General features: G+C 61.9%; 53 protein-coding genes and 1 pseudogene (1 of these 54 cut by a window edge). 30 read left to right on the plus strand and 24 right to left on the minus strand.

Annotation, left to right across the window (positions count from 1 at the left end):
- Positions 1-228 (plus strand): annotated as a pseudogene (locus AB5Y48_RS11470) (IS4 family transposase); the annotation flags it as partial.
- Positions 229-273: 45 nt separating this feature from the next.
- On the opposite strand, the gene AB5Y48_RS11475 reads toward AB5Y48_RS11470, so the two are convergent.
- From AB5Y48_RS11475 to AB5Y48_RS11495, 5 genes are read right to left on the minus strand one after another with little or no spacing between them, the layout of a single operon-like run.
- Complete coding sequence (locus AB5Y48_RS11475) at positions 274-1,278, minus strand: ABC transporter ATP-binding protein (protein ID WP_368164517.1); 1,005 nt, start codon at positions 1,276-1,278, stop codon at positions 274-276.
- Entirely contained in the window at positions 1,275-2,267 is a 993-nt protein-coding gene (locus tag AB5Y48_RS11480; protein ID WP_368164519.1) for an ABC transporter ATP-binding protein, read from the minus strand. The genes AB5Y48_RS11475 and AB5Y48_RS11480 overlap by 4 nt, the downstream gene beginning before the upstream one ends.
- A gap of 10 nt (positions 2,268-2,277) precedes the next feature.
- Positions 2,278-4,095, minus strand: coding sequence for an extracellular solute-binding protein (locus tag AB5Y48_RS11485; protein WP_368164520.1), 1,818 nt, complete (start codon positions 4,093-4,095; stop codon positions 2,278-2,280).
- A 56-nt stretch (positions 4,096-4,151) separates the two neighbouring features.
- Positions 4,152-5,195 (minus strand): ABC transporter permease, encoded by a 1,044-nt coding sequence (locus AB5Y48_RS11490; RefSeq protein ID WP_050665164.1) that lies wholly within the window; start codon positions 5,193-5,195, stop codon positions 4,152-4,154.
- A 3-nt stretch (positions 5,196-5,198) separates the two neighbouring features.
- Positions 5,199-6,224, minus strand: a complete 1,026-nt coding sequence (locus AB5Y48_RS11495; protein WP_050665165.1) for an ABC transporter permease subunit — start codon at positions 6,222-6,224, stop codon at positions 5,199-5,201.
- A gap of 722 nt (positions 6,225-6,946) precedes the next feature.
- Here AB5Y48_RS11495 and AB5Y48_RS11500 point away from each other — a divergent pair.
- The 11 genes from AB5Y48_RS11500 (at position 6,947) to rfaH (ending at position 18,015) form a co-directional block, all read left to right on the plus strand.
- A complete protein-coding gene (locus tag AB5Y48_RS11500) occupies positions 6,947-9,514 on the plus strand; it encodes a TonB-dependent receptor (RefSeq protein ID WP_050665166.1) in 2,568 nt (855 codons plus the stop codon).
- A 110-nt stretch (positions 9,515-9,624) separates the two neighbouring features.
- A complete protein-coding gene (locus tag AB5Y48_RS11505; RefSeq protein WP_050665167.1) occupies positions 9,625-10,386 on the plus strand; it encodes a DUF3450 domain-containing protein in 762 nt (253 codons plus the stop codon).
- Positions 10,386-11,753, plus strand: coding sequence for a MotA/TolQ/ExbB proton channel family protein (locus AB5Y48_RS11510; protein WP_050665168.1), 1,368 nt, complete (start codon positions 10,386-10,388; stop codon positions 11,751-11,753). Before AB5Y48_RS11505 ends, AB5Y48_RS11510 begins: the two co-directional genes overlap by 1 nt.
- A gap of 10 nt (positions 11,754-11,763) precedes the next feature.
- Positions 11,764-12,291 (plus strand): MotA/TolQ/ExbB proton channel family protein, encoded by a 528-nt coding sequence (locus AB5Y48_RS11515; RefSeq protein ID WP_050665169.1) that lies wholly within the window; start codon positions 11,764-11,766, stop codon positions 12,289-12,291.
- Positions 12,292-12,345: 54 nt separating this feature from the next.
- A complete protein-coding gene (locus AB5Y48_RS11520; protein WP_005346259.1) occupies positions 12,346-12,753 on the plus strand; it encodes a biopolymer transporter ExbD in 408 nt (135 codons plus the stop codon).
- Between the two features lie 15 nt (positions 12,754-12,768).
- Positions 12,769-13,404 (plus strand): energy transducer TonB, encoded by a 636-nt coding sequence (locus AB5Y48_RS11525; RefSeq protein ID WP_050665170.1) that lies wholly within the window; start codon positions 12,769-12,771, stop codon positions 13,402-13,404.
- A 9-nt stretch (positions 13,405-13,413) separates the two neighbouring features.
- Entirely contained in the window at positions 13,414-14,658 is a 1,245-nt protein-coding gene (locus AB5Y48_RS11530; RefSeq protein WP_060584394.1) for a lipopolysaccharide assembly protein LapB, read from the plus strand.
- A 261-nt stretch (positions 14,659-14,919) separates the two neighbouring features.
- On the plus strand, positions 14,920-15,963 hold the full coding sequence (gene metN / locus AB5Y48_RS11535) for a methionine ABC transporter ATP-binding protein MetN (RefSeq protein ID WP_368164526.1): 1,044 nt from the start codon (positions 14,920-14,922) through the stop codon (positions 15,961-15,963).
- Positions 15,944-16,597 (plus strand): methionine ABC transporter permease, encoded by a 654-nt coding sequence (locus AB5Y48_RS11540; protein ID WP_136612973.1) that lies wholly within the window; start codon positions 15,944-15,946, stop codon positions 16,595-16,597. Before metN ends, AB5Y48_RS11540 begins: the two co-directional genes overlap by 20 nt.
- Before the next feature lie 25 nt (positions 16,598-16,622).
- A complete protein-coding gene (gene metQ, locus AB5Y48_RS11545; protein ID WP_368164528.1) occupies positions 16,623-17,423 on the plus strand; it encodes a methionine ABC transporter substrate-binding lipoprotein MetQ in 801 nt (266 codons plus the stop codon).
- 94 nt (positions 17,424-17,517) lie between these two features.
- Complete coding sequence (gene rfaH, locus AB5Y48_RS11550; protein WP_050665175.1) at positions 17,518-18,015, plus strand: transcription/translation regulatory transformer protein RfaH; 498 nt, start codon at positions 17,518-17,520, stop codon at positions 18,013-18,015.
- Between the two features lie 2 nt (positions 18,016-18,017).
- Here the strand turns inward: rfaH and AB5Y48_RS11555 are convergent, their stop codons facing one another.
- The 6 genes from AB5Y48_RS11555 to arcB form a co-directional block, all read right to left on the minus strand.
- Complete coding sequence (locus tag AB5Y48_RS11555; RefSeq protein WP_368164529.1) at positions 18,018-19,973, minus strand: methyl-accepting chemotaxis protein; 1,956 nt, start codon at positions 19,971-19,973, stop codon at positions 18,018-18,020.
- Between the two features lie 34 nt (positions 19,974-20,007).
- Positions 20,008-21,222: an EAL domain-containing protein gene (locus tag AB5Y48_RS11560; protein WP_050665177.1), complete on the minus strand. Its 1,215-nt coding sequence runs from the start codon at positions 21,220-21,222 to the stop codon at positions 20,008-20,010.
- Positions 21,212-25,483 (minus strand): transporter substrate-binding domain-containing protein, encoded by a 4,272-nt coding sequence (locus AB5Y48_RS11565; protein WP_368164532.1) that lies wholly within the window; start codon positions 25,481-25,483, stop codon positions 21,212-21,214. Before AB5Y48_RS11565 ends, AB5Y48_RS11560 begins: the two co-directional genes overlap by 11 nt.
- A gap of 178 nt (positions 25,484-25,661) precedes the next feature.
- Positions 25,662-25,871 (minus strand): hypothetical protein, encoded by a 210-nt coding sequence (locus AB5Y48_RS11570; protein WP_050665179.1) that lies wholly within the window; start codon positions 25,869-25,871, stop codon positions 25,662-25,664.
- Between the two features lie 271 nt (positions 25,872-26,142).
- Positions 26,143-27,480: a dGTPase gene (gene dgt / locus AB5Y48_RS11575; RefSeq protein ID WP_368164534.1), complete on the minus strand. Its 1,338-nt coding sequence runs from the start codon at positions 27,478-27,480 to the stop codon at positions 26,143-26,145.
- 10 nt (positions 27,481-27,490) lie between these two features.
- Positions 27,491-29,797, minus strand: coding sequence for an aerobic respiration two-component sensor histidine kinase ArcB (gene arcB, locus AB5Y48_RS11580; RefSeq protein ID WP_050665181.1), 2,307 nt, complete (start codon positions 29,795-29,797; stop codon positions 27,491-27,493).
- Positions 29,798-30,015: 218 nt separating this feature from the next.
- Here arcB and AB5Y48_RS11585 point away from each other — a divergent pair, with 218 nt between their 5' ends.
- Positions 30,016-31,020, plus strand: coding sequence for a DUF2860 family protein (locus AB5Y48_RS11585; RefSeq protein WP_050665182.1), 1,005 nt, complete (start codon positions 30,016-30,018; stop codon positions 31,018-31,020).
- A 13-nt stretch (positions 31,021-31,033) separates the two neighbouring features.
- On the opposite strand, the gene AB5Y48_RS11590 is transcribed toward AB5Y48_RS11585, so the two are convergent.
- The 6 genes from AB5Y48_RS11590 to fkpA form a co-directional block, all read right to left on the minus strand.
- Positions 31,034-32,326 (minus strand): FAD-binding oxidoreductase, encoded by a 1,293-nt coding sequence (locus tag AB5Y48_RS11590; RefSeq protein WP_162491600.1) that lies wholly within the window; start codon positions 32,324-32,326, stop codon positions 31,034-31,036.
- Positions 32,327-32,473: 147 nt separating this feature from the next.
- The gene (fbaA, locus tag AB5Y48_RS11595; RefSeq protein ID WP_050665184.1) at positions 32,474-33,553 is read right to left on the minus strand and encodes a class II fructose-bisphosphate aldolase; all 1,080 of its coding nucleotides are present in this window, start codon (positions 33,551-33,553) and stop codon (positions 32,474-32,476) included.
- Positions 33,554-33,670: 117 nt separating this feature from the next.
- Positions 33,671-34,834: a phosphoglycerate kinase gene (locus AB5Y48_RS11600; RefSeq protein WP_050665185.1), complete on the minus strand. Its 1,164-nt coding sequence runs from the start codon at positions 34,832-34,834 to the stop codon at positions 33,671-33,673.
- 62 nt (positions 34,835-34,896) lie between these two features.
- Positions 34,897-35,907 carry an erythrose-4-phosphate dehydrogenase gene (epd, locus tag AB5Y48_RS11605; RefSeq protein WP_050665186.1) on the minus strand — a complete coding sequence of 337 codons (1,011 nt, stop codon included), beginning with the start codon at positions 35,905-35,907 and terminating at the stop codon, positions 34,897-34,899.
- Positions 35,904-36,824 (minus strand): ROK family protein, encoded by a 921-nt coding sequence (locus AB5Y48_RS11610; protein ID WP_368164538.1) that lies wholly within the window; start codon positions 36,822-36,824, stop codon positions 35,904-35,906. Before AB5Y48_RS11610 ends, epd begins: the two co-directional genes overlap by 4 nt.
- Before the next feature lie 101 nt (positions 36,825-36,925).
- Entirely contained in the window at positions 36,926-37,735 is an 810-nt protein-coding gene (fkpA, locus tag AB5Y48_RS11615) for an FKBP-type peptidyl-prolyl cis-trans isomerase (RefSeq protein WP_050665188.1), read from the minus strand.
- Positions 37,736-37,852: 117 nt separating this feature from the next.
- On the opposite strand from fkpA, the gene AB5Y48_RS11620 reads away from it, so the two are divergent.
- Both AB5Y48_RS11620 and AB5Y48_RS11625 read left to right on the plus strand, forming a co-directional pair.
- Entirely contained in the window at positions 37,853-38,824 is a 972-nt protein-coding gene (locus AB5Y48_RS11620) for a WD40 repeat domain-containing protein (protein ID WP_050665189.1), read from the plus strand.
- Positions 38,825-38,833: 9 nt separating this feature from the next.
- A complete protein-coding gene (locus AB5Y48_RS11625; RefSeq protein ID WP_050665190.1) occupies positions 38,834-39,052 on the plus strand; it encodes a SlyX family protein in 219 nt (72 codons plus the stop codon).
- Positions 39,053-39,100: 48 nt separating this feature from the next.
- Here AB5Y48_RS11625 and slyD read toward each other — a convergent pair whose 3' ends face one another.
- The gene (gene slyD, locus AB5Y48_RS11630; protein ID WP_050665191.1) at positions 39,101-39,718 is read right to left on the minus strand and encodes a peptidylprolyl isomerase; all 618 of its coding nucleotides are present in this window, start codon (positions 39,716-39,718) and stop codon (positions 39,101-39,103) included.
- Between the two features lie 69 nt (positions 39,719-39,787).
- The gene (locus tag AB5Y48_RS11635) at positions 39,788-39,991 is read right to left on the minus strand and encodes a YheV family putative zinc ribbon protein (protein ID WP_050665192.1); all 204 of its coding nucleotides are present in this window, start codon (positions 39,989-39,991) and stop codon (positions 39,788-39,790) included.
- Between the two features lie 39 nt (positions 39,992-40,030).
- Between AB5Y48_RS11635 and AB5Y48_RS11640 the strand changes: the two genes are divergently transcribed.
- The 7 genes from AB5Y48_RS11640 (at position 40,031) to AB5Y48_RS11670 (ending at position 45,254) form a co-directional block, all read left to right on the plus strand.
- The gene (locus AB5Y48_RS11640) at positions 40,031-40,654 is read left to right on the plus strand and encodes a hypothetical protein (protein ID WP_368164542.1); all 624 of its coding nucleotides are present in this window, start codon (positions 40,031-40,033) and stop codon (positions 40,652-40,654) included.
- 48 nt (positions 40,655-40,702) lie between these two features.
- A complete protein-coding gene (locus AB5Y48_RS11645; protein ID WP_368164544.1) occupies positions 40,703-41,494 on the plus strand; it encodes a substrate-binding periplasmic protein in 792 nt (263 codons plus the stop codon).
- A 132-nt stretch (positions 41,495-41,626) separates the two neighbouring features.
- A complete protein-coding gene (locus AB5Y48_RS11650) occupies positions 41,627-42,529 on the plus strand; it encodes a chemotaxis protein (RefSeq protein WP_050665195.1) in 903 nt (300 codons plus the stop codon).
- Entirely contained in the window at positions 42,526-43,497 is a 972-nt protein-coding gene (locus AB5Y48_RS11655; protein WP_368164547.1) for a hydrolase, read from the plus strand. The genes AB5Y48_RS11650 and AB5Y48_RS11655 overlap by 4 nt, the downstream gene beginning before the upstream one ends.
- Positions 43,498-43,559: 62 nt before the next feature.
- Positions 43,560-43,784, plus strand: coding sequence for a YheU family protein (locus AB5Y48_RS11660; RefSeq protein WP_050665197.1), 225 nt, complete (start codon positions 43,560-43,562; stop codon positions 43,782-43,784).
- A 53-nt stretch (positions 43,785-43,837) separates the two neighbouring features.
- Positions 43,838-44,707: a phosphoribulokinase gene (locus AB5Y48_RS11665; protein WP_050665198.1), complete on the plus strand. Its 870-nt coding sequence runs from the start codon at positions 43,838-43,840 to the stop codon at positions 44,705-44,707.
- 16 nt (positions 44,708-44,723) lie between these two features.
- A complete protein-coding gene (locus AB5Y48_RS11670) occupies positions 44,724-45,254 on the plus strand; it encodes a DUF4136 domain-containing protein (RefSeq protein WP_368164549.1) in 531 nt (176 codons plus the stop codon).
- 43 nt (positions 45,255-45,297) lie between these two features.
- Here AB5Y48_RS11670 and AB5Y48_RS11675 read toward each other — a convergent pair whose 3' ends face one another.
- Positions 45,298-45,729 (minus strand): hypothetical protein, encoded by a 432-nt coding sequence (locus AB5Y48_RS11675; protein WP_368164551.1) that lies wholly within the window; start codon positions 45,727-45,729, stop codon positions 45,298-45,300.
- A 43-nt stretch (positions 45,730-45,772) separates the two neighbouring features.
- A complete protein-coding gene (locus AB5Y48_RS11680; RefSeq protein ID WP_224163218.1) occupies positions 45,773-46,177 on the minus strand; it encodes an OsmC family protein in 405 nt (134 codons plus the stop codon).
- A 251-nt stretch (positions 46,178-46,428) separates the two neighbouring features.
- On the opposite strand from AB5Y48_RS11680, the gene crp reads away from it, so the two are divergent.
- Positions 46,429-47,067, plus strand: coding sequence for a cAMP-activated global transcriptional regulator CRP (gene crp, locus AB5Y48_RS11685; protein WP_050665202.1), 639 nt, complete (start codon positions 46,429-46,431; stop codon positions 47,065-47,067).
- A 56-nt stretch (positions 47,068-47,123) separates the two neighbouring features.
- The gene (locus AB5Y48_RS11690; protein ID WP_050665203.1) at positions 47,124-47,924 is read left to right on the plus strand and encodes a putative RNA methyltransferase; all 801 of its coding nucleotides are present in this window, start codon (positions 47,124-47,126) and stop codon (positions 47,922-47,924) included.
- Positions 47,925-47,978: 54 nt separating this feature from the next.
- Here the strand turns inward: AB5Y48_RS11690 and AB5Y48_RS11695 are convergent, their stop codons facing one another.
- The 3 genes from AB5Y48_RS11695 to AB5Y48_RS11705 all read right to left on the minus strand — a co-directional run bounded on the left by AB5Y48_RS11695 (position 47,979) and on the right by AB5Y48_RS11705 (position 49,836).
- Positions 47,979-48,659 (minus strand): SDR family NAD(P)-dependent oxidoreductase, encoded by a 681-nt coding sequence (locus AB5Y48_RS11695; protein ID WP_050665204.1) that lies wholly within the window; start codon positions 48,657-48,659, stop codon positions 47,979-47,981.
- A gap of 15 nt (positions 48,660-48,674) precedes the next feature.
- A complete protein-coding gene (locus AB5Y48_RS11700) occupies positions 48,675-49,298 on the minus strand; it encodes a TIGR04219 family outer membrane beta-barrel protein (RefSeq protein WP_050665205.1) in 624 nt (207 codons plus the stop codon).
- Between the two features lie 94 nt (positions 49,299-49,392).
- On the minus strand, positions 49,393-49,836 hold the full coding sequence (locus AB5Y48_RS11705; RefSeq protein ID WP_050665206.1) for a copper chaperone PCu(A)C: 444 nt from the start codon (positions 49,834-49,836) through the stop codon (positions 49,393-49,395).
- Positions 49,837-49,925: 89 nt separating this feature from the next.
- Here AB5Y48_RS11705 and AB5Y48_RS11710 point away from each other — a divergent pair, with 89 nt between their 5' ends.
- The 6 genes from AB5Y48_RS11710 to AB5Y48_RS11735 all read left to right on the plus strand — a co-directional run.
- On the plus strand, positions 49,926-50,678 hold the full coding sequence (locus tag AB5Y48_RS11710) for an enoyl-CoA hydratase-related protein (RefSeq protein ID WP_368164557.1): 753 nt from the start codon (positions 49,926-49,928) through the stop codon (positions 50,676-50,678).
- A 27-nt stretch (positions 50,679-50,705) separates the two neighbouring features.
- Positions 50,706-52,469: an ATP-binding protein gene (locus AB5Y48_RS11715; protein WP_050665208.1), complete on the plus strand. Its 1,764-nt coding sequence runs from the start codon at positions 50,706-50,708 to the stop codon at positions 52,467-52,469.
- Positions 52,466-53,827, plus strand: a complete 1,362-nt coding sequence (locus tag AB5Y48_RS11720; protein ID WP_224162961.1) for a sigma-54 dependent transcriptional regulator — start codon at positions 52,466-52,468, stop codon at positions 53,825-53,827. The genes AB5Y48_RS11715 and AB5Y48_RS11720 overlap by 4 nt, the downstream gene beginning before the upstream one ends.
- Before the next feature lie 152 nt (positions 53,828-53,979).
- Positions 53,980-54,948 carry a TRAP transporter substrate-binding protein gene (locus AB5Y48_RS11725; RefSeq protein ID WP_050665210.1) on the plus strand — a complete coding sequence of 323 codons (969 nt, stop codon included), beginning with the start codon at positions 53,980-53,982 and terminating at the stop codon, positions 54,946-54,948.
- A gap of 40 nt (positions 54,949-54,988) precedes the next feature.
- The gene (locus AB5Y48_RS11730) at positions 54,989-55,519 is read left to right on the plus strand and encodes a TRAP transporter small permease (protein WP_050665211.1); all 531 of its coding nucleotides are present in this window, start codon (positions 54,989-54,991) and stop codon (positions 55,517-55,519) included.
- 2 nt (positions 55,520-55,521) lie between these two features.
- On the plus strand, positions 55,522-56,230 hold the 5' portion of the coding sequence (locus AB5Y48_RS11735) for a TRAP transporter large permease (protein ID WP_050665212.1). 677 nt of this gene lie beyond the right edge of the window; the window shows 709 of its 1,386 coding nt (coding positions 1-709); it begins with the start codon at positions 55,522-55,524; its stop codon lies off the right edge, out of view.

Here is a 56,230-nt window from a genome sequence, read left to right on the forward strand (position 1 = left end):
AGTCAGCTCAGTTTTCACATGGCATCGGTCTATCTCGTCCATGAGTTGAGCTGTATGCCGTTCATGTCACCAGGGAATATCCCTAAGCGGGTGGCGGAGTTGGAGAAACAAGCGGGGCAGTTTGTGTTACCCGATAGGATGGAGCGAAGTTACCCCCGCTGCGTGAAGCCAAGACCACAGAAGTACAGCGTAAAAAAATCCAATAAAAACAATGCCAGTCAGTCTTAACTGACTGGCATTAGGCCCAGGGCCCCATTATTTCATTCCATCACCTCAGATCGCGCGATCGAGGTACACCTGGTTATGCACCCCGCTGGCTGGCAGAGGGTGGTGACAGGCCACCTGGTGCCCCTCACCCGCGAGGGCTGGCGCCTCACTGCGGCAGCGCTCGCTCGCGTAGGGACAACGCTGATGGAAGTGGCAACCCGGCGGTGGTGCGATGGGAGACGGCACATCACCGGTGAGCAGGATGCGCTGGCTGCGCCGACGGGGATCCGGCACCGGGATGGCCGAGATGAGCGCCTGGGTGTAGGGGTGACGCGGCGCCTGATAGAGCTCGCTGGCCTCGGCCAGTTCGACCACCCGACCCAGATACATGACGGCGATGCGATCCGAGATGTGCTTCACCACCGACAGGTCGTGGGCGATGAAGATCATGGCAAGATCCATCTCCCGCTGCAGACTGAGCAGCAGGTTCACGATCTGGGACTGCACCGAGACATCGAGGGCCGAGACCGCCTCGTCACACACCAGCAGCTTGGGCTTGAGGGCGATGGCACGGGCGATGCCGATACGCTGACGCTGACCACCCGAGAATTCATGGGGATAGCGTTCGGCGGCGGTGGCGGGCAGCCCCACCTTCTCGAGCAGCTCGCGCACCCAGAGACGTCGCTCGTCACTGGAGCCCTTGCCGTGGATGATGAAGGGCTCCTCCAGGATCTGACCGACCGTGTGGCGCGCATTGAGCGACTCCATCGGGTCTTGAAAGACGATCTGCATCTCCTGGCGCAACGAGCGCATCTCCCGGGGAGAGAGGGTGGTGATGTCGCGCCCCTCGAAGGTGATGGATCCTGCGGTGGGCTCGAACAATTTGAGCAGGGTGCGCCCCAGGGTGGACTTGCCGCAGCCGGACTCCCCCACCAGGCCAAGGGTCTCGCCCCGGCGCAGGGATAGGCTGATGCCGTCGACCGCATAGACCTTGTAGTTGCGCTGCAAGAAGCCGCCGCCCATGGCGAAGTGCTGCTTGAGATCCGTGATGGTGAGCAGTGGCTGGGTCATGCTCTCACCTCCTTCCAGTGGTGACAGGCCACGCTGTGATCCCGGGCCAGCAGCTCGATGGCCGGCACCTGACCCACGCACAGCTCGGTGGCATGAGGGCAACGGTTGGAGAAGCGGCAACCGGCCGGCATCTCGGCGAGGGAAGGCACCTGCCCGCGGATGGTCTTGAGCAGGGTCTTGGGCTCGTCTTCGAGGCGCGGAATCGAATCCATCAGGCCATGGGTATAAGGATGGCACGGCCGCTCGAACAGCTCGAACACATCCGCCTGCTCCACGGCCCGGCCGGCATACATGACCACCACCTCGTCACACATCTCGGCGACCACGCCGAGATCGTGGGTGATAAAGAGGATGGCCATGCCATTTTGCTCTTGCAGCTCCTTCATCAGATCGAGGATCTGGGCCTGAATGGTCACATCCAGCGCCGTGGTGGGCTCGTCACAGATGAGCAGGGCCGGCTCGCAGGCCAGCGCCATGGCGATCATCACCCGCTGGCGCATGCCCCCCGACAGGTTATGGGGGTAGTTGCCGTAGCGCAGCTCCGGCTCCGGGATCCCCACCTTGCGCAACATGGCGATGGCCGCCTCCTTGCGCTGGCGCCGATCGTAGTCGGGGCGGTGCAGTTCATACACCTCGGCGAGCTGCTCCCCTATGGTCTTGACCGGGTTCAGGGCCGTCATCGGCTCCTGGAAGATCATCGAGATACGGTTGCCACGCACCTTGTAGAGCGCCTCGGTGGGCAGATCCAGCAGCTCTTCCCCCTCCAGGCGGATGGAGCCCCCCACCACACGGCCGTGGGGCTTGGGCAACAGCCCCATGACGGCGAGCGAGGTGACGCTCTTGCCACAGCCCGACTCACCGACGATCCCCAGAGTCTGGCCCGGACGCACCGCGAAGCTGACGCCGTCGAGAACCCTCACACAGCCATCATCGACGCTGAACTCCACCGCGAGGTCACGAACCTCGAGCAGGGGCTTGCTCTGCTCCATGCCCGCCTCCTCAACCATGCTGCCAGCTCTTGTCGACCAGCACGACCGGCTCCAGCGCCTTGCCGGAGGACTTGTCACTCATCACCTCTTTACGCTTGCCCTCGTCGATCCAGAGCAGGCCGCCGGAGCTGTGGGGATAACCGTCCATGGGCCAGTAGAGGAGATCCGGGGTGTTCTTGGTAGCCGGCACGGCGGGCAGCATCACATAGCGCCAGCTGGAGGCGCGCACATAGTTGAGGGCATAGCCGGGTACGAAGATGGCGAGATCATAGATGCGTTGCTGGATCTGGCGCGACAGGTCGGCACGCTTGTCCAGATCGAACTCCTTGCCATAGGCATCGATGAGCGCGTCGAGCGCCTTGTCGGCCACGTTGAAGAAGTTGTTGGTCTGGGGTTTGTTGGCGTTATCCGAGTGGAACGACTCCCAGTACTGGGGATAGAGGCCGCCGCCGCCCCAACCGAGCCAGGCCGCCTCGTGCTTCTTCTCCAGCATGGCCTTGAAGCCGGTAGCGCCATCGACCAGGTTGAGCTCGAGATCCAGGCCGGCGCGCTTGGCCTCCTCTTTGAGGAAGCTCAGCCGCTTGGCGTGTTCGGAGACGGTAAAGGTGACCGCCAGGGTGAGGCGCTCGCCCTTGTCATTGACCAGGATGCCGTCCGGCCCCTGCTTGGTGTAGCCGGCCTTGGCGAAGTAGTCACGGGCCTTCTGCACGTCGTAGGTACGCTCCGGCAACGTCATATCGGTGAAGGGGCCAAAACCCGAACCGAAGGTGGTGGCACGCACATAGTCACCGCGCAGCACGGTGGCGATCATCTTGTCCATGTTGATGGCGTGCTCGATGCCGAGGCGCACGTTGAGATCGGCAAGCCGGGGCACGGAGGTGTTCAGGTGCAGCCCCTGGCCACCCTGCTTGGTGTCGGTGTAAGCCATCACCTTCTGAATGTAACCCTTGTCGAACTCGGGTCCCTTGGCCTTCTCGTGCCACCAGGTGGGTTGGATCATCTCGAAGCTGTCGAGCTCCCCTTTCAGGAAGTGACGAAACGCTATGTTCTGATCGCGGATCACCTTGACGTGCACCTTGTCGATGTTGAAGCGGTGCTGGAAGAAGCGATCGTCCCTGGCCCACCAATCCTTCTGGCGGCTGAAGGTGACCGATTTTCCCTTCTTCACGTCGCTGATGACGTAGGGGCCCGTGGTCGGGACTATGGCCCAGTTGTACTGCTTCACCCAGTTGGGGGTGAGCTTGTAGAAGTGCTTGGGCTGGGGCCACAGCTCGGTGGTGTTGAGCAGATCCAGCTTGCCCTTGGCACTGCCCGCCTTGACCTTGATGGTGTGCTCGTCAACCTTGCTCACCTCGATCACTTCGGTGGTGTAGTAGTTGTTGAACCAGGGCCCCTTGATGTGGGGCGAGCGCATCATCTCATAGCCAAAGGTGTAATCCTCGGCCACCACAGGTTTGCCATCGGACCACTTGGCGCGCGGATCGAGCCTGAAGTAGACGGTCTGGTTGTCCGGGGCAATCGCCCAGTGAGTGGCCAGCGCCGGGATCGGGTTGCCGGTATTGGGGTGAAAGCTGATGAGCCGCAACTGGTTATCGAGAATAAAGGAGCGGAACGAACCGTTGGAGTCGGGCCCCACGGTGCGGAAAGTGAGCGGGAAGCTGTCCACGTAGAGGTTCAGCGTGCCCCCCTGCCTGGCGTCCGGCGAGGCGAACACGGGATCCGTGTCGTTGGTCTCCCAGGTGAGCCCTTCCGGCAGGGCCTCAGCCCACACCAGAGTCCCGTTCACCAGCAGCAAGAAGCCACCTATCCATTTGATTTTATTATTCATCCTTGAACTCCAGAGCGCCTGGTTGTGGCGCAGCACCAAATTTTGACGAGAGAGGCTTATTCGTAACGGGTGAACTTGCGCGGGTCGAATGCCTCACGCACCGCCTCACCGATGAACGAGACCATGATAAGCACGGCGCTCACCGCCGCCACCACAGAGCTCACGATCCAGATGGCGTCGAGGTTGTTGATCCCCTGGGAGAGCAGCTCACCCCAGCTCGGGGTGGGCGGCGCCAGACCAAAGCCGAGGTAATCGAGCGCAGTCAGGGTCGAGATGTTGCCGACCACGGCAAAGGGGGCCAGGGTCACCACCATCACCAGGGTGTTGGGCAATATGTGGTGGAAGATGATGCGCCCGGTCGCGGCACCTTGCGCCCGCGCCGCCATCACGTAGTCACGCGCCCGCTCCTTGTAGGTCAGGGTCCGCATATACCAGGTGATCCCCATCCAGCCAAACAGCACGTTGATGCCGACGAACAGGCCGAAGTTGGGCTTGGTGAGCGACACCAGGATCATGATGACGTAGAGGAAGGGGACCTGGGACCAGATCTCGATGAAGCGCTGCATCACCAGATCGAAGCGCCCGCCGAGGAAGCCCATCATGCAGCCGACGGCGACGCCGATGACGTAGCTCGCGACCAGGGCGATAAAGGCAAAACCGATGGCGATACGAAAGCCATACACCAGGCGCGCCAGCACGTCTCGTCCGCTGGTGTCGGTACCGAGGAAGTGGCGATCGAGAAGAGTGGGGGCATAAGGAGGATAGGCATCTTCCTTGAAGTCTTGCTCATAGGGGTTCCAGGGCACAGGGGGCAGCAGCACCCAGTCACCCTGATCCTCGGCGGCCAGCTTGGCCTTGAGCTGGCGATAGTTGGTCTCGTAGTCGTAATCGAGGCCGAAGCGGCTGCCCGGGATCACGTCCCCGTAGGTGGGGAAGTAGAGTTGCCCCTGATAGCTCACCACCAGGGCACGGCTGTTGACCAGCATCTCGGCGGCGCAGGAGAGCAGTACCAAAACCGAAAACAGGATAAAGGAGTAATAACCGCGCTTGATGGAGGCGAAGCGCTTGAGTTTCTTGCGGGTAACGGGACTCAGTTGCATGGCTTACTCCCCGAAGCGTACGCGTGGGTCGACCAGGGCGACACAGATATCCGAGAGGATATTGCCCAGCAGCATCAACACCGAGGTAATGGCCAATATGCCCATCACGGTCGGATAGTCGCGCTCGACGATCGCCTCGTAACCGAGCAGACCGATGCCGTCGATGTTGAAGATGGTCTCAATGAGGAAGGAGCCGCCGAAGAAGACGGTCAGCACGCTGCCAAAGTGGCTGGCGATGGGGATCAGGCTGTTGCGCATGGCATGACGGGTGACCGCCTTGCGAAACGGCAACCCCTTGGCCACGGCAGTGCGCACGTAGTCGGCCGAGAGGTTCTCCATCAGGCTGTTCTTCATGGTCATGGTGAGCACGGCAAAGTCACCGATGGCATAGGCGATGAGGGGCAGCAGGGCGTGGGCGAAGACGGTGCTCACCTTCTCCCAGTGACTCTCCAGATACTCGTAGTCATCGCCGGGGAAGCCGCCCATGGGGAGCCACTCGAGATGGAACGCGAAGACGGTGATGAGGAATATCCCCACCACATAAGCGGGCAGCGCATAGGCGGTATAGATAAACATGGAGCTGGCCGAGTCGAAGCGGCTGTTATGACGCAGCGCCTTGGCGATACCGAGCGGTATCGAGACCAGATAACTCAAGAGAAAGGTGGCGACCCCGAAGAAGGCGGTGACGGGCAGCCGCTCCTTGATGAGATCCCACACCGGCTCGTAGTAGCGGGTAGACTCTCCCAGATCCAGCTTCACCAGCTTCTGCAGCCACTCCCAGTAGGCCACCAGCATGGGCTTGTCGAGACCATAGAAGGCCTTGAGCTCTTCGATCTGTTCATCGGAAAGCGCCTGTGCCCCCTTGCTGGCGGTGGAGCGATGCCCCTCCCCCTGCGCGACCTGGGCCTGCAGCAACATGCGCTCTACCGGACCACCGGGAACGAAGCGGGTAATGGTGAAGACGAGCAGGGTGATGCCCAGAAACGTGGGTATGATGAGCAGTGCCCGACGTAGAAAATACGACAGCATGGCGTCTTGCGACCTCGTCCTTGTTGTTTTAATTAGCGATCAGTCAATTCCAATGACCAATCCATCCTTCCTGGCATTACTGACTGGGTTATCGGCCTGAACACAGACAACCCGCAGGGCCACTGTAAGAAGTTTGCAATAAAAATCAAGCACCATGAGTGCCATAAAGCGCCCAATGCAACTTTCTTCACGGAAGATACAATTTGAAACAAAATGCTAAATCGCCCCCATGACGGCTACGCGGTGAAAACGATTACCGGCGAGGCGACAGGCCTTGAATGGCGCCAAGAAACAAAGGTAAACAACTGTTTTAAAAGGATAAAAAGACCCAATAACGACAGGCGGGGATGAGAAGACGCCGCAGACACACAAAATTTTACAAAGACAAGATCAAAACCTACAAAATCAATACATCAATCTATTAATAGATAAAAAAACAGCATTTTTTAACCACAGACCCATTAATCAACAATAAGTTCCCTGTGAGTATGATCTTTGCAGACATCCGCCCGAACAGAGAAACTTAACCTCAGCTTAACCACTCAAATCAAGATAATTACCTACCCATCAATAAAACCACGACATAACACTCCAAAAACACTGCCGCATCCTTTCCGTTACAGCCACGTTGACGCACGACCGACAAACTTGATAAGCGTAATAGCCACCACCCGAGGGTGGACCGGAAGCAAACAAAACAAACAATCAGGAAGGATAAAGCGATGCTAAGGAAAAGCAGACTCTCTGCTGCGGTCGCGTTCGCCCTTGCGAGCGCCGCAGTAGTAGCCACCCCTGTCTCTGCCGCCGAAGAGGGGCAGAACGTCGAGAAACTCCAGAAGATCAAGGTGACCGGTTCCCGTATCTCCCGCGTTGACGTGGAAGGGGCCACCCCGGTAGTCTCCGTCTCCAAGGCCAAGATTGAGCAATCCGGTCAACAGACCGTGGCCGACTACCTGAAACAGGCCTCTTATAACTCCTTTGGCGGCATTTCACCGTCTTCCGGCAGCTCGGCCCAATCTCAGGCCTCCGTCGGTCTACGCGGTCTGGGCTCGGAGCGTACCCTGGTACTGCTCAACGGCAAACGGATCGCCGGCTCCCCCTCCATGGGCGGCACCTCCATCAACCTCAACACCATCCCGATGGCTGCCGTCGAGCGCATCGAAGTGAACCTGGACGGTGGCTCGGCCCTGTATGGTTCTGACGCCATCGGCGGCGTCATCAACGTCGTGCTCAAGGAAGATTTCGACGGCCTGCTGTTCCAGGGTCGCCTCGGCAGCCCCAGCGAAGAGGGCGGCGACGAGAAGAGCGGCTCCATCGTCACCGGCATCACAGGTGAGAAGGGCTCTCTGACCATGGTCTACGAGCATGACGTCAAGGACGTCATCTACATGCGTGACCGTGACTACCTCGCCAAACAGGGTGCCACTGCACCGAGCCTCTACGGCCGCAATATCAAGGGAACGGACCCTGTGACCGGCAAGCCGGTGACCAAGACCCTGGATGGTATCGATTGCGCCAACACAGGCCCGGGTTTTGTCACCAAGGGCACCGCCTGCCGCTTCGACTTCGCCCAGGTGGCCGCCCAGACCGCCTCCCGTACCCGTGACACCATCTACGTCAACGGCCGCTACCACATCAACGACAACGTGGACTTCGTGCCCCAGGTGATCGGCTCCCGGGTCACCAGTTTCGGCCGCTTTGCCCCGGCTGCCGCCCCCTTCACCGTTAAGGGCGGCACCGCCGGCGGCGATGCGGTGCTGGCCGCCAACGGCTTCGATACCGGTGTCGGCGAGAAGGCGACCGTCTACTACCGCTTCAGCAACGTCGGCCCCCGTGACAACGACGTCACCGACCTGACCGGCACCCTGAACCTCGGCTTCGAAGGCACGCTGCCGACCGAAGCCGTGGGGGATGTGGAGTGGAACGCGGGCTACATGTACTCCAAGACCGATAACAAGAACAAGGGATCCGGCTATGTGCTGAATCCGTCGGTCCAAAGACTGGTCGACAGCGGGGAGTTCAAGGACGGCGAGTTCTCCCCCAGCGCCACCAGCGACCTCTCCTACGACACCAGCCGCAACTCCAAGATGGACTTCTTCCAGTGGTACGGCGGTCTGGGGTGGGACATGGGCGAACTGCCCGCCGGCCCCGTCAGCTGGTACCTGGGTGCCGAGTACAACGACTGGAGCTACAGCGACACCTATGACAGCCAGTCTGCGGCCGGTAACGTGCTGGGCTCCTCCGGTAACTCCGGCAGCGGTGTGCGTGACGTCTTCGCCACCTACATCGAGAGCCTGATCCCCATCACAGAGCAGATCGAGCTGAACCTGGCCGGTCGTTACGACAAGTACAGCGACTTCGGCAGCGCCTTCTCGCCCAAGGCGAGCCTGCGCTACCAGCCGCTGGACAACCTGATGTTCCGTACCTCCTGGTCCCAGTCGTTCCGCGCCCCGGGTCTGGACGACCTGTACGCCGCTGATGCCGACTCTGCCGACTTCGCCAAGGACTACGTTGCCTGCCAGGCCAACGGTATCGCCAACTGCCCGGAAGAGCAGTACAGCACCGTCCGCCAGTCCAACAAGAACCTGAAGGAAGAGACCGCCGATACCTTTGGCATCGGTGTCGCCTACAACCCGCTGGATAACCTGAATCTGAGCCTCGATTACTACTACATCAAGATCGATGACGTGATTCAGCTGGCTACCACCCAGACCCAGTTCTATCAGGAGCTGAACACCGGCAGTAACCCGAACGTCATCCGTGATGCCAACGGTGACGTCGAGATGGTCTACGCCGGTATGGTTAACCTGGGTCAACTCAAGACCTCGGGCCTCGACTTCAAGGTGGACTACAAGTACGACTTCAACGTTGCCACCGTGCGCACCGACTTCAGCAGCACCTACATCCTCAAGTATGAAGAGGGTCTGTTTGCCGGTGGTCCCATGGTCGACAAGAAGGGCTGGAACGGTCGTCCCGACTTCCGCTTCAACTCCGGTGTCGGTGTGAACGTCCCCGAGTGGTGGAACTTCGACGCCTACCTGAGCGCCAACTACATCGACTCCCAGAGCCAGGATTACGTGGATGGTCAGGAGACAGGCCACATCGCCTCCAACACCACCTGGAACCTGAACCTGGCCGTCGACACCAGCTGGAACGGCAAGATCCAGGCCGGCGTGAAGAACATGTTCAATCGTGGCCCCTCCCTCTCGGATGATGGCTTCACCTACGACGACTACCTCTACAGCATCGACGGTCGCGTCTACTACATCGACTACACCCAGAAATTCTGATAGGCCAACCCGCCTGACAGAACCAAGGCCGGCCCCATCGGGCCGGCCTTACCCCAGGTCCAAGGAAGTGATGGAGATAGGGTAATCCTATGAAAACAAGGACTATTACAATGAAAAAAGCGCTCCTCGGCAGCCTGATCTCGGCCGCCCTGTTGACCAGCTTTGCATCGAGTGCCGCCCCGGCCAACCAGGCCGTCGACACCCAAGCCGCCACCAATCAGGCCGCCAAGGCCTCTCAGCAAAAAATCGATAACTACGCCGAGGCAGCCGACACCGCCCTGGCTCAGTACAAGGCCGCCCTGCGCCAGCTCGACAGCCTCAAGGCTTACAACGAGCAGGTCGCCAAGATGGTCGACTCCCAGCAAGGAGAGCTCGTCTCCATGCAAAAGCAGATCGAGCAGATCGATCAGACCAGCACCGAAGTGGTGCCCCTGATGCTCAAGATGATCGACTCCCTGGAGCAGTTCGTCGCCCTGGATCTGCCGTTCCAGAAGGTGGAGCGCGAAGACCGCGTCGCCGCCCTGACCGACCTGATGAACCGGGCCGACGTCACCATCTCCGAGAAGTACCGCAAGATCCTGGAAGCCTACCAGATCGAAGAGGGCTTCAGCCGCACCATCGAGGCCTACAAGGCCAGCCTGGAGAAAGATGGCAGCGAGAAGACTTATGAGTTCTTGCGCGTGGGCCGCATCGCCCTGCTCTATCAGTCCCCGGATGGACAAGAGACCGGCATGTGGAACAAGAAGACCCGCCAGTGGGAGCCCCTGCCCGATGAGTACCGCAGTGCCGTAGAGCAGGGCCTGCGTATCGCCAAGAAGCAGGCGCCTCCCGCCCTCATCAAGCTGCCGGTCCAGACTGCGGAGAAAGCATAATGAAAGGAATCAAACATGCCGTCGCCGCGCTGATCGCCGGCGCCACCCTCTTTGCCCTGCCGACCACGGCGGCAGAGAAACCGGTGGATCTCAACGCCCTGCTGAGCCAGATCAAGAGCGAGAGCGCCGCCGAAACCAGGCTCAACGCCGACCGCGAGGCCCGTTTCCTCGCCGACAAGAACCAGCAGGCCTCCCTGCTGGCCAAGGCCCAGGCCGATCTCAACGCCGAAATCGCCCGTGGCGAGCAGCTCAAGACCCGCTTCGATGCCAACGACAAGCAGCTGACCGAACTCACCGATACCCTGCGCCAGCGCGCCGGCAACATGGGTGAGATGTTCGGGGTCTTGCGTCAGTTCGCCGGCGAGTTCAAGGGGATCTTCAACGCCTCGGCCCTGCGCCTGCAGCACCCGGATCAAGCCCAGCTGCTGACCAAACTGGCCGAGAGTAAGGAGCTTCCCTCCTCCGACGAGCTCTCCCTGTTCTGGACCACCATCCTCAGCCGCATGGTCGATGCCGGCAAGGTGACCCAGTTCCCGGCCACCATCGTCTATGGCGAGGGTAACCAGGCCGAGCACACCGTCACCCAGATCGGTGAATTCAACACGGTCGCCGACGGTAAATACCTCACCTTCGTGCCCGAAACCGGCAAGTTTGAACAGCTCGCCCGCCAGCCCGACAGCGCCGTGCTCAAGCCGGTTGCCGACTTCGAGCAGGCTGATAGCAGCGTCAAGCCGCTCTTTATCGACCCCTCCCGCGGGGTGATCCTCTCCCTGCTGGTGCAATCCCCGACCCTCAAGGAGCGTATCGACCAGGGGGGTGCCGTCGGTTACGTGATCCTGGCCCTGGGCGCCCTGGGTGTGCTGCTGGCCCTCTTCATCGGTGCCCGCCTCTCCCTCATCGGCAGTGCCATGCGCAAGCAGCTCAAGTCTGACGCCGTGATCGAGGGCAATGCCATCGGCGAGATGCTGGAGGCCTACCAGGGTCACCGCGGCGACAATATCGAAGATCTCGAGTCCAAGCTCGACGAGATCATCCTGCGCAACGTGCCCAAGCTCGAGAAGGGGATCAGCATCATCAAGCTCATCGCTTCGGTCGCTCCGCTGCTGGGTCTGCTGGGTACCGTGGTCGGTATGATCGCCACCTTCCAGGCCATCACCCTGTTCGGTACCGGTGATCCCAAGCTGATGGCCGGCGGCATCTCCGAAGCCCTGGTCACCACCATGCAGGGTCTGGTCGTGGCCGTGCCCATGCTGTTCCTCTACACCCTGGTTAACACCCAGAGCCGTCGCCTGATCCAGGTGCTGGAAGAGCAGAGCGCCGGTTTCGTGGCCCGTTATCAGGAGCGCCTGCACGCCAAGGCAGCCTAAGGAGTCATCCATGTGGTTCTGGTTGATTGAGGAAGTGGAGTCCGTCCGCCGGTTCCTGGGACTGGGTGGCGACGTCTTGGTCGCCATCTTCTTCCTGACCCTGCTGATGTGGGCCCTGCTGCTGGAACGCTGGTTCTATTTCGTGACCGTTTATCCGAAACAGGTGAGAGAGACCAAGAAGTCCTGGCTGGCGCGCACCGATCACCTCTCCTGGTCTGCCAAGCAGATCCGGCGTGAGATGGTCTCCCACGTTGCCATGGCGGTGGACAAGGGGATGCCGATCATCAAGGTGTTGATCGCCCTCTGCCCCCTGATGGGACTGCTCGGCACCGTAGTCGGCATGGTTCAGGTGTTCGATACCCTGGCCGTGACCGGTACCGGTTCGCCGCGCGCCATGGCCTCGGGCATCTCCAAGGCGACCATACCGACCATGGCCGGCATGATCGCCTCTCTCTCGGGTCTGTTCTTTGTTAATCAGCTCGATCACAAGGCCAAGCTGGCCGTCGACAAGCTGGAAGACAACCTGAAACACGGTTAACGCAGGAAGCACTGGCCGGGGCAGGGCCCCGGCCATGAGCAAGGAGTATTTGCGATGAGAAAACGCTATAGCGATAGCGGCGCCGACGAGGCCGCCATCGATCTCACCCCCATGCTGGACATCGTCTTCATCATGCTCATCTTCTTTATCGTCACCACCTCCTTCGTGAAGGAGGCCGGTGTCGAGATCAACCGTCCCAGCGCCAACACGGCCGAGACGGTGAAGAAGGGCAACATCATGGTCGCCGTGCGTGAGAACGGCCAGGTCTGGGTCGACAAGCGTCAGGTCGAAGTGGGTGCCGTGCGCGCCAACATCGAGCGCCTGCGTGCCGAAAACCCGGAGAGCGCCGTGGTCATCCAGGCCGATACCGAGTCCCGCTCCGGTATCGTGGTCGAGGTCATGGATCAGATCCGCATGGCCGGCGTGCAGAACATCTCCATCGCCGCCAACAAGGAAGGCTGATGCCAGGAGGCGACAATGAGATATCTGATATCCCTCCTGGTCTCGTTTGTGGTGGTGTTTGGCCTGTTCTGGGGAATGAACAGGCTGGTTAACCAGCACAGGGGTGAGTTGATCGAGAAGGAAGACCCGAGCATGGTCGACTTCATCCGCATCAAGCCCCAGGAGACCCTGCAGGAGAAACAACGCGAGCTACCCAAGCCGCCTCCTCCCAAGCGTCCGCCGCCCCCTCCCGAGCTGGAAGTGGCAAGCACGGATCGCCCCAAGATGGAGAGCGCGCCCATGGACATGCCCAAGCTCGATCTGCCGGTCAACATCGGTGGTGGCAACGCCCTCGGTGCCTACAGCACCGGTACCGGCGGCGGTGGCATAGGTGGTAACAACGGAGCGATTCCGCTGGCGACCTTCGAGCCCATGATGCCCCGCAAGGCGGCCCTGGCCGGGCTGGCATCGGGCAAGGTGATACTCGAGTTCACCGTTACCGAGCGCGGTACGGTCAACAACATTCGCGTCGTGCGCGAGGATCCGCGCAGCTACGACCTTGGCAAGGAAGCCAAGAAAACCGTAGCCAAGTGGACCTTCAAGCCGGCCATGGTGGATGGCAAGCCCCAGGCCAGCCGGATGCAGCAAGAGATCGAGTTTGCGGTCAACTAAGGAGTGGCGATGAAAGGATGGAAACAGTGGGGCCTGGCCCCGGTCGCCCTGGCGGTGCTTATCAGCACCGCCCCCTTGGCGGCAGAGCAGCCGGCCCTGTCGGATCGCGCCTACCGTGCGGTCAACAAGGCCCAGGAGCTGATCACCGAGAAGAAATATGGCGAGGCCAACGCCAAGCTGCAGGAGGCGCTCTCGGGCGCCGGCGAGCGCATCTACGACAAGGGCGTCATCTTGCAGACCCTGGGCTTCGTGGCGGCGCAGCAAGAAAAGTACGGCCAGGCCACCAAGTACTTTGCCGCGGCGATCGCCACCGGCGGTCTGCCGGCACCGGTCGCCCAGCAGGTACGCTATAACCTGGCCCAGCTCTATATGGCGGAAGGCAACTTCCAGGCCTCGGTGAAGACCATGAAGGAGTGGTTTGCCAATCTCGGCAAGGATGAGAAGCCCACGCCTCACGCCTACATCACTCTGGCCAACGCCCACGTTCAGCTCAAACAGTACAAGGAGGCCATCCCGGCCGCCGATCAGGCGATTCGCCTCTCCGGCGCCAAGGCCCCCGAGTCCTGGTATCTGTTGAAGATGGGTGCCCATTACGAGCTCAAGCAGTACAAGCAGGCCACCGAGGTGCTCACCGCCCTGGTCGGCATGTTCCCGGAGAAGAAGAAGTACTGGATGCAGCTGTCGGCCATGAACCAGCAGGCCGGCAATGACACCAAGGCCCTGGCCGCTCTGGAGAGCGCCTACAAGCTGGGTATGCTCACCGAGTCGGCCGAGCTGCTGCGCCTGTGCAACTATCTGGCCTTCAACGGCATTCCCCATCGGGCTGCCCGCGTGATGGAGAAGGGGATGAAGGATGGCGCCATAGAGCAGAGCGCCACCAACCTCAAGACCCTGGCCAACTTCTGGCACCAGGCCAAGGAGATCAACCCCGCCATCGATACCCTGATGGCCTCTTACCGCAAGGCGCCGAGCGGCGAGCTGCAGCTCAAGATGGCACGCATGATGGTACAGGCCAAGCGCTACGGGGATCTGGTGACCCTGGCTGGCAAGCCGGCACCCGGTGCCAATGGTGAGCAGCGTGCCGAGCTGCGCTTCCTCTCCGGTGTCGCCCTGTTCGAGCAGGACAAGCCCAAGGAAGCCCTGGCCGCCTTCTCCCAGGCCGCCCAAAACGGTGTCATGAGTGGCCGTGCCACTCCCTGGATCACCTTCCTCAAGGAACAAAATAGCGAGCTGCAGGAAACCGCAGCCCAATAACCACTACAGAGCGGCCCGCGCCAGCGGGCCCACCCTTTGCCTTGGTGGCAATTGACCGCTCTCCGGAGCGGTCTTTTTTATGTTTCCAGGAAACATCGGCAAGAGATGTTTAGACGTCCAGACGTAAAAACATTCGTTGACATGGCCATCCAGACATCTTAGCATCATCCACTACTCAGGCAGGGTCTGACCGCCATTCCTCTGCCCAATTTTTCAGCGACCAGTCCCCCGTACTGCGACGCTCTCGACACGGATGATTTCATGATTAAATTGATCGATCTGAGCAAGGTATATGGTCACGGCAACGATGCCGTGCATGCCCTGCGCGAGGTGAGTCTGGAGGTGCCACAGGGCAAGATCGTCGGCGTCATCGGCGCCTCGGGGGCCGGCAAGAGCACCCTGATCCGTTGCGTCAATCTGCTCGAGCGTCCCACCACGGGCCAGGTCGTGGTCGACGGCACCGATCTCACCGCCCTGCCCGAAGGGGCACTGACCCTGGCTCGCCGCCAGATCGGCATGATCTTCCAGCACTTTAACCTGCTCTCGTCGCGTACCGTGGCCGGCAACGTCGCCTTCCCCCTCGAGCTGGCAGGATGGGACAAGGCCCGCATCGCGGCCCGGGTGGCCGAACTGCTCGCCCTGGTGGGACTGGAGCACCGCGCCCAGGCCTATCCGGCCGAGCTCTCCGGCGGGCAGAAGCAGCGGGTGGCCATCGCCCGGGCCCTGGCCCCCTCCCCCAAGGTGCTGCTGTGTGACGAGGCCACCTCAGCCCTCGATCCCCAAACGACCCAGTCGATCCTGGCACTGCTTAAAGAGATCAATGCCAAGCTGGGGCTGACCATACTGCTCATTACCCACGAGATGGAGGTGGTCAAGCGCATCTGTGACGAGGTCGCCATCATCAGCGACGGCAGGCTCATCGAGCGCGGTGAGGTGGCCTGGTTCTTTACCCATGCCAAGACAGAGCTGGCCCGGGACTTCATCCGCTCCACCATCCATGTGGCCATTCCCGAGGAGTATCAAGCCAGGCTGGTGCCCGAGCGCATCGAAGGGAGTTACCCTCTGGTCAAGCTGGGCTTCACCGGCAACACGGTCGATGCCCCCCTCATCTCGGAGGTGAGCCGCCGCTTCGGTATCGACATCAGCATCCTCTCCGCCAACATAGAGTACGCAGGCGGGGTCAAGTTTGGCTTTATGCTGGCCGAACTGTTTGGGGATGCCGGCCAGTGCGAATCGGCCCAGGCCTTCTTTATCGAACATCATATTCAACTGGAGGTGCTGGGCTATGTCCGAAGCCATGGTTAATCTGCTGATCTCCGCCCTGGGTGACACCCTTATCATGGTGCTGGCGTCGGCCTTGTTTGGTTCTTTACTCGGTCTGCCACTCGGAATTGCACTATATGTGACCAAATCGGGCCAGATCCTAGCAAACCAAAAACTCAATCAAATCCTGGCCATGGTGGTCAATATTGGTCGCTCGGTGCCTTTTATTATCCTGCTGGTTGCTATCACACCAATGACCAGAGCCATCACCGGCACCAGTATCGGCACTATCGCTGCAATTGTACCGCTCACCATAGGTGCAGTTCCTTTTATTGCACGCATGGTCGAAGGGGCCTTGATGGAGGTTCCAGACGGCTTGGTGGAAGCGGCTCGCGCCATGGGGGCCAAACCGCAGCAGATCATCACCAAGGTACTGTTACCCGAGGCCCTGCCGGGGATCCTAAATAGCATCACGATTACGTTAGTCACTTTGGTTAATTACACCGCCATGGCTGGGACCATCGGGGGAGGTGGCTTGGGTGATGTTGCTATCAACTATGGCCACTATCGCTATGACGCAGTTGTTATGTGGGTCACAGTGATGATTCTGGTCGTGTTGGTTCAATCTATTCAGAGCGCGGGTGAGCGCCTAGTTAAAAAATATGATCATCGTTAATCATGGATTTCTAACAGGAGGTTTTATGAAATTAGGAGTTATATCTGTTGCAGCCGCCCTGCTGGCCGGTCTGGTACTGGCCGGCTGCGGTCAGAAGGAAGAGAGCAAGGTACTGAAGGTCGGCGCCATCGCTGGGCCAGAAAGCGAGCTGGTCGAGACGGCCGCCAGGGTGGCCAAGGAGAAGTACGGCCTGCAGGTCGAGGTGGTGACCTTCTCCGACTACGTCACCCCGAACGTGGCCTTGAACGATGGCAGCATCGATCTCAACGCCTTCCAGCACAAACCCTACCTGGATGCCCAGGTCAAGGATCGCGGCTTCAAGCTGGTGCCGGTCGGCAACACCTTCGTCTATCCCATCGCCGGCTACTCCAAGAAGATCAAGTCCCTGGACGAGCTTAAAGAGGGTGCTCAAATTGCAGTGCCGAAGGACCCCACCAACCTGGGGCGCTCCCTGATCCTGCTGGCCAAGCAAGGGCTGCTGACCCTCAAGGACAACGGCAACCTCAACGCCACCGTACTCGACATCGTCGCCAACCCGAAAAACCTGAAGATCGTCGAGCTGGATGCCGCTCAGCTGCCCCGCTCCCTGGAGGACGTGGATCTGGCCATCATCAACACCACCTTCGCCAGCCAAATCGATCTCACCCCGAACCGTGATGGCCTCTTCGTCGAAGACAAGGAGTCCCCCTACGTCAACCTGATCGTGGCCCGCGAGTCCAACAAGGACGAGCAGAAGGTCAAGGAGTTCGTGCAATCCTTCCAGACCGACGAGGTCTACAAGAAGGGTGACGAGCTGTTCAAGGGTGGACTGGTCAAAGGCTGGTAATTCACCAAACGACCCGACAAGGCCACGTTTAACGTGGCCTTTTTGCTTCCAATCGCTATCATATCGACAGGAATAGCCGCACAATTTCACTCTTATGCATCAATGGTATCTGGCCTACTGCAAAGCCAAGGAAGAGGGGCGCGCCGAGGCCAATCTGAAAATGCAGGGCATCGAGTCTTACTACCCCATGGTCGAGGTGGAGAAGATCAAGCGCGGCAAGCGGGTCAAGGTACGCGAACCCATGTTTCCCGCCTATCTCTTCATCTATGCGGATCTCGAGGTGGTGACCCCTCTGAGCATCAAGTCTACCCGGGGCATCGCCCGCATCATCCGCTTTGGTGAGGAGTGGACCCCCATCCCCAAGCAGCTGGTCTATAGCCTGATGAGCCAGGATGACAGCGACGAGGCGAGGGCCAAGTATGCCGAGCTGCCGAGCCCGGGAGACAAGGTACTGATCGAATCAGGCCCCTTCCAGGGGATAGAGGCCATCTATCAAGAGCCGGACGGCGATCAACGGGCCATACTGCTCATCCATCTGCTCAACAACGAAACCCCTGCCAGCATCGCCAACCAGGAGTTCCGCCGTCTCTAGGCTCACTCCAGCGTAAAACGTCCCAGCATCTCACGCAGCCGGCCGGTGTTCTCACCGAGCCGGTGTACCACCCGGTTCCCCTCTTCCCCCCGATCTCCTGCCTGCTGACAGAGGCGCGCCATGTCGGCCAACCGCTCGGCGACCGACGTCGCCACATCCGATTGCTGATGGGTGGCCGTATCGACCTCGGCCAGTCCCTGGGCCAGAGCTCGTACCCGCTCGGCCGTTCTGGCGAGCAGTTGACTGGCCTGTTGCACCGCTGCTTCGCCACCGGCCACCAACTCGGTTCCTCTGGCCACCGTCTTGGCCGTGGTGCGGGTCTGCTCCTGGATCTGCTGAACGCTGGCGGCAATCTCCCGGGTCGAGCCCTGGGTGCGCTGGGCCAGCTGGCGCACCTCGTCGGCCACCACCGCAAAACCACGCCCCTGATCGCCGGCCCGGGCCGCCTCGATGGCCGCGTTGAGGGCAAGCAGGTTGGTCTGCTCGGCGATGGAGGCAATGACCCCCGTCACCTGGCCAATCTGTTCACTCTGACCACGCAGCGCCCCCATGGCGCCGTTGGCCTCCTCGATCATGGCCGAGACCGCCTCCATGGCCCGGGTCATCAACCCCAGGCTCTGTACCACCTCACCCAACCCGACCTCGGTCGCCCTCGCCTCACGGGCCGTCTGCTCCACCGTGCCGGCAATGCCACGCGCCGCCCCCGAGATGTCGCTCATGGCCTGCGCCACCTGCTCGGACTGGGCCATCAACTCCCCCAGCAGCTGGCGCAGGGAGGTAGAGAGGGAGGCCACATCTCCCCCCGCCTCATCCACCCGCACCACCAGTCCCTGCAGGCCCGAGACCAGCTCTCTGAGTTGCCCCGTCATGCGGTTGACGGCAGCGGTCAGCAGCCCCAACTCGTCTCTGTGGCGACTGTCGAGGGGGGAGAGGGGCAGATTCCCCTCAGCCACCGACTCGGCCCGGCGAACCAGCGGATCGATCCCCAACCCCACCCGCCGTGCCAGCCAGATGGCGATGCTCATACCCAGCAACAGGGTGCTCAGGGTCACCATCAGCAACAACAGCGAGATGGTGGCGCCTGTTCTGGTCAGGGCCTCGGATATCTCGCGCACCGAGCCTTCGGCCTGGAGCACCCGCTGCTGCGCCTCGCCCACCAGCTGCTGCTGCCTCGGCTCAACCTGACTCGCCATCAGGTGGTTGGCCCGGTTCCAGTCTGGCGCCTGACGCAGGGAGATCACCTGCTCCACCAGTTCGTCGAAGGGGGTCATCATCTCCTTGAAGAGAGGCCAGAGATCCCGCTGGGTCTGACTCATCTCCGCGTTGCGGGCGTCGAGCTCGGTCACCCGTTGCCGGTGGAAGGCCTGATAGTCACGAAACTTCTGCAAGTAGTCGGGTGAGCCGGTGATCAGGAAGTCGCGCAGGGCGGAGAGGGCATTGGATAGGCTGTTATAGGCATCCCCCACCAATTTCAGAAACTGGCGGCGGTCGCCAGGCAGGGAGCCCGCCGGCGCGGCCACCTCCTCGTTGGCGAGGGACTGCAACTGATCGAGGGCCGCCTCGGCCAGGGGGCCGGCCTCTTGCAGCATCAGGGTATGGGCCGGCAGGTTCTCGTCGCTGTGGGCCAGTTGCCACACCTGCTCTTGCAAGGGGCGCATATCCCCGGTATTGGCGCCGGTCTGCTCGAGGTCCTGCCAGGCCTGTTGCCACTCCTGTTGCAGTCGCTTCGCCTGCTCCGGCTGAGCACCGAGGATGAGGTAACCACGCAGTGAAGAGACCGTCGCCACCAAAGCCTTCTGACTCGCCTCACCCCGTTGCAGGGTGGGGAGCGCCTCATCGAGCAGACGCTGCTGCGCCTCCTGCATCTGGCGTTGCTCCCCGTAGATAAGCAGCGAGCCCGCCAGCACCATCAGATTGATAACACCAAATCCTGCCAGTAGTTGATGCACTATTTTCATGAACGACCCTGTTCCTTATGGCGCATCCTGCGCCCTATTCACCACTCAGGCGGGGGATGACCTCTTGCCACTCCCGGTGCCACTCCTGCAGCTTCTCTCTGGGCATGGGGCGCCCGGAGAAGAAGCCCTGGCAGACATCACACCCCAAGCTGGCCAGTTGCTGCCAGGTCTCTATGTCCTCAACCCCCTCGGCCACCGACTTGAGCCCCAGCTTGCGAGCCAGCTCGATGCTCGACTCAATGATGGCAAGGCGGGAAGGGTCCCGATAACAGCCATCCACGAAGGAGCGGTCCAGCTTGAGTTCGGTGAAGGGGAGCAACGCCAGCTGCTGCATGGAGGAGTAACCGGTGCCAAAATCGTCGATGGAGAGGCCAAAGCCGTGCATCCGAAGGCGAGTCAGCACCTCGAGGGACTGGCCCAGATCCTTGACGAAGGCGCTCTCGGTCACCTCCAGGGTGATCAGCTCGGGGTTGATGCTCCAGCGCTGACACTGGTCGATCAGGATGGCACACAGATCCCCCTCGATGAGGGAGGTGGTCGAGAGGTTCATCGACAGGTTGAGAGAGAGCCCCGTCTCCTGCCAGAGGTGGCCATCCTTGAGGGTGGCCCGGATGATCTGCTCGGTCAGCTCATCGATAAGCCCCGAGTGTTCCGCCAGAGGGATAAAGCGGGAGGGCATGATCAGCCCCTGCTCGGGATGGAGCCAGCGCGCCAGCGCCTCGAGGCCGACCCACTCCCCGCTGGAGAAGGAGACTTTGGGCTGATACCAGGGGAGCAGCTCACCGTATTCCAGGGCCCTGCGCAGATCGTCGAGATCTATCTCCTGCCTCGCTCCCGCCTCCTTGCCCCGAACGGGATGGGGCCTCCAGCTCTCGATCATCTGCCGGATCCGGGCCTGACTGGCCGGTTTTTCCAACCGCCCCAACACCTGCAGACCGTAGGCACTGCTCATGCGCAGCACGGCGCCCACCACATCCTCCTCGAGCGCACTGGAGAGGATGATGCCACCGTGAAAACCGCTCAGGGAGAGGCGCCTGAGCAAGGCCATCCCGTCCATACCGGGCATTCGCAGATCACAAAAGAGGATATCCACCGGTTGGCTGTCACAGATGGCCAAGGCTTGCTCGCCATCGGCGGCCTCCAGCAAACGGCTGTACCCCAGTCCGCCGAGTTGGTGCAACAACGCCTTGCGCTGGAAGGCATGATCCTCCACCACCAGAATCACCACATCGTGCTGTCTATTGTTCATCGAGCCATAGTCCAATGTCGTTTTCGATTTGCTGCATCATTTGCCAAACGCTCTGTGCCAGAGGGGCAACCCTGTCCCATTGACGTAGACGCGCCACACTCTCCAGCCTGGCGGCCTCATCGGCCAACGACTCATATCCCGCCATCCGTGCAGCCCCCTTGACCCTGTGCGCCGCCTCGATGAGGGGAGCGGCCTCCCTGTGCTCCACGGCCTCTTCGATCACCCGCCCATCCTGGCGATTGGAGGCGATAAACTCTTGAGCCATGGCGCCCGCCGTCGCGACATCGCCAAACAACCTTATCCAATTATCAGCCAATTCAGCATATTGGGGATCCTCTGTGACAGTCGGCCCGGTCACTGCCGTCGTCGGCAACCATTGGGAGAGCATCTGCCACAGGGTCTCCAGGGTGTAAGGTTTGAACAGGCTGTCACTCATCCCCGAGTAGGCCATCTTGGCCACCGCCTCTCCCGAGGTGTCGGCCGTCACCCCTATGATGGGGCGCTCATCCCCTTGCTGACGCAGGCGCCGGGTCAGGGAGTAGCCATCGAGCACCGGCATGTGGCAATCGGTCAACAGCAGGTCAAACGGCTCTCTCTGCCAGACGGCAAGGGCTTGCTCCCCCTCTTCCACCACGGTGGCCGTCACCCCCAGGGTCTCCAGCTGGCGGGCAATCAGGGCGCGATTGATCGGATGATCGTCGGCGACCAGCACTCGGCCCACCAGGCGCCCTGGCGCTCGCTTGGCCATGACATCGCTACGGCTGGGGGCCAACAACTGCTGACAGCTCTCCAGCAACAGATCAGGGTAGAGAGGCTGGGTGCCAAGACGCCACCACTGCTTGTCCAGGCGGCTTCGCACCGCCTCGCGGGGGGAGAGGATGATGCCTCCCTGCATGCGGCTGCGCAACCGCTCCGACTCGCGGGCACCGAGCACCGCCTCCAGCTCCGCCTCATCGGCCAGCAGGAAGCCGTCATCGAGAGAGCCCAGTTGCTGCCGATCGACCAACTGCAAGATGGCTCCCTGACGCGTCAGCAGAGGATGCCAGGAGGCCTCCCCCAATACCCACCAGCGCCTTCCCTGCAGAGAGGGTGGCGTACTCCACGGGGAGGACAAGGGGAGGGTGAAGGTCACCGAGGTCCCCTCTCCCGGGGCGCTGACGAGCGTCAACTCCCCCCCCATCTGCGCGATCAACTGGTGGCAGATAGCCAATCCCAGACCAGTCCCCCCATAACGGCGGGAAATATCGGACTCCACCTGCTCGAAGGGGGTAAAGAGGAGCGACTGCTTCTCGGAGGCAATACCAATACCGCTGTCGGATACGGTAACCCGCAGCAGGGCACCATCCCCCTCCACCGCGATCCGAATACTCCCCCGCTCGGTAAATTTCACCGCATTGCTGAGCAGGTTGGAGAGCACCTGCCCCACCCGAATCGCGTCCAGCTCGGCCCTGTCGGGGACTCCCTCTCCCCACAGCAGCTCGACGGCAAGCCCCTTGCCATGGGCCTTGGCCGCATGGCCCCGCACCACGTCACACACCATGCGGCACAGCTCGCAGGGCTGAACATCCAGATGGAGCTGACCGGCCTCTATCTTGGAGAAGTCGAGTATATCGTTGACCAGATAGAGCAGGTTGTTGGTCGAGGCGACCACGTTGTGGAGCAGATAACGCTGGTCCTCATCCAGTGCACTCATCTGCAGCAGCTCCAGCATGCCGTGCATGCCCGAGATGGGGGTGCGCAGCTCATGGCTCATGGTGGCCAGGAAACGGCTGCGGGCCTGCATGGCACGCTCGGCCGTGTTACGGGCCTGCTGCAGCTCCAGGGCCTGACGGGTCAGCGCCGTGATATCTTGCACCATGACATAGAGCATGAAGCTGCCATCGGGCAGGGGGTCGACCCTACCCTTGACCTGGAAGTTGAGCACTTCACCGGAGGGGGCCGTGATAGGCAATACGAGATCGAGGCGATGTTCGGTCTCGACCTGATGTGCCAGTTGGGGGCCGAAGCGATCCAGATCAAGAGCATAACCGTGCAGCTCCAGCGCCTGGTGAAAACCGCTGGTTTGCAACAAGAGATCACGGCGTATCCCCAGCAAGGGCTCGATCCCGGCGCTGGCATAGAGAAACTCACCGACATTGAGACCCAGGTAATGGTACTGGTAGACGAAGCCCGGTACGTTGTCGGTCAACTGGGTCAGCCTGGACTCCATCTCCCGGGCATGGCGCTGGGCCTGACGCAAATCGGTGATGTCGGTGAGCACGGTCAGAATGCCCAGCTGTTTGCCATCGGCCCCCGACAGCCGCCGCTTGGTATAGAGCATCTCATGTTCCACACCATCCTGGAGCTGCACCTCCCCGTGGCCATTGATCTCGATACCACTCTCCCAGACCCGGGTGTCTTCGGCCATCACCCTCTCCCGTATCGCTTCGGGCAGGTTGTCCTTGAGCAGGTGGTGGTAGCTCCCCTTGAGATCGCGGCCGCCGAAGAAGAGATTGCGATAGGCTCGATTGGACATGGTGATCTCGTGATGTGCGTTGGTCAGCACCACCAGATTGGGCAGGGTATCAAGCAGCATCTGCACGAAGGCCAGTTGCTCGGCCAGACGCTGCTCCGCCTCGAGGCGCTGGCTTATCTGCCGGCGCAGGGTACGGTTCCAACCGAAGAAGATGAGACTACAAAGCAGGAAGAGCCCCCCAGCGATCCCTCCCCAGAAGAGAACCCGCTCACGGTTCACCCCCGTCTGTATGGTCAGACTGAGCCAGCGTTTTTCCAGTGTAGTGAGCTCTTCCCGGCTCACCGTCAGCAGGGCCTTGCTCAGGATCTGCTGCAGCAACTCCCGCTGGCGAAGTACGCCCATGGCGATGGGGAGATTGAGCTCTTCACCCGAATAGACCAACACATAGCGCTGGTTAAATCCCCTGGCAATGGAGTCCTGAAGGGTACTGATACTCATCAGCACATAATCGACACGGCCCGCATCGAGCAGTGCCAATAACTGGGTATCGCTGGGCACCAGGACGGTGGTCGCCCCAACCGCATCGAGCATTTCACCCTCGACCGAGGCGGCGACCATCCCCACCCGTTTGCCCCTTAGCAGATCGAGGCTCGGTAGCTCGGTGGCCCCCAGCCGGCCCACCACTACCCGCTTCACGCTGGCATAGTCAGGTGTGAAGAGGATGGAGCGACGGCGCACCGGTGTGGGCGTCATGGCAGGGAGAAAGTCCACCTTCCCCTCCCGCAGCAGTCGTTGACTCTCCTCCCAGGAGCGGGTCGGCACCAGAGTAAAATTCAGTCCGGTACGTTGCCTTATCAGACGCAGCAGATCGCTGAGATAGCCGCGCAGCTCACCGTTTTTATCGATCTCGCTAAAGCTGGGCCAATCCGGCGCGATGGCGAAACGCAAGGGGCCATGGTCCAACAGCCAATCCCGCTGGGCACGGGTAAAGCTGGCATTGTAAGGCGCTTGGGCACTTCCCAACTCCCCCAACGGCGAGGCCTCAAAGATGGCCTTTCTCTCATCGAGGGGGATCTGGTTCATGCCCCAGGTAATCGCCCTCTTCAACATGGGCTCACGAGTGGCGATAGAGATGGAGAGATGCATCGGATCCAGCCAGGCAGGCGTGACCACCAGCAGGGGCGATGAGGTGAAGTGCTGATACCATCTCAGGGTCGGCAAATCGGCCACATAAGCATCGAGGAGCTGCCGCTTGACCAGCAACACGCCCTCCTGATCGCTGTCGACCTCGACCACCAGCCCCATCCCCAATCCACGCAAGGCCTCACAGTTGGCACTGGCGCGCTCACAACCGACTCGCATCACGGCCGTTTGCTGTTGCGTCGGCTCAGGGGTTCCGTCCCGCAGCAACAGGGCCCTGGGGATATTGAGCAGCCCCAGCTCCAACCGCTCAGCCCCCTTGCCCGCAGGGCCGGCAAAGCCAAAGAGCAGGTCAACCTCCCCCCGGGTCACCGCCTCCTGGGCCAGATGGAAGGTGAGATAGGGACGAAAATGCACGGTGACCCCCAACACCTGTGCGAGATGCTGGGAAAAGTCGATGAGAGGACCACTGAATCCCCCTCTGCCATCGATGTAGAGATAGGGCGGCCACCCCTTGGCAGGTACCCCCATGCTTAATTCGGTGTGTACCTTCAGCCAGGCGCTCAGCCCCCTCTCGGCACCAATTCCAGAGGGACGCTCGACCGCCCCCGCCCACACGGGCAGCAGCAACCATAACAGAAGAGCTTTTAAGCAGAGGGTACGCATCGTGAATGTTTCATGTTAAATGGCCGGCAATAATAGTGTTTTTTCTCAATTTGAATAATAAAAAAACAATAAAACCAGTTGGCAGCGAATGAAATCCCCGCCTGAATCCTTTAGCGGAATAAAATGGGGAGGCCTCGCCTCCCCTTGCTTCGGGTCCGGGGGAAACGCCCCCCCGGGATTACCGTATTCGATTCCCAAGGCGAAAGCCGGTTTGATATTGCCGCTCCAGGATCAGGTTCACGGCCGGCCCCTGCTCACGCCCCTCCAGCCCGATGTCACGGAGCAGAGCCGGGGAGAGATGAACCGCCATGAGGCGACGCTCGATGCGGGCAATACGACGCTGTACCAGGCTTTCCACGCCACGCAGCAGAACCAGTTCGATAGACATAAAAGATCTCCGTCAGAGCCCGTCGGCACTCCCGGAGAGAGGAACATCACCCTGCGAAAGTGTCGCGGGTGATGATTAAAAGGGGGGTTATTCCCTGCTCATCCCACGCGAGAGACGTGCGCACGCATCCGCGCTCAGATGGCGCAGTGAGGTCGCTTGTTGGGTCATGAGTTGATTCATGATCGTCTCCTCGCAGATGAAAGGTTGAACAGGTTGCAGCAGTCTAAAAAAACGATGCCCCCATGGCAATCGGACTCATCCCATTTGGGGGTCACAGGCCACAGAGCAGGCGATACTCCTGCTGAATATAGGTGTCCGTCATACCGCTCACGTAATCGAGCAGCAGCCTGACCCTGTAATACCACTCCTGATGCGGTGGATCGGGGAAACGGGGATCCGCACAGGCGATGGCACGCTGATAGGCCCGGATATGGCGGGCCGAGAGGCGATGCACCAGGCGGCGCAGCACGAAGAGCCCCTGGCTGTCACCGGCCAGCAGCCCCTGAAAACGGTCGGTCGGCAGCGCCAACAACTCTCCGTAGGTATCCAGCACGGTGCGCAGGGCCGCATAGCCCTCCAGCTCCAGCGCCTCCACCTCTGGCCTCAGGAAGACCTCTTCGCGAGCCACCTGGCGCAGGCGATCCAGCGCCCTGGCTGGCGCCGTCTGACCGTGGAGCAAGGGGCGAGGGTAACGTCCGGCCAGGATCGCCTCGTGCTCGGCCAGATAGGTCCGGGCGGCCAACGCCACCAACTCGGCGGTGAGCCGCTCCCGAAAGGGGGCGAAGAAGCGCGGGTCCGTCGCCAGCGCCTCCTCGATCAGCTCGCCAAGGTAGGGCTCGGCACTCTCGCGCAGCGCCTTTTGCAGCTTCTCGCTGGAGAGAATGCGCCTGTCCACCGCATCCTCCAGATCGGCGATGCAGTAAGAGATATCGTCGGCCGCCTCCATGATATAGGCGAGGGGATGGCGAGCCCCGGGCTCCAGGCCGAGGGAGTGCCACAGCCCGGCGATAAGCGGGCGCTCACTCAGGTAGACACCGCACTTGGCCTGCCATCCCTCTCCCTTGCCCTCCCCCGGGTACTTGCACAGGGCCGCCAGCTGCCCCTGGGTGAGATCCAGCTCGTGCAATGAGTGCACCAGCCGCAGGCTCTGGGCATTGCCGTCGAAGTGGCAGAGGTCCTCCCGAAACGGGAGCCACCGGGGGAGGTTAGCCTGCCCCAAGGCCGCAAGGTAGCAGCGATCGTGATGGGTCTGCATCCACTGCCCTATCACCTGCTCCCCGAAGTGACCGAAAGGGGGGTTGCCCACGTCGTGCAGCAGGGAGGCCATCTCCACCAGGTTGATGAAGACCAGCGAAGGCACTCCGGCATCGGGCAGTGCCGCCAGGATCTGCCTGGCTATTTGACGACCCGTCTCCTGCACCTCGAGGGAGTGGGTGAGACGGCTGCGCACCGACGCCTTCACATCCAGGGGAAAGACCTGGGTCTTCTGCTGTAACCGACGCACGGGCGCCGCCTGGACAATGCGGGCCCGATCCCGTTCGGTCGCCTCGAGCAACCCCTCCCCGACCGGCCGCAAAGAGCGCAAGGGGGGGATCAAACGTGCATACATGGGTCTCTCCTCAGCTCTCTAGCCAGCGCCGCAGCGCCTTGAGATCCGCCGGATATTCACGGCGCATCGCCTCGATCCAGTCCTCCACGTTCTCCCACCAGGCGGGGAGATCGGGGCTCTGGATCTGCTGGGCCAGCCCCTGAATGCGGCGCAACCCGATGGAGCCTGCGGCCCCTTTGATTTTATGCGCCTCCTCGGCAATCCCCTTCTGATCCCGCGCCGTCATGTTGGAGTCGAGCACCGCCATATAGTCGGGCATCATCTTCTCGAAGAGATCGACGCTGGATCGCATCAGCGGCTTGCCCACCGCCCCGGCATAATCCTCCAGGAAGGCGAGATCGAGCACACCGCTGCCACCGCTCTCAAGCGGGGCCTCCTCATCCATGCCAGCAAACAGCCGCCCCAGCACATGGCGTACCGCCGCCGAACCGATGGGTTTACGCAGCACATCGACCATGCCGGCATCGAGGTAGGTCTGGCGATCGGTCACCAGATTGGCGGTGAGGGCCACCATGGGGGGCAACACCTCCCCGTAACGCTCGAGCAGAATGCGGGCGATATCGAAGCCGGTCATATCGGGCAGCTGAATATCGAGCAGGATGAGATCGAAATCATCCGGATTGGCCTTGGCCAGGGCCTCGGCCCCGTTTCGGGCCACCTCGACCCTGTGGCCAAACTTCTGCAGCAGGGCACTCGCGACCGTGATGTTGAGCTCCACATCCTCCACCAGGAGGATATCGAGACTCGGTATCTCGCCAAGCTCCCCCGGTGCCTCCGGGGCATCGGCCAGATCGACCTCCAGCTCCACGGTGAAACAGGCCCCCTCTCCCTGATCGCTGTCGACCATGAGACAGCCCCCCATGGCCTCCACCAGCTGACGCGAGACCGCCAGACCGATGCCGGTGCCGATGGCGTGCTTCTGCTCCCCCTTGACCTGATAGTACATGGCGAAGATCTTCTCCTGCTCCGCCGGGGCGATACCGATGCCGGTGTCCTCCACCTCGAAGTGCAGCGCCAATCGCTGCTCGTCGTCACCCGGATGAACCAGACAACGCACCGTCACGCCGCCCTCGTCGGTAAACTTGACCGCATTGCCCACCAGGTTCCAGAGGATCTGTCGCAACCGGGTGCCATCGGCCATGACGAAGCGAGGCACATCCCCATCCCGGTCGAAATGCAGATAGAGCCCTTTCTGCTCCGCCTGAATACGCGACAGGGTTTCGAGTTCGTCGAGGAAGGCCGGCAGCTCGAGACGGGCCGGGGCTATCTCGAGGCGACGGCGGTCGAGTTTGTCCAGATCGATGATGTCGTTGAAGATATTGCCCAGGGTCACGGCGCTCAGGTGGATGGTCCTGAGCTGCTGATGACGGGTCTCGTCGAGGGGGGTATCGAGCAGGATGCGGCTCAAGCCCACGATGCCGTTGAGCGGTGTACGCAGCTCGTGGCTAATGGTGGAGATGAAGGTGGTCTTGTCGCGGCTCGCCTTCTCCAGCTTGTCCTGATACTGCTTGCGCTCGGTGATGTCACGGCCAAAGCCGAGCAGGCCCAGGCGCTTGCCGAAGCGATCGTAGAAGGGAACCTTGCGCAGCTCGAAGTAGGCCTTGCGCCCGTCCGGATACTCCAGCCACTGCTCATAGGTGAGCGGACTGTCGTCGTTAAAGACCTTGCGATCCGTCTCCACGATACGGGCCGCGATATCGGCCTTGTAAACATCGAACGGGGTGAGACCGATAAGCTCCGACTCGCTGCGCCCGGTCAGCTCCTCCATGGCCCGGTTACAGCCGGAGAACTGCTCCTGTTCGTTGCGGTAATAGACCAGATCCGGTGAGCAGTCGATAAAGGAGCGCAGCAGGGCGGTGCGCTCCTCCAGATGGAGCTGGGCCTTCTCCCGCTGGAACACCTCGTTTTCGAGATCCTCGATGGCCTGCTGGCGGGCCTTCTCCAACTGCTGGGTCTGGCCAATCTGGGCATTGAGGCGGGTGATGTTCTCCTGCAGTTGGCGGTTAAGCTCCAGATCCCGCTCACGCATCTCCTGCAGCTTGGTCACCATACGACTCAGGCGCTGGCGGGAGTCTTCCAGCTGGTCGACCACGATGGAGAGAAAGTAGACGGCCCAGGGGGTCACCAGCAGGCCGAAGAAGATGGAACGCACCAGATCGACCATGTCGACCGCATTGCGTAAAAACAGGGTCACCCCCATCTGTATCGACACCGCCAACACTATGATGCCGGTCGCCAGCAACATGCTGAAACGCACCAGACCGAGCTTGGTCATCAGGTCGACGTAATACTGGGCCCACGACTTGATCTGCTTCATCCATCCGATCCCTTCTCATATTTGGCCAACAGCATACCAGTCGGCGCGCCCGGACTCACCTGCCCGAATGTCGCCCAGCTCGCAGGGAATTGATTTAATATGGGCCGGGTCGCAGGGAATTGATTTAATATGGGCCGGGTCGCGCCCTGGTCATCCCGGATTCATCACAGATGGCTATCATGCGCGCCCGATCCCCACCCTGCTCAGGAGACCACTGAATGAAATATGCCTTGCTGCCACTGGCCCTGCTCGGCGCTCACCCGGCGCTGGCCGATGTGACCACCATCCCCACCCAATCCGGTTTTTCCGGGTTCGTCATGGGGGGCGTGACGGCCCGCCAGTATGAATCCAATCTCTTCAAGGGAGACAAGGGGGACTCACGCCTGGATGCGCTCGACACCAGCCCATCCCGGCATGACGCTCTCAAGCCCCTGTTCGGGGCCGATCTTCGCTACACCTTCGCCGAGACCGGTACCCAGATCTTCCTGGGTAACCTGATCCAGGATGCGGTGCGCTACGATCTCACCCAGCAGCTGGGCATTCGCCAGCAGTGGGGCAATCTGGGCATCTTCTCGGCCGGCTATGTCTTCTCGGCCATGCCCACCGAGACCTGGAGCGATCCCTATTTCGTCTCGGGTGAGCGCAGCGAAACCGACTACAGCACCCGGGGTGTGCGGCTGGGCTGGGACAACATAGGCCACAGCAAGGTGAATGCGGCCTACACCTGGCGACGCAGCCAGGTCGACGACGAGCAGAGTGGCCGGCAGTTGGTGAGCCAGGGGAAACTGAGCCAGGAGCAGGCGGCCATGCTCGATCGCAACGGCGATCTGCACCGACTCGAATTCTCCTACGACTGGCAGCTGCCTTCGGGCCACTTGTTGAGCCCGGCCCTCATCTACAAGCGGGCAGAGCTCGATGGTGCCGCCGAGCGCAGCGACACCCTGCATCTGCAGTTGACCCATGCCCTGCGCGGACCACAGTGGAGCCTGGTGTCAAACCTCTACGGGGGGTGGCGCCACTACGACGAGGCCAACCCCATCTACGGCCAGAAGGCCGATGCCAACGAATGGGGCGCCAGCAGCACCTTCTTCTGGCACCGTCTGTTCGGGGTTGAGCCGCTCAGCGTCTTCGTAAGCGCCTCGTGGGGCAGTGCCGACGCCGATATCGACTTCTACGACTCGACCATGCTCGCCGTCAGCACCGGGCTCATGTACCGGCTCTGACAGCCGACCCCGTTTAGAGCAGATCCTTGAGACGGTACCAGAGCATACCAAGTGCCAAGAGGGGGGAGCGCAGATGAGGTCCCCCCGGGAAGCGCAGATGGGGCACGGCGGCGAAGAGATCGAAGCCCCGGCTGTGGCCATGGATCGCCTCGGCGAGCAGGCTGGCAGCCAGGTGGGTCGCATTGACCCCGTGCCCCGAGTAAGCCTGGGCGTAGTAAACATTGGGATGATCCGGCAAGCGCCCGATCTGCGGCAATCGGTTGGCGCCGATACCAATCATCCCTCCCCATTGAAACTCGATGGCGGTCTCGGCCAGCTCGGGGAAGACCCGTAGCAGCTTGGGTTGCATGAAGGCCTTGATGTCCTTGGGGTCGCGCCCAGAGTAGTTGCAGGCTCCCCCGAACAACAGGCGACCGTCCGCCGAGAGACGATAGTAGTCCAGCGCCACATTCTGATCGCACACCGCCATATTCTGCGGCAGCAGCCGCTCACGGACCCGCTTGGGCAGTACCTCGGTAGCCAGAATATAGGAGCCTGCCGGCAGCACCCTGGCCCCCAGCTCCCGATCCAGTTCGTTGAGATAGGCGTTGCAACCGAGCACCAGGGTATCGGCCTCGACCCTTCCATGGCGAGTGGTCACCCTGACCTTGCTACCGTAGTCAACCCGCGTCACCTGGGAGTGCTCGAACAGGCGCACACCTAAAGAGGCGGCGGCGCGGGCCTCACCGAGGGCCAGATTGAGGGGATGCAGATGGCCAGAGCCCATATCCACCATGCCACCTATGTAGCGATCCGAGCCGACGATGGCGTGGATCTCCTCCTTCGGCACCTGGCGCACCTCGAAGGGGTAATCGAGTGATTCCAGGTGACGCTGGGCCGCCTCGAAATCCACCAGGTGGCGCCACTTGGTTGCCAGATCGCAATAACCCAGGGTGAGATCACACTCAATCCCGAAACGGGCAATGCGATCCTTGACCAGCTGCACCGCCTCGATCCCCATCCGATCCAGCTCGCGCACCCCTTCCTCTCCGATATAGCGCGCGAACTGGCTGGTATCGTGGCCAACCCCGCGAATAAGCTGGCCACCATTGCGCCCGGACGCTCCCCAGCCGATGCGTCGCCCCTCCAGCAGAACCACGTCATAGCCGAGTTCGGCCAGATTGATGGCGGTGTTGAGGCCGGTAAAGCCCCCCCCGACGACGCAGACATCGGCGCGGATCTCCCCCTCCAGTTCGGGCCAGAGGGTGTCGTCATTGCGGGTTGCGGCGTAGTAAGAGTGGGGGTGTTCCTGTGCTCCAGGGGTCATCATCAGCATCCTGCCAGTGAATAAGATGTTTACCAAACTAAACGAATTTGGCCGCTATGCCCACTACTCCGGCTGTGATGTTTATCAAACAAAAACAAAAGGCGCCCCGAAGGGCGCCTTTTCATGCAATCGAGGTGCTGTAACGAATTACAGTACGTCGATGGCGTTCAGGTCGGAGAAAGCCTGCTCCAGACGCTTGATCATGGAAGTCTGGCCTTCACGCAACCATACGCGCGGGTCGTAGTACTTCTTGTTCGGCTTGTCGGCACCTTCCGGGTTGCCCAGCTGGCCTTGCAGGTAAGCTTCGTTCTTCTTGTAGAAGTTCAGCAGACCTTCCCAGGTCGCCCACTGGGTGTCGGTGTCGATGTTCATCTTCACCACGCCGTAGGAGATGGACTCGCGGATCTCTTCCAGAGTGGAGCCGGAGCCACCGTGGAACACGAAGTCCAGGCTCTTGGCCGGCACACCAAACTTCTCGGAGACGTACTTCTGGGAGGCGTCCAGGATGGAGGGGGTCAGCTTGACGTTACCCGGCTTGTAAACACCGTGCACGTTGCCGAAGGAGGCAGCGATGGTGAAGCGCGGGCTGATCTTGGACAGACGCTCGTAGGCGTAAGCCACGTCTTCCGGCTGGGTGTACAGGGCGGACTGATCCATGTGGCTGTTGTCCACGCCATCTTCTTCGCCACCGGTGCAACCCAGTTCCAGCTCCAGAGTCATGTCCATCTTGGCCATGCGGGTCAGGTACTCGCAGCAGATGTCGATGTTCTCTTCCAGAGACTCTTCGGAGAGATCCAGCATGTGGGAGGAGAACAGCGGCTTGCCGGTCTCGGCGAAGTGCTTCTCGCCGGCTTCCAGCAGACCGTCGATCCACGGCAGCAGCTTCTTGGCAGCGTGGTCGGTGTGCAGGATCACCGGCACACCGTAGGCTTCGGCCACGGCGTGAACGTGCTTGGCACCGGAGATGGCACCGATGATGGCAGCCTTCTGACCTTCCAGCTTCAGACCCTTACCGGCGGTAAAGACGGCGCCGCCGTTGGAGAACTGAACGATGACCGGAGCCTTCACCTTGGCGGCCGCTTCCAGCACGGCGTTGACGGAGTCGGTACCGACGCAGTTGACCGCCGGCAGGGCAAAGCCATTCTCCTTGGCGACAGCGAATACCTTCTGAACGTCATCACCGGTGATAACGCCGGGTTTTACGAAGTCGAAAATCTTCTTAGACATGTTTCTCGTCCTATTCTCGTATGCCGATAAAAAATTGTGGGGGTTCATCATGAACCGGCATGGGCGGGCACATGATAGACGAAACGGGAGGCTTTTGCCCCCCGTTTCGGGTCACGATCAGGCTTTGGCGCGCTCTTCCAGGATGGCGACGGCCGGCAGCTTCTTGCCCTCTACAAACTCCAGGAAGGCGCCGCCGCCGGTGGAGATGTAGGAGACCTTGTCGGCAATGCCGAACTTGTCGATGGCGGCCAGGGTGTCACCACCGCCAGCGATGGAGAAGGCCGGGGATTCGGCGATGGCGCGGGCGATCACTTCGGTACCCTTGGCGAACTGGTCAAACTCGAACACGCCGACCGGACCGTTCCACAGGATGGTCTTGGCGTTCATGATGATGTCGGCCAGGGCCTTGGCGGAATCCGGACCGATGTCGAAGATCATGTCGTCGTCAGACACGTCAGCCACAGACTTGGTGGTGGCCGGGGTGGTCTCGGAGAACTCTTTACCCACGACTACGTCGGTGGTGGCCGGGATGGAGGTCTCGGCAGCCAGCTTCTTGGCGGTGTCGATCAGGTCGTGCTCGCACAGGGACTTGCCGACGTTGTGACCGGCAGCGGCGATGAAGGTGTTGGCGATGCCACCACCGACCACCAGCTGGTCAGCGATCTTGGAGAGGGACTCCAGTACGGTCAGCTTGGTGGAGACCTTGGAGCCACCGACGATGGCAACCATGGGACGAGCCGGGTTGTCCATGGCCTTGCCGAGGGCTTCCAGCTCACCAGCCAGCAGCGGGCCGGCACAGGCAACCGGCGCGTACTGAGCCACACCGTAGGTGGAGCCTTCGGCGCGGTGAGCGGTACCAAATGCATCCATTACAAAGACGTCACACAGGGCGGCGTACTTCTTGGCCAGCTCTTCGGTGTTCTTCTTCTCACCCTTGTTGAAACGGCAGTTTTCCAGAACGACCAGCTCACCGGCGGCGACGTCCACGCCATCCAGGTAATCCTTGGCCAGGCGAACTTCGCAGGACAGAGCGTCTTTCAGATAGTTGACGACCGGTTGCAGGGAGAACTCTTCGTTGTACTCGCCTTCGGTCGGACGACCCAGGTGGGAGGTGATCATCAGCTTGGCACCCTTCTCCAGAGCCAGCTTGATGGTCGGCAGGGTGGCTTTGATCCGTGCATCGGAGGTGACCTTGCCGTCTTTTACCGGCACGTTCAGGTCAGCACGGATCAGGACGCGTTTACCAGCCAGATCCAGGTCGGTCATCTTGATAACAGACATATTCAGTCCTCTATATTTTTCCAGGTAATGTTAAAAACAGTAACCTTGTCCCCGGGGCAGGCTCAGCCTGCAACCATCATGGCCCGGGTGGTATCCAGCATCCGATTCGCGAAGCCCCATTCGTTATCGCACCACATCAACATCTTGACGAGGTTGGCATCGCTCACCCGGGTCTGGGTACCATCAATGATGCACGAATGGGCATCATGATTGAAATCGACGGAGACCAGGGGCTCTTCCGTGTAATCCAGAATACCCAGTAATGTACCTCTGGATGCCCGTTGCAGGGCTTGATTTACGTCAGAAACCGACACTTTTTTTCGCACCGTGATACTCAAATCCATGGCGGTGACATTGATGGTGGGCACCCGTACCGCGATCGCTTCGAACTTGCCGGCGAAGTGGGGCAGGATACGCTCCAGCCCCTTGGCCAGCTTGGTGTCCACCGGAATGATGGATTGGCTGGCGGCCCGGGTTCGGCGCAGATCACCGTGGTAGGCGTCGATCACCTGCTGGTCATGCATGGATGAGTGAATTGTAGTAATAGTACCACAATTTATTTCGAATTCTCGATGCAATGTTTCGATGACGGGGACCACGCAGTTGGTGGTACAGGAGGCGTTGGAGACGATCCGTTCACGCCCGCTCAGCACCCCGTGATTGACCCCGTAGACGATGGTCGCGTCCACATCCGCATCGGCCGGATGGGAGAAGAGCACCTTGCCTGCCCCCGCCGCCAGATGCTTCTCGGCATCCGTGCGCGAGCCAAACACGCCGGTGCAGTCCAGTACCACGTCAACCTTCAGTGCCCGCCACGGCAGATTGGCCGGATCACTCTCGGCAAACAGGGGGATGAGATCCTCGCCCACCTGCATGCTGTTGCCCGCCAGCTCGACCGGGAAGCGGAAACGACCGTGGCTGGTGTCATAGCGAGTGAGGTGCGCCATGGCCTTGGGATCGGCCAGCTCGTTGATGGCCACTATCTTGATGTTCTTGTCGCGGCCGCTCTCGTAGAGGGCGCGCAGCACGTTGCGGCCGATGCGGCCATAGCCGTTGATGGCAATGCGGATCATCGGAGCAAAGCCTCCTTGAAGGTGCCTCTGGCCAGCAGGGCCGCACCGAATACGCCGGCGCTGTCACCCAGGGTTGGCCTGATGATAGGGGTGGTGAATCTGGGGTTGAAGAGGTAAGGCAGCACGCTCTGGCGTCCGGCGCTGTACAGGCTCTCGATGTTGCCGACCCCGCCACCGATGACGATGACATCGGGGTCGAGGATGTTGACCACGTTGGCGATGGCCTGACCAAACAGGCGGTGCAACCGGTCCAGGGTCTGACGGGCATGGGCATCGTGAGAGGCCGCTGCGGCAATCTGGGGCAAGTGGAGCAGGCGCTGGCTCTTCTCCCGGTACCAGGCCTCCAGAGCCGGACCCGAGATGAAGGTCTCGACACAGCCGCGCTTGCCACAGTAACACTCGGGACCGTCGGGGGAGAGCTCGTTGTGGCCCCACTCGCCGGCGATGCCGTGGTGACCGTTGAGGATGCGACCATCGACCACTATTCCGGAGCCGACCCCGGTGCCCATGATGATGCCAAACACCACCCGCGCCTCGGGAAACTGATCACGCACGGCACCCAGGTGGGTTTCGGCCAGGGCGAAACAGTTGGCATCGTTGGCGATGAGGACAGGCATGGCGAGTCTGGCTTCCAGATCTTCCTTGAGGGGACGGCCGTTGAGCTCGGTGGTGTTGCAGTTCTTCATCACCCCGGTCTGGGGATCCCGTGCCCCGGGAGTCCCTATGCCGAGCCGCTCGGGGCGAGCTCCCAGCATGGCCACACAGCGCTCGACCAGGGTAGCTATCCCCTCAAGGATGCCCGCATACCCCTGATCGCGGGGAGTGGCCTGCCGCTCGCGCAGCACCACCCTGTCCCCCTCCAGCACCACGCACTCCATCTTGGTGCCACCCAGATCGACTCCCCAGTCCTGGCTCATGCTCACTCCTGATTCCATGCCCCCGGCAAAGGGGGCAGTGTAACACCTTGCCGAAAACAAGACAGGGCCCGCAGGCCCTGTCTCTTCATCATGGCAATGGCTTACTTCTTGGCCTGCTCTTTGGCGTCGTCGGCAGCCGGCTTCTCGATGGCCAGCAGCTCAACGTCAAACACCAGTACGGAGTTGGCCGGGATGGAGCCAGCACCGTGCTCGCCATAGGCCAGCTTGGACGGCAGGACGAACTTGAACTTGGAGCCGACCGGCATCAGTTGCACGCCTTCGGTCCAACCCGGGATCACCTGGTTGAGGGGGAAGGTGGCCGGCTCACCACGATCGACAGAGCTGTCGAACTTGGTGCCGTCGATCAGGGTACCCGTGTAGTGCACCTTGACGATATCGGTGGCCTTGGGCTTGGCGCCCTCACCCATCTTCTCGACCTGGTACTGCAGGCCGGATTCGGTGGTCTTGACCCCTTCCTTCTTGGCGTTATCGGCCAGGAAGGCCTCACCCTTCTTCAGGTTGTCGGCAGACTCTTGCTCGGCCTTGACCTTGGAGAGCTCGTTGATCTTGGCATCATAGGCCTGCAGGGCCTTCTGGATCTCCTCGTCGCTCATGGAGGCGCTCTTGGCCAGACCGTCGGTCACCCCTTTGAGGATGACGCTGTTGTCCAGCTTGATACCCAGCTCCTGCTGACGCTCCAGGGTATTGGCGATATAGCGCCCCATGGAGAGACCGATGGCGTAACCGGATTGCTCCTCAAAGCTCTTGGCGTCGGCCTTGGCACCCTCGGCCGGCTTGGCGGCTTCGGTCTTGGTCTCGGCGGGAGCCGCCGGCTTCTCGTCCTTCTGGCACGCAGTCAGACCTACGGATACGGCAGCAGCCAGCAGGGACATCTTCAGAAATTTGTTCATCAGTTTCTCCAAAACGTAAAACCGCTCTCGATTCCTTCTTGAAATGAGAGGTTTATGGCAACAAACGCCTTATACTAACCCTCGAATTCGGGCGAACAAGAGCATGAGACAGGAAAAATGCAAAAAAGTGCCATCCTATTTCTGTTGTGCCCCCTGCTGCTCTATGGCTGCGACAAAAACGCGGTGCAGCCCCAGCAGACCCGAGAACTCTCCTACCAGGGGGCGCTGACCGCCGATCTCTCTGCCGATAGCCACACGGCTCTGGTTTCCACGGCTCAGCAGATGACGGTGTGGGACCTGAAAGAAGACAGGCAACGCTATCGTTGGGAGATGCCCTCCCCGGATGGCAACCTGGTCTTCGTCACCCGCTTCTCCCCCGCTGCAAGCCATGCGGTCACGGCCACCCCCACCACCTTCTCGCTCTGGAGCCTCGCGGATGGCCACTCGGTCGGCTTCTACTCCCTGCCCGAATCACGTCTGCGCGACATCACCCTCTCGGAGAGCGGGCGCTTCGTGCTGATTGGACGCGAGGATGGCAAGGCGGAGTTTGTAGACCTCACCACAGGCCGACGCTTGCAGTTCCTTGGCCACAGCGAGCAGGTCAATACCGTAGACCTTTCCGCCAACGGCCGCTATGCCCTGACCGGGGGTAATGATTACACCGCCTACCTGTGGGACACCCAAAGCGGTCAGGTGATCCATCGCTTCAACCATGGCAGTCGGGTCACCCTGGTACGCCTCGATCCCCGGGGGCGCTATGCCTTTACCGCCAGCAGCATGGGCCAGGCTCGCATCTGGGAGCTGGTCAGCGGCAAAGAGGTGAGCCGGCTGCAGATGAAGCATCGCCAGGAGATCTACAGCGCCGCCCGGTTCGTCAACGACGGCCAGTGGCTGCTGACCGGCTCGCCCTCACGCCAGGCCAACCTGTGGCGGGTGAGTGACGGAGCCCCTCTGGACGAGTGGCTGGTCACCCCCAGAGAAGGCCCCCGCCCCTCCAGCGCTGTGGTCTATGGCGTGGCTTTGGGCGACAATAGCCGGGTTGTCACTGTCAGCTCCAGCGGCCTGGCCGAGACCTGGAGCCTCAAGTAAAGGAAGGTTATGGAAAAGCAGCAGTTGCTCGAACGCATCGAAACCCTGGAGAGCCGTCTGGCCTACGCCGAATACACGGTGGAGCAGCTCAACGAAGAGGTGACGGTGCAGGGGCGCGAACTCGACAAGATGCGCCAACTGGTCCATCTGCTGGCGGATAAGTTCAAGGCGATGCAGCCGACCCAGATTGCCAGCATGGCCGAAGAGACACCGCCGCCTCACTACTGAGCGGCGACAAAAAAGCCCGCATCACGCGGGCTTTTGTCATTCTGGCTATCAATGATGATGGCCCTTGCCACCACAACCGCCACCACCGCAGCAGCCGCCATGGCCTTGCTCTTCGTCATCATGATGGTGGTGACCACCGCCACAGCAGCCGCCGTGGTCATGATCGTGGTCGTGATCATGATGGTGATGACCGCCGCAACCACCTTCACCATGAACATGGCCATGAGCCAGCTCTTCGGCGGTGGCCGGACGCACATCCTTGATCTCGACCTTGAAGCCCAGGGTCACGCCCGCCAGGGGATGGTTGCCATCGACCTTGACGAACGCCTCGGAGACCTCGACCACGGTCACCGGACGGTGGCCATCGTCGGTCTCGGCCACGAAGGTATCACCCTCGGCGACATCCATGCCGTCAAACAGCTCACCGGGAACCTCTTGAACCAGCCCCTCATCGTATTCGCCGTAGGCCTGCTCGGGGCTCAGGGTCACCTCAAAGGCATCGCCCACGGCGCGACCTTCCAGAGCCGCTTCCAGGCCGGAGACCAGGTAACGGGTACCGTGCATATAAACCAGCGGCTCTTTGCCGACCGTGGTATCGATCACCTCGCCGTGCTCGTCGGTAACCGTGTATTCCAGCGTAACTACGCTCAGGGGAGCTACTTTCATGTCAGGAATCCTGCTGAGTGAAAAAACGGCCCAAGCATAACCGAAAACCACCGCCTCGCCTATGCCTCATCAAGGGCGAAAGACGCCGATCACCTCCTCCTCTGCCCGGGTCACCCGGGTCACCTCTTCGCTGGGGCGCACCTGAGTGTCACCGCACTCGCTACAGGTCACCTTCTCGACTCCATGCTCCAGATACAGCATCATGGTGTCCATTTTGCCGCAGGCGGGACAGACCGCCCCGGCGATAAAGCGTTTTTTACGTCGGGTTTCCATTTGTGTTACCTCCCGGCAGCATCATATCAGGGTTTCCTCATGCATCACGCCATCGAATTTCTCACCGGTCACGCGGCCGTCCTCTCCTTTGGCAAGCGCCTGCGCCTTCCCCAGGGACGATTGCTGCAGGTTCGCCACGGCATGGGGTTACTGCGCCTTGGCAACCGGGAGCAACTGCTCTGTGACGGGGAGTGCTTCTGGCTCCCGGCCAACTGCCTGGCCGCCTTCACGCCCTTGCGCGGTAGCCAATGGCGGGAGGCTCGCTTCTCGGTACGCCAACCCCAGCCCTCCCTGTCGGGCTGGCTTCACCCCTCCCCCCTGCTCGAGGCCCTGCTCGACGATCTGACCCAATGGCAAGAGGAGCGAGAGTGGCAAGGCCCCTATGGGGATCGTCTGCGGGTCCTGTCCGACCTGCTGCTGCGTCACCCGCTGCACCCTGAGCCGACACCCACGACGCTGCAACAGGAGTGGCAAGGGCTCAACCAGGGGCTCATCCCCGCCGAGGTGAGTGAGGATCTGGCGGCACTGGTGGCCCAGTATCGCCTGATCCGTGCCGATCGTCAGCTCAAGGGAGGGCAAGCTATCGCCCCCGTACTCGCGGCGCTGGGCTACCCGGATGAACTGAGCTGGCAACAAGAATTAGCCTGCTGGCTACAGGAGTGATCGCCACGCCTCCCCTATGCTGTTAACAGTGAGCAGAGGAGGCAAACCATGAAAGCATGGTGGTTGATGGTTCTGGCGGTGACCTGTGTCGAGGCCAACATCCGGGTCGAGATCTTGACGGACTCCAGTTATGCCCCTTACTCCTGGCAGGAGGGCCAGGAGGCACGTGGCATTTATCCCGACATAGTGCGGGAAGTGGCCAAGGCGATGCCCGAGTTTGAACTGGTACTCAAGCCCGTGCCCTGGCGCCGGGCTCTTAGCATGGTGGAACAGGGCAAGGCCTTTGCCGTGCTGCCCCCCTATTACAATCAGGAGGAACGCCCCTGGATCTGGCCCTACTCCCAACCCCTGCTCGACGAGGAGGTGGTGGTGCTCTGTAGCGACAAGCTCGCCAGCAACACCGACGAGGCTCGCTTTCCCGACGACTATTTCGGCCTGCGTTTTGGCATGAATGCGGGCTTTGCCATCGGAGGAAAAGCCTTCTGGGAGGCGGTCTCTGCCGGCAAAATTGAGCAGGAAGAGGCCAAGAGCAACCGTGAGAATTTGCTCAAGATCCTGCGTGGTCGGGTCGATTGCACCATCAATGACAAGCTCTCTCTGCTGGCCGAGATGCTGACCATGATAAAAGATGGACACCTCGCCCTCGAAGACATGGGTCGCCTGCGCCAGGGCCCGGTGGTAACCCGTGAACAGGGCTTTCTGGGCTATGCGGCCAACGACAAGGCCTTTCCCTTCAAGGAGCAGTTTGTGAAGCAGTTTGATCACGCCCTGCACCAGTTGCGCCAGCAAGACGGCATCAACCGCATCGTGGAGAGCCATGTGGGAAAGTCCCAACGCTGAGGCCGGCTCCGGCAAAGCCCCAGCAAACACCATTGTCTCCGGATAACACTTTTGAGAGAGCACCCGCCCCATGACTCCTTTTTTTCGTTATGCTAGGAGCGCCCTCTCTCCTATCTACTCGGGATATCAACCATGAAGAGCAAGGCGAACCAGTCGCAAGGGATGCTGCTTTTCCGACTCACCCGGCAACAGCTGTTTGCCATCGGCACCCTCAAGGTCAAAGAGATTGTGCCCTACACACCGTTGACCGCCATACCCAAGAGCCATTCGACCGTGCTCGGCGCCGTCAGCCTGCGCGGCCATACCCTGCCCATCATCGACATGGCCAAGGCGGTGGGCTATCAACCGCTCCGGCAAGAGGAGTTCAAGGATTGTTTCATCATCATCACCGACTGCCGTCGCACCCTGGTCGGTTTTCTGGTGCGGGGCATAGAGCGGATCGGCGAGTGCAACTGGCGCGATATCACGCCACCACCGGCGAGCCTTGGGCATAACATCTTCGTCACCGGCGTCACCCGTATTGGCGAGCAACTGGTGCAACTGCTCGACGTGGAGCTGATCCTCTCCCGGGTCTTCCCCGATGCCCCCGACCACCTCTATCCCCTGCTCACCGATGTGCAGCGGGAGATCCTCAAGCCCATGCAGATCCTGATGGTGGATGACTCGGCGGCGGCCCGTAAGCAGCTGATGGTCGCCCTCGACTATATCAACATCCCCTATCGGGTCTGCGGTAATGGACAGGATGCCCTCAACCTGATGCAGGAGGCCGCCAGTCAGGGGGCTCCCATCGACATCCTGGTGAGCGATATAGAGATGCCCGGGCTCGATGGTTATGAGCTCTCCTTCGAGGTACAAAACGATGCACGCCTCGCCGGGGCCTACATCATTCTGCACACCTCCCTCTCGAGCGAGATCAGCGTAGAGCGAGCCCATCAAGTAGGGGCTCACGAGGCGCTCACCAAGTTTGAGGCCAACGAGCTGATCCAGGCCATGCTGCGCGGCGCCGAACATCACAAGACGCTGGTCGGACAATGATAATAGAGAGTCGCTTCCGGGCCCCCTGGTGGGCCCTCAATCCTCATCTGCAAACCATCTTACCCAAGTGGCTGCGCCGGATGCCGGCCCGCTTCATCGCCGAGCGCTTCGAGCTGAGCGACGGAGACTTCGTCGATCTCGCCTGGAGCGGAGCTGTCACCCCCGACAATCGTCCTCTGATCGTGGTCTTTCACGGCCTGGAGGGGAGCATCCACTCCCACTACGCCAAAGGGCTGTTCACCCATCTGCAGCAACAGGGAAGGGAAGCCGTCTTGATGCACTTTCGCGGCTGCAGTGGTGAACCCAACCGCCATCTCGAGGCCTACCACTCGGGCGCCATCCGGGATGCCCAGGAGCTCATCGCCGAGCTGAGCCGCCGCTTTGCGGGCAAGCCGTTGATCGCCATCGGTTTCTCCCTGGGGGGGAACATGTTGGTCAACCTGCTGGCTCGTGCCTGCCCGGCGGCACTGACCGCGGCCGTAGTGGTCTCGGCCCCGCTGCAATTGGAGAGCTGCGCCGATCGCGTCAACCAGGGCTTCTCCAGGGTCTATCAGACCTACCTGCTGCGCACCATGCGCCGCAATCTGCTGAGCAAGATCCGGCAGCAGCAGAGGGCGAGCGAGCGCTGGCAACCGAAACAGGTGGAACAGATCGCCACCCTGCGCGACTTCGACGAGCGGGTCACCGCCCCCCTGCACGGTTTCGAGAGCGCCAGCCACTACTACCAGCGTTGCTCTGGCCTGCCACTGCTGGCCCAGATTCCCATTCCCACCCTTATCCTCCACGCCGCCGACGACCCCTTCATGTCACAGAGCGTGATCCCGCGCCCGGAGCAACTCTCTCCCCAGGTGCGCTACGAGCTGAGCCGACGCGGCGGCCACGTAGGCTTCCTGCAAGGTACCCCATGGCGTCCGCGTTTCTGGCTCGACGAGCGGATCGACCAATGGTTGCAAGAGGTCACGCCCTAAAAAGGGGTTGCAGAGCCCAACGTGCAGGGCACAATAGGCCCTCTTTTCAGAGGGCCCCTTCCATGATCATCCCCTGGCAGGCCATAGAGGCCGATACCCTGCACAACCTGATCGAATCGTTCGTGCTGCGCGAGGGCACCGACTACGGGGAGGCTGAAGCCAGCCTGGAGGAGAAGGTGGCCGCGGTACGCCTGCAGCTCGAGAGCGGCAGTGCCGTCGTCGTCTACAGCGAACTGCACGAAAGCGTGGACATCATCCCGCGAGATCGCTTCCCCCGGGAGGCTTGACCGCTTTCCCATCGGCCCCGTATAACGGAGATTATCAAGGAAGAGGACTCCCCATGTCGGCCAAACACCCCATCATCGCCGTGACCGGCTCCTCCGGTGCCGGAACCTCCACCTCCACCATCGCCTTTCGCTCCATGTTTCATCAGCTGGGCTACAAGGCGGCCGTGGTGGAGGGGGACAGCTTTCACCGCTACACCCGTCCCGAGATGGATGTCGCCATTCGCCGGGCCCGGGAGCAGGGGCGTCACATCAGCTACTTCGGCCCGGAGGCCAACGACTTCGCCCTGCTCGAGCAGTTCTTTCAAGAGTACGGCCAGAGTGGACAGGGACAATACCGACGCTATCTGCACACCTTCGACGAGGCGGTGCCCTTCAACCAGATGCCGGGGACCTTCACCCCCTGGCAGACCCTGCCCGACGAGACGGACCTGCTCTTCTACGAGGGGCTGCACGGGGGCGTGGTCACCGACGAGCACAACGTGGCCCGCCATGTGGACTTTCTCATCGGCGTGGTGCCCATCGTCAACCTGGAGTGGATCCAGAAGCTGGTACGCGACACCTCGGAGCGCGGCCATTCGCGGGAGGCGGTGACCGACTCCATCGTCCGCTCCATGGATGACTACATCAATTTCATCACCCCCCAGTTCTCCCGCACCCATATCAACTTTCAGCGAGTCCCCACGGTCGACACCTCCAACCCATTCAGCGCCAAGGTGATCCCGAGCCTGGACGAGAGCATGCTGGTGATCCGTTTTCGCGGCATCAAGAACGTGGACTTCCCCTACCTGCTCTCCATGATCGATGGCAGCTTCATGTCCCGCCTCAACACCATAGTGGTGCCGGGGGGCAAGATGGGCTTTGCCATGGAGCTGATCCTGCGGCCCTTGATCCAGCAGTTGCTGGAGACAGGCAAAATCACCTGACACCGGGAGTCTTGTCATGCGCACTCTGCTTCTGCTCTTTCCCCTGCTATTGGCCGGTTGCAGCACGGGGCCGGCCAGTATTCCCCCCTCCACCGGAACCCTGGTGGTCAAACCCGCCGTCAGCTGGCCCTATGGTCAGCCGGTGCGCTTTGCCATGGCCGAGCAGTACCAATACGCGGGAACCAGTGCCGAGAGCTGGCTGACGCCGGTGCAGGAGGCGGTCGTACGGGGTCTCAAGGAGCGCGGCTGGCAGCCGGATAGCCTGGATCGGGCCGACGTGCTGGTGGCAATCGGCGTCGCCGGCGCCGCCGACATCTCGAATGGGGAGATCTTCAGCCGGCTTGGAATGACACCGGGACAGATCACAGATCAGGCACGGCGAGCCGGTACCCTGGCCGTGGTGCTGCTCGACAGCCAGAGCGAGAAGCCGGTGTGGAGTGCCTCCATACAGCTGGAGGTAGGAAGCCGCATTCCCGATGAGGAGCGCGCCCGCTTCAGCCAGCGTTGGATAAACCAGATGCTGGCATCCCTGCCGGGCGGCCAATAACAATATGGCCTGCACAGGCAGGCCATATGAGCAGCACGGCGGACTAGTTTGCGCTTTTTTCGCTGCGGTCGGCCTGCCCCATGCCGTCCATATTGCTCATGTGATCCATGTTGTTCATGTGATCCATGTTGCTCATGGGCTCCATCTTGTTCATATGACCCATGCTTTGCGCAGGTTGGCTGGTGCAGGTGAGCAGTGTGGCCCCCTGCTGGGCGAGGGTCGCCTGCTTGTCCTTCACCCACAGCTCGGTCAGACCAAAGCTGTAGCGATCACCCTGCTGCTCGGAGCGCTCGGCCAGCAGCAGCTTGTACCACACCTCACCCTGCTCAAACTGCACCGTCTGGGCCTGGCGATCGAAGGCGATGGACAGAGCCTGCTCACCGCACTGGTACTGCACCTGCTCGTACCGGGTCGGTTGCGGTGAACTACAGGCGGCCAGCCCTATTACGGGCAACAGCATCATCACTCTTTTCATCTGCTCTTCCTTCTTGTTGTGTGTAAATCCGTTGCTCCCGCGCTCAGGCGGCCACGATGCGATAACCGTGAGTGATCTCGACCGATTTTTCCAGCATCAGCGAGACAGAGCAGTACTTCTCCATGGAGAGATCGACGGCGCGGGCCACCTGCTTCTCGGCCAGCGCCTGACCTGTGACCACAAACTCCAGGTGGATCTTCTTGAACACCCGCGGCGCCGTCTCGGCCCGTACCGTGTTGATCTCCACCTTGCAGCCGGTTACCGCCTGGCGCCCCTTCTCCAGAATAGAGACCACGTCGATGGAGCTGCAGCCACCGATGGCCATCAGCACCAGCTCCATGGGGCTCGGCCCCTCGCCCGGGTTGGCCCCATCGAGCACGATGCGGTGGCCCGAATCGCTGACCCCTTCAAATTTCATGCCCTCGACCCAGGTCACTTCCCCTTTCATCTCTCTCTTCCTCTGGATAGCAATAATGTGATCCGTAGCATACCACTCTCCCATGGCCCGCACTTAGTGGCGTGTAAATAGATCAAAATCAACACCTCCGGCCAGTGGAGTTCCTAGAATGCCCTGCACTGGCGGCAAGCCTTGTCTCTATGGGCAAAGGCTCTTATGCTACTGCCACTTATAAACAAGGAATGGCAAGCGTGGCACCTTGCCGGGACTTAGAAGTCCAGATAATCAACAGAGGAATACTCATGGCTATTGGCAAACCGCAAAGCGATCCCACTCTCGAATGGTTCCTGTCGCATTGCCATATTCACAAGTACCCGGCGAAGAGCACCCTGATCCATGCGGGCGAGAAGGCTGAGACCCTCTATTACATCGTCAAGGGGACGGTGGCCGTTCTGATCAAGGATGACGAGGGCAAGGAGATGATCCTCTCCTACCTCAACCAGGGAGACTTCATCGGCGAGATGGGCCTGTTCGAAGAGAACGAGAGCCCCGAGCGGACCGCCTGGGTGCGCGCCAAAGGCTCCTGCGAAGTGGCCGAGATCTCCTACAAGAAATTCCGCCAGCTGATCCAGGTCAACCCCGAGATCCTGATGCGTCTCTCCGGCCAGATGGCCAAGCGCCTGCAGCACACCAGCCAGAAAGTGGGTAACCTCGCCTTCCTCGACGTGACCGGTCGCATCGCCCAGACCCTGCTCAACCTGGCCCGCCAGCCGGACGCCATGACCCACCCGGATGGCATGCAGATCAAGATCACCCGTCAGGAGATCGGCCAGATCGTCGGCTGCTCCCGCGAGACCGTTGGCCGCATCCTGAAGATGCTCGAGGAGCAAGACCTCATCTCCGCCCACGGCAAGACCATCGTCGTCTTCGGCACCCGCTGAGCCTGACACCGAATAACGGGCTGCCCTCTCGGCAGCCCTTTTTGTTGGATGATCCCATGCACCTGCAATGCCCCTTCTGCCGAGCCCCCCTCCATCGCCACACCCCCTCCGGGGGCGCCTACTGCGATAACAAGCACCACTTCGACAAGGCCCCTGAGGGCTACCTCGACCTCATCCCCGGCAAGCACTCCCCCAAGGAGGGCGAGAGCCGAGCCCTGATGCGCGCCCGTCGCCACTGGCTCGAGCAGGGCGCCCTCTCCCCCCTGGCCGATGCCCTGGCCGCCCTGCTGCCGGCCGAAGCCGGTGAGCTGATCGTGCTGGGTGCCGGTGAGGGTTATCTCTGTCGTGCCCTGGCCGAGCGCCGGCCAGAGTGGCAACTGAGCGGCCTCGAGCGCGCCAAAAACGCCATCTTCGCCGCCGCCAAGGCGCAGCCCGGTGCCGAATTGGTGCTGGCCGACCCCCTCCACCCGCCGCTGCAGCCCGGGCTGGCTCACGCCCTGCTGCTCGAGGCCGGTCACAAGAGCCGTCCGGCCGACCTGGCCCCCCTGCTCGCCCCCGGCGGCTTCTTGCTATTGGTCAGCCAGGGCCCGCGCCACCACTGGCAATTGCGCAGCCACATCAACCCGGATGCCAAAGAGCACCCGGCTGCCTGGCCGAGCGTCGCCCCCCTCACCGAGCTGGCCCGCCAGCGCTGCCACTTCGACGTCGCCATGGATGCCGAGACGCGCGAGCTGATGCTGGCCACCAGCCCGCTGGCCTGGCGCGCCAACAACGCGGTGCGCCACGGCTACCAGCAGCAGGGAGATGAGCGCCTCGAGCACGACTACCTGCTCACCCTGTGGCAGCGGCCGCACTGAGGCCCGCAAAGCACAACGCCTCCCGAGGGAGGCGTTGTCATATCCGAGCCGGGCTCAGTCGTTGCGACCGATAAAGAGATCGGTCACATGGCAGCTGGTGCGCGAGGCGAGGGCATCGAGCATATAGGCCGCCGCGTCCTCGGGAGTCATGAAGCGGCTGGGATCCACGTGATTGCTGTTGTCCCAGAACTCGCTGCGAATGCCGCTCGGATAGAGGTTCACCAGCCGCAGCGGCCCCCCTCTCAGCTCGGCCCGCAGGGATTCGAGAAAGCCGCGCATGCCCCACTTGGAGGCGCAGTAGAGGCTCTCGTTGGCCTTGCCCACCTGGGCCGCCGAAGAGAGCACGTTGGCCAGCACCCCGCCCCTGTCGCCGAGCAGACGCACCGTCTGCTGGGCCACCAGTATGGTGGAGATGAGGTTATTCTCGACCACGGAGCGGATCTGCTCGGCGGTGTAGACGCCGACCGGACCAAACTCCCCCACCCCGGCACAGTGGATCACCATGTCGGGCAGGCCACCCCACTCGGCAGCGGCCGAGAAGGCCATCTCCACCTCCTCCAGGTGCGAGAGATCGGCGGCGATGCCGATCACCTGCTCCCCGAAGCGCTGCTCCTGTGCCTGTAACTTCTGATGCCGGCGCCCCATCATGGCTACCCGATGGCCCCTGGCCACCAGTCCGTCGGTCAGAGCCTTGCCAAGGCCGGTACCGGCCCCCGTGACTATGGTGTAACCCATGATGGTACGTCCTTATCAGAAGCTGAATTCGGCACCGACGAACCAGCCATCCACGCTCTGGTCGACGCGGTCGAAGTCCATCTTGGCCTCACGCCAGCCGGCACGAACCTTGACCGGGGCAGAGGAGAACTTGTAGGCACCGCCGAGACGGTAGTCGTAGTTGTCACCGTCCTCGACACGGGCATCGGCGAAGGCAGAGAGACCGGTACCCGGCAGCTTGACCTCGGTGGCGGCATAGGCCATCAGCACGTCCTTGTCGTAGGAGTAGTGCAGGGTGTTGAAGTCACCGTCGTAGCGGCGGCCGGTCAGGCCCAGATCGATCTTGAACAGATCGTTGTTGAACAGGCGATAGTAGAGGCTCAGATCATAGGCCAGCAGATCGTTGTTGAAGGCGCCACCCGAGCTGCCCATATCGCTCATCTCGAACTTGGCGTTCGGCAGCAGGAAGATGCCGTGCTCGAGCTGCAGGTAGCCGTTCCAGTTGTAGTTGTGGTCATAGCTGGACCCCACACCGGACACCTGGCCACTGCCCTGGGCATTCCATACGTCGGCACCGGCGGCGAAACGCCAGTCGTTGGCAGCCATGGCGGAGCTGCTCATCAGGGCCAGCAGGGAGGCGGCAATCAGGCTCTTGTTCATTTTCTTATTCTCCATTCTTGGACAGGGAAGCCCCATATTCTACCGCGCCGAAACGGAATACCCAGTGACAAACGCTGAACAGCGACCAAATATGTCAGTGCTGCATCCCCTTCATGGGCTCGACCCCCCTGACCGGCAGAGAGAGGGTCAGGGTCTGCCCATCGTCGAAGGTGAGGGTCAGGGGGAAGGGGGTTGCCTGGCTCAGCACATCGCGCAGCTCGAACAACATCACATGCAGGCCACCCGGCTGCAACTGCACCATCCCCCTGGCGGGCACCTCGATAGAGTCCACCTGGCGCATGCGCATCACGCCGTTGTCGTGCAGGTGGGTGTGCAGCTCGGCGCGGGCCACCTCGGGTGACGCCGCCGCGACCAGTTTAACCGGCTTATCCCCGTCGTTCTTGAGCATCATGAAGGCGGCGGTGTTGGGTGCCCCGGGGGGAAGCAGACGCACATAACCGTCGACGGCCTCGACCTTGGCCAGGGCCGGCGCGGCGATCAGGGCGGCGACCAGGGGAAAAAACGCGCGTTTAAACATGGTTGAAATCCCTTTATGATGTTGTTAACGGGGGTGAAGGTTACCCCAACAAGAATCTTTTGCCAGCCCCCGAATTCAAGGAGTGGGAGATGGAGCAAGTTATCAAACGGCACTGCCAGGAGGGAGTGCTGACCCTCACCCTGACGCGACCCGAGAAGCGCAACGCACTCAATACCCGAATGTATCAGGAACTGACCCTCTCCCTGCAAGGGGCGAAGGAAGATGAGGCCATTCGGGTCGTGTTGCTGCAGGGGGACGAGCACTGCTTCACCGCCGGCAACGATCTGGCCGACTTCCTCGGCAAGGAGAGCCTGGGGGAGGATGACCCCATCCTCACCTTCCTGCACACCCTGGCCGACTTCCCCAAGCCGGTGGTGGTGGCCGCCGCCGGCCCTGCGGTAGGCATAGGCACCACCCTGCTGCTCCACTGCGATCTGGTCTGCCTGGCCGACAATGCCCGCCTCTGCCTGCCGTTTGTGGATCTCGGCCTGGTGCCCGAATTTGCCTCCAGTCTGCTGCTGCCACGCGCCGTGGGACACCTGAGAGCCAGCGAGCTGCTGTTGCTCGGCGCCCCCTTCGGCGCGGCCGAGGCGCAGGCCATGGGGCTGGCCAATCGGGTGGTCCCCGCCAGCGAGCTGCTGGCCACCGCCCGGGCGCTGGCCACGGCGCTCGCCGCCAAGCCACCACGGGCCCTGCAACAGAGCAAGGCGCTGCTGAAACAGGAGCTGCGCCAGGCGGTGCACTTCACCATCGATATGGAGGCTCGCGCCTTCGCCCTGGCCCTGCAGGGGGAGGAGGCGCAACAGCGCATCGCCGGCCGACTCGCCCGCAGCAGCCAGTAGCCAGGGACCGAACCAAGGATGGAGCGGATGAGAGAGGGACAGCGGGGGCTGCTCTTCGCCCTGTGGGCCGGGCTGATGGTGGTGCTGACCCTGTCGGCACGCCACGTCGGGCTCGAGAGCCTGCACCGGGAGGCCAGCCAGCACAACGATAACCTGAGCGGCAAGCTGGAGGTGGAGCTCGACAAGTACCGCCGCCTGCCGGCCCTGATCGCCACCCGCCCCGAGTTGATGGCACTGTTGCAGGGGCGTCTCGCCCCGGCCGCCCTCCACCCCTTGCTGGAGCAGTTCAACGAGATTGTCGGCACCGATGCCATCTACCTGATGAGTGGCGAAGGAAACGTGCTGGCGGCCAGCAACTGGCAGCGGGATGACAGCTTCGTCGGGGATAACTACCGCTTTCGCCCCTACTTCCTGCAGGCCATGAGCGGTCAGGCGGGCAGTTACTTCGCCCTCGGTCAACGCTCGGGCAAGCGCGGCTACTACTTCTCCTACCCCATCATGAGCCGGGAGCGCCCCATCGGCGTGGTGGTGGTCAAGGTCTCCCTCTCCCTCATCGACGAGGGGAGTGCCCGCCGCGACTACCTGCTCACCGACGAGCACGGGGTCGTCTTCTACAGCTCCCGTGCCGAGTGGCTCTACCGCCCTCTCACCCGCCTCGATCCCGCCACCCTGGCCCAGCTCGCCCTGGAGCGCAAATACGGGGATCGCCTGGGTGAGCCCCTCACCCCCTTCGACTCCCTGGCCCAACTCAGGCGTCAGGAGCACTGGGAGTGGGGCCAAGGCTACCTGTTCGCCGCCCGCACCATGCCGGAGGCGGGCTGGCACCTCTACACCCTGGTTCCCCTCAAGGCCCTGGGCCCCCTGATCGCCCGGGTCCTGACCGCCGGCACCCTGATCTTCCTGCTGCTGCTGATGATCTGGCTCTACTGGCGCCAGATCCTGCTCGGGCGGGAGCGGCTGGCCCGCCTCAACAACCAGCTGGAGCAGAAGGTGGCCGAGCGCACCCGCGCCCTCTCCGACAGCAACGGGGAGCTCACGGCGACGGTGGAGAAGTTTCGCCACACCCAACGCGAGTTGATCGAGACCCAGGAGCAGCTGGTTCAGGCCGCCAAGCTGGCGGTGCTGGGGGAGCTCTCGGCCGGCATCAATCACGAACTCAACCAGCCCCTGGCGGCCATGCGCACCTACGCAGAGAACGCCCTGCGCCTGCTCGACAAGGGGCGTCTCGACACCTGCCGGGACAACCTGGTGCAGATCAACGACCTCAATCGCCACATGGGTGAGCTCATCGCCCGCTTCAAGGTATTCGCCCGCAAGGGGCAGCAGACCCTGGGGCCGGTGCACCTGCAGGGGGTGATCCAGGCCACCCTGGCGCTGCTCCACAACCAGATGATTCGCCAGGGGGTACTGGCGGAGCTCACTCAGCCCGAGCCCCCCCTGTGGGTCGAAGCGGATCCGGTCCAGCTCGAACAGGTGCTGGTCAACCTGCTGCACAATGCCCTGCAGGCCACCGAGCAGAGCCACCCGCCACGGATCTGGCTGCGCGCCCGGGCGGAGGGGGGAGAGGTGGTGATCGAGGTGGAGGACAACGGCCCCGGCCTTGCCGCCGCCGGCCCCCGCCTGTTCGAGCCCTTCTTTACCACCAAGGCCCAGGGGCTGGGACTGGGGCTCGCCCTCTCTCGCCGCCTGGTGGAGGGATTTGGCGGCCGCCTCGAGGCGCAACCGGCCCGCGGCGCCCTCTTTCGCATCACCCTCAACCCGGCGGCCACGCCAGGCCAGGAGCCCCAATGAACCAGGTCATGCTGATCGACGACGAACCCGCCCTGCGCCACTCCCTCGGCCAGACCCTGGAGCTGGAGGAGATGCAGGTCAGCCCCTTTGCCAGCGCCCGGGAGGCGCTCGCCCGCCTCACCCCGGACTGGCCCGGGGTGGTCATCTCCGACATCAATATGCCGGGAATGGATGGCATCGCCTTCCTCACGGCGGCCCTGGCCCGGGATCCCGAGCTGCCGGTGATCCTCCTCACCGGCCACGGGGATATCTCCACCGCGGTCAGCGCCATGCGCCTGGGGGCCTATGACTTCATCGAGAAGCCGTTCGGTACCGATGAGCTGCTGGAGGTGGTGCACCGGGCCCAGGAGAAGCGCCGTCTGGTGCTGGAGAACCGGGAGCTGCGTGAGGAGCTGGAGGCCCAGAGCGGCCCGGGGCCGCGCCTGCTGGGCCGTACCGAGGGGATCCGCCGCCTGCGCAAGATCCTCACCCGCATCAAGGATGCCCCGGCCGACGTGCTGATCCATGGGGAGACAGGGTGCGGCAAGGAGTTGGTCGCCCGCTTCCTGCACGATCACTCGGTGCGTGCCGCCGCCCCCTTCGTCGCCATCAACTGCGGGGCCATCCCCGAGAGCATGATGGAGAGCGAGCTGTTTGGTCACGAGGCGGGGGCCTTCACCGGGGCCCTCAAGCGACGGGTGGGACGCATCGCCTGGGCCAACGGGGGCACCCTGTTTCTCGACGAGATAGAGAGCATGCCCATGAGCCTGCAGATCAAGTTGCTGCGGGTGCTGGAGGAGCGCAGGGTCGAGCCCCTCGGCGCCAATCAGGGGATCCCTCTCGACATCCGGGTACTGGCGGCCACCAAGGCAGATCTGCGCCAACTGGCAGACCGGGGGCACTTTCGCGCCGACCTCTACTACCGCCTCAACGTGGTACGGGTGGAGATCCCCCCACTGCGCGAGCGCAAGGAAGATATCCCCCTGCTGTTTGAAAACTTCCTGCGGGTGGCGGCCACCCGCTACCAGCTCGCGCCGCCTCGCCTCGGCCCCGAGCAGGTTGCCTGGCTGCTCGCCCACGACTGGCCCGGTAACGTGCGCGAGCTGCGCAACCTGGCCGAGCGCTGTGTACTGATGGGGGAAGAGGGGGCCTTCGCCGACGTCAGCCTGAGCAGCCACCCCCTCACCCTGGCCGAACAGGTGGAGCGATTCGAGCGCACCCTGTTGACCGACGCCCTCGGCCGACACGGGGGGCGTCTCAAGGAGGTGCAGGAGAGCCTGGGGCTGGCGCGCAAGACGCTCTACGACAAGATGCGCAAGTACGCCCTGGACAAGCAGGACTATAAAACGGGTGAGGAGCCCCCCGCCGCCAATCCGTAAATGGGGGGATTTCCCCCCACGCCCGATGGCCGCCGTACCGGGCTGACGGCCCGGGAGGCGCGTCGTTACTGGATTGTTTCATTTTTGTTTCTTCTGGCATGCCCCTTGCCATTGTCTTGAGGCAAACCCTACACCTCAAGGAAGAAAACGAGATGAAAAAGACACTGCTGGCCCTCGCCCTGTGCAGCGGCCTCGTCCAGGCGGCCCCCATCGAGCTGAAATTCTCCCACGTGGTGGCCGAGAACACCCCCAAGGGGCAGATGGCCACCCACTTCAAGACCCTGGTGGACGAGCGCCTCAAGGGGGAGGTCGAGGTCAAGGTCTACCCCAACTCCCAGCTGTTTGGGGATGGCAAGGAGCTGGAGGCCATGCTGCTCGGGGATGTGCAGATGATAGCCCCCTCCCTCTCCAAGTTTCAGAAGTACACCGACAAGCTGCAGATCTTCGATCTCCCCTTCCTGTTTAACGACATGGCCGCAGTGGACCGCTTCCAGCAGGGCCCTCAGGGGCAGGCCATGCTGGGTTCGCTCGAGCAGTACGGCCTCATTGGTCTGGGCTACCTGCACAACGGCATGAAGCAGCTCTCCGCCAGCAACCCGCTCAAGGTGCCGACCGATGCCAAGGGGCGCAAGTTCCGCATCCAGACCTCTGACGTGCTGGCCGCCCAGTTCGACAAGATAGGGGCCGTGCCGGTGAAAAAACCCTTCGCCGAGGTCTTCACCCTGCTCCAGACCCGGGCCATCGACGGCCAGGAGAACACCTGGTCCAACATCTACTCCCAGAAGTTCTACGAGGTGCAGCCCTACATCACCGAGTCCAATCACGGGGTGCTCGACTACCTGGTGGTGGTCAACGCCGAGTTCTGGAATGGCCTGCCCGAAGGGGTGCGCAGCGAGCTCAAGCGGGCGGTGGAGGAGTCGGTCACCTATGGCAACCAGGTGGCCGCCCGGAAGGACAAGGAGGACAAGGCGGCGATCCTCGCCTCGGGCAAGAGCCAGCTGGTGACATTGACCGACGCCGAGCGCGGCCAGTGGGTCGCCGCCATGAAGCCCGTATGGCAGCAGTTCGAGGGGGCCATCGGCAAGGATCTCATCGACGCCGCCGTCGCCGCCAACCAGTAAACCAGTGAGGGGCGCCGCCGGGCGCCCCGGGAATGTGATCATGAAACGACTCATCTACCGCCTCGAAGAGAGCCTCATCGGCCTGCTGCTGGTCAGCACCACCCTGCTGGTCTTCATCGAAGTGCTGCTGCGCTTCTTCTTCGACACCGGCCTGCTCTGGGCCCAGGAGGCCACCCTCAACCTGGCGGCCTGGATGGTGCTGCTCGGCGCCTCCTGGGGGGTGCGCGAGGGGGCTCATATCGGGGTCGATGCCGCCATCCGGCTCTTCCCAGCCCCCTGGCAGCGCCGCCTCACCCTGCTCGCAGTGGCCCTCTGCCTCGCCTACTGCGCCCTCTTCCTCTACGGTGCCTGGATCTACCTGAGCAAGCTCAAGCTGATCGGCATCGAGATGGAGGATCTGCCCCTCAAACGCTGGCAGGTGATGAGCATACTGCCCGTCGGTCTGGGGCTGCTGGTGCTGCGCTTCCTGGAGGTGGGCATCAAGGTGTGGCGTGGCCAGATGCAGGGCTTTGCCCTGGCCGATGAGGCCCGCGACAGCATGCATCTGGTTTCGGATCAACAGAAGGTGTGACCATGGCGACCCTGACCCTCTTTACCCTGCTTATTCTCTGCATGCTGCTCGGCATGCCCATCGCCGTCGCCCTGGGCCTCTCCAGCGTGGTGACCGTGCTCGCCTTCTCCAACGATTCCCTCGCCTCCCTGGCCCTGAAGCTGTTCGAGTCTACCTCCGAGCACTACACCCTGCTGGCGATCCCCTTCTTCATCCTCTCGTCGGCCTTCCTCTCTACCGGTGGCGTGGCCCGGCGCATCATTCATTTCGCCATGGACTCGGTGGGCCATATTCGCGGCGGCCTGGCCATGGCCTCGGTGCTCGCCTGCATGCTGTTTGCCGCCGTCTGTGGCTCAAGCCCGGCCACCGTGGCCGCCATCGGCAGCATAGTGATCGCCGGCATGGTGCGATCCGGCTATCCCCAGGCCTTCGCCGCCGGGGTGATCGCCAACGCCGGTACCCTCGGCATCCTGATCCCCCCCTCCATCGTCATGCTGGTCTACGCGGCCGCCACCGAGGTGTCGGCCTCACGCATGTTTATGGCGGGCTTTCTCCCCGGTCTGATGATGGGGGGGCTGCTGATGCTGGCCATCTATGTGGTGGCCCGGATCAAGGGGCTGCCGAGCCAGCCCTTCCCGGGGCTGGTCGCCCTGCTGGGCAGCGGTGCCCGCGCCCTGGGTGGCCTGTTTCTCATCGTGCTGGTGCTCGGCTCCATCTACGGAGGGATAGCGA

This window comes from Aeromonas sp. R6-2 (assembly GCF_040908155.1).
GTDB lineage: Bacteria > Pseudomonadota > Gammaproteobacteria > Enterobacterales > Aeromonadaceae > Aeromonas > Aeromonas schubertii.

Excerpts from the sequence above, each read along its gene's own strand:
- AB5Y48_RS11475 (WP_368164517.1), bottom strand. The coding sequence starts at position 1,278 with ATGACCCAGCCACTGCTCACCATCACGGATCTCAAGCAGCACTTCGCC.
- AB5Y48_RS11480 (WP_368164519.1), bottom strand. The coding sequence starts at position 2,267 with ATGGAGCAGAGCAAGCCCCTGCTCGAGGTTCGTGACCTCGCGGTGGAG.
- AB5Y48_RS11485 (WP_368164520.1), bottom strand. The coding sequence starts at position 4,095 with ATGAATAATAAAATCAAATGGATAGGTGGCTTCTTGCTGCTGGTGAAC.
- AB5Y48_RS11490 (WP_050665164.1), bottom strand. The coding sequence starts at position 5,195 with ATGCAACTGAGTCCCGTTACCCGCAAGAAACTCAAGCGCTTCGCCTCC.
- AB5Y48_RS11495 (WP_050665165.1), bottom strand. The coding sequence starts at position 6,224 with ATGCTGTCGTATTTTCTACGTCGGGCACTGCTCATCATACCCACGTTT.
- AB5Y48_RS11500 (WP_050665166.1), top strand. The coding sequence starts at position 6,947 with ATGCTAAGGAAAAGCAGACTCTCTGCTGCGGTCGCGTTCGCCCTTGCG.
- AB5Y48_RS11505 (WP_050665167.1), top strand. The coding sequence starts at position 9,625 with ATGAAAAAAGCGCTCCTCGGCAGCCTGATCTCGGCCGCCCTGTTGACC.
- AB5Y48_RS11510 (WP_050665168.1), top strand. The coding sequence starts at position 10,386 with ATGAAAGGAATCAAACATGCCGTCGCCGCGCTGATCGCCGGCGCCACC.
- AB5Y48_RS11515 (WP_050665169.1), top strand. The coding sequence starts at position 11,764 with ATGTGGTTCTGGTTGATTGAGGAAGTGGAGTCCGTCCGCCGGTTCCTG.
- AB5Y48_RS11520 (WP_005346259.1), top strand. The coding sequence starts at position 12,346 with ATGAGAAAACGCTATAGCGATAGCGGCGCCGACGAGGCCGCCATCGAT.
- AB5Y48_RS11525 (WP_050665170.1), top strand. The coding sequence starts at position 12,769 with ATGAGATATCTGATATCCCTCCTGGTCTCGTTTGTGGTGGTGTTTGGC.
- AB5Y48_RS11530 (WP_060584394.1), top strand. The coding sequence starts at position 13,414 with ATGAAAGGATGGAAACAGTGGGGCCTGGCCCCGGTCGCCCTGGCGGTG.
- metN (WP_368164526.1), top strand. The coding sequence starts at position 14,920 with ATGATTAAATTGATCGATCTGAGCAAGGTATATGGTCACGGCAACGAT.
- AB5Y48_RS11540 (WP_136612973.1), top strand. The coding sequence starts at position 15,944 with ATGTCCGAAGCCATGGTTAATCTGCTGATCTCCGCCCTGGGTGACACC.
- metQ (WP_368164528.1), top strand. The coding sequence starts at position 16,623 with ATGAAATTAGGAGTTATATCTGTTGCAGCCGCCCTGCTGGCCGGTCTG.
- rfaH (WP_050665175.1), top strand. The coding sequence starts at position 17,518 with ATGCATCAATGGTATCTGGCCTACTGCAAAGCCAAGGAAGAGGGGCGC.
- AB5Y48_RS11555 (WP_368164529.1), bottom strand. The coding sequence starts at position 19,973 with ATGAAAATAGTGCATCAACTACTGGCAGGATTTGGTGTTATCAATCTG.
- AB5Y48_RS11560 (WP_050665177.1), bottom strand. The coding sequence starts at position 21,222 with ATGAACAATAGACAGCACGATGTGGTGATTCTGGTGGTGGAGGATCAT.
- AB5Y48_RS11565 (WP_368164532.1), bottom strand. The coding sequence starts at position 25,483 with ATGCGTACCCTCTGCTTAAAAGCTCTTCTGTTATGGTTGCTGCTGCCC.
- AB5Y48_RS11570 (WP_050665179.1), bottom strand. The coding sequence starts at position 25,871 with ATGTCTATCGAACTGGTTCTGCTGCGTGGCGTGGAAAGCCTGGTACAG.
- dgt (WP_368164534.1), bottom strand. The coding sequence starts at position 27,480 with ATGTATGCACGTTTGATCCCCCCCTTGCGCTCTTTGCGGCCGGTCGGG.
- arcB (WP_050665181.1), bottom strand. The coding sequence starts at position 29,797 with ATGAAGCAGATCAAGTCGTGGGCCCAGTATTACGTCGACCTGATGACC.
- AB5Y48_RS11585 (WP_050665182.1), top strand. The coding sequence starts at position 30,016 with ATGAAATATGCCTTGCTGCCACTGGCCCTGCTCGGCGCTCACCCGGCG.
- AB5Y48_RS11590 (WP_162491600.1), bottom strand. The coding sequence starts at position 32,326 with ATGACCCCTGGAGCACAGGAACACCCCCACTCTTACTACGCCGCAACC.
- fbaA (WP_050665184.1), bottom strand. The coding sequence starts at position 33,553 with ATGTCTAAGAAGATTTTCGACTTCGTAAAACCCGGCGTTATCACCGGT.
- AB5Y48_RS11600 (WP_050665185.1), bottom strand. The coding sequence starts at position 34,834 with ATGTCTGTTATCAAGATGACCGACCTGGATCTGGCTGGTAAACGCGTC.
- epd (WP_050665186.1), bottom strand. The coding sequence starts at position 35,907 with ATGATCCGCATTGCCATCAACGGCTATGGCCGCATCGGCCGCAACGTG.
- AB5Y48_RS11610 (WP_368164538.1), bottom strand. The coding sequence starts at position 36,824 with ATGAGCCAGGACTGGGGAGTCGATCTGGGTGGCACCAAGATGGAGTGC.
- fkpA (WP_050665188.1), bottom strand. The coding sequence starts at position 37,735 with ATGAACAAATTTCTGAAGATGTCCCTGCTGGCTGCTGCCGTATCCGTA.
- AB5Y48_RS11620 (WP_050665189.1), top strand. The coding sequence starts at position 37,853 with ATGCAAAAAAGTGCCATCCTATTTCTGTTGTGCCCCCTGCTGCTCTAT.
- AB5Y48_RS11625 (WP_050665190.1), top strand. The coding sequence starts at position 38,834 with ATGGAAAAGCAGCAGTTGCTCGAACGCATCGAAACCCTGGAGAGCCGT.
- slyD (WP_050665191.1), bottom strand. The coding sequence starts at position 39,718 with ATGAAAGTAGCTCCCCTGAGCGTAGTTACGCTGGAATACACGGTTACC.
- AB5Y48_RS11635 (WP_050665192.1), bottom strand. The coding sequence starts at position 39,991 with ATGGAAACCCGACGTAAAAAACGCTTTATCGCCGGGGCGGTCTGTCCC.
- AB5Y48_RS11640 (WP_368164542.1), top strand. The coding sequence starts at position 40,031 with ATGCATCACGCCATCGAATTTCTCACCGGTCACGCGGCCGTCCTCTCC.
- AB5Y48_RS11645 (WP_368164544.1), top strand. The coding sequence starts at position 40,703 with ATGAAAGCATGGTGGTTGATGGTTCTGGCGGTGACCTGTGTCGAGGCC.
- AB5Y48_RS11650 (WP_050665195.1), top strand. The coding sequence starts at position 41,627 with ATGAAGAGCAAGGCGAACCAGTCGCAAGGGATGCTGCTTTTCCGACTC.
- AB5Y48_RS11655 (WP_368164547.1), top strand. The coding sequence starts at position 42,526 with ATGATAATAGAGAGTCGCTTCCGGGCCCCCTGGTGGGCCCTCAATCCT.
- AB5Y48_RS11660 (WP_050665197.1), top strand. The coding sequence starts at position 43,560 with ATGATCATCCCCTGGCAGGCCATAGAGGCCGATACCCTGCACAACCTG.
- AB5Y48_RS11665 (WP_050665198.1), top strand. The coding sequence starts at position 43,838 with ATGTCGGCCAAACACCCCATCATCGCCGTGACCGGCTCCTCCGGTGCC.
- AB5Y48_RS11670 (WP_368164549.1), top strand. The coding sequence starts at position 44,724 with ATGCGCACTCTGCTTCTGCTCTTTCCCCTGCTATTGGCCGGTTGCAGC.
- AB5Y48_RS11675 (WP_368164551.1), bottom strand. The coding sequence starts at position 45,729 with ATGAAAAGAGTGATGATGCTGTTGCCCGTAATAGGGCTGGCCGCCTGT.
- AB5Y48_RS11680 (WP_224163218.1), bottom strand. The coding sequence starts at position 46,177 with ATGAAAGGGGAAGTGACCTGGGTCGAGGGCATGAAATTTGAAGGGGTC.
- crp (WP_050665202.1), top strand. The coding sequence starts at position 46,429 with ATGGCTATTGGCAAACCGCAAAGCGATCCCACTCTCGAATGGTTCCTG.
- AB5Y48_RS11690 (WP_050665203.1), top strand. The coding sequence starts at position 47,124 with ATGCACCTGCAATGCCCCTTCTGCCGAGCCCCCCTCCATCGCCACACC.
- AB5Y48_RS11695 (WP_050665204.1), bottom strand. The coding sequence starts at position 48,659 with ATGGGTTACACCATAGTCACGGGGGCCGGTACCGGCCTTGGCAAGGCT.
- AB5Y48_RS11700 (WP_050665205.1), bottom strand. The coding sequence starts at position 49,298 with ATGAACAAGAGCCTGATTGCCGCCTCCCTGCTGGCCCTGATGAGCAGC.
- AB5Y48_RS11705 (WP_050665206.1), bottom strand. The coding sequence starts at position 49,836 with ATGTTTAAACGCGCGTTTTTTCCCCTGGTCGCCGCCCTGATCGCCGCG.
- AB5Y48_RS11710 (WP_368164557.1), top strand. The coding sequence starts at position 49,926 with ATGGAGCAAGTTATCAAACGGCACTGCCAGGAGGGAGTGCTGACCCTC.
- AB5Y48_RS11715 (WP_050665208.1), top strand. The coding sequence starts at position 50,706 with ATGAGAGAGGGACAGCGGGGGCTGCTCTTCGCCCTGTGGGCCGGGCTG.
- AB5Y48_RS11720 (WP_224162961.1), top strand. The coding sequence starts at position 52,466 with ATGAACCAGGTCATGCTGATCGACGACGAACCCGCCCTGCGCCACTCC.
- AB5Y48_RS11725 (WP_050665210.1), top strand. The coding sequence starts at position 53,980 with ATGAAAAAGACACTGCTGGCCCTCGCCCTGTGCAGCGGCCTCGTCCAG.
- AB5Y48_RS11730 (WP_050665211.1), top strand. The coding sequence starts at position 54,989 with ATGAAACGACTCATCTACCGCCTCGAAGAGAGCCTCATCGGCCTGCTG.